The organism is Candidatus Solirubrobacter pratensis (assembly GCF_000425945.1).
Taxonomy (GTDB): Bacteria; Actinomycetota; Thermoleophilia; order Solirubrobacterales; family Solirubrobacteraceae; genus Solirubrobacter; species Solirubrobacter pratensis.
In genome coordinates, this window is the sequence record NZ_AUEK01000003.1 from 446,580 (window position 1) to 502,069 (window position 55,490).

General features: G+C 72.5%; 54 protein-coding genes, 3 tRNA genes and 2 pseudogenes (2 of these 59 cut by a window edge). 39 read left to right on the forward strand and 20 right to left on the reverse strand.

Going from position 1 to position 55,490, the window contains the following annotated elements:
* A protein-coding gene (locus tag H958_RS34395) for a hypothetical protein (RefSeq protein ID WP_037408827.1) crosses the window boundary here: on the reverse strand, positions 1–1,371 show its 5' portion. 219 nt of this gene lie to the left of the window's left edge; only the first 1,371 of its 1,590 coding nucleotides appear in the window; its start codon is at positions 1,369–1,371; its stop codon lies off the left edge, out of view.
* A gap of 246 nt (positions 1,372–1,617) precedes the next feature.
* On the reverse strand, positions 1,618–1,950 hold the full coding sequence (locus tag H958_RS0102300) for an ArsR/SmtB family transcription factor (RefSeq protein ID WP_028057477.1): 333 nt from the start codon (positions 1,948–1,950) through the stop codon (positions 1,618–1,620).
* A 122-nt stretch (positions 1,951–2,072) separates the two neighbouring features.
* On the opposite strand from H958_RS0102300, the gene H958_RS0102305 reads away from it, so the two are divergent.
* Positions 2,073–2,429: a hypothetical protein gene (locus H958_RS0102305; protein ID WP_028057478.1), complete on the forward strand. Its 357-nt coding sequence runs from the start codon at positions 2,073–2,075 to the stop codon at positions 2,427–2,429.
* A gap of 64 nt (positions 2,430–2,493) precedes the next feature.
* On the opposite strand, the gene H958_RS0102310 is transcribed toward H958_RS0102305, so the two are convergent.
* Positions 2,494–2,949 carry a CAP domain-containing protein gene (locus H958_RS0102310; RefSeq protein WP_081685520.1) on the reverse strand — a complete coding sequence of 152 codons (456 nt, stop codon included), beginning with the start codon at positions 2,947–2,949 and terminating at the stop codon, positions 2,494–2,496.
* A gap of 275 nt (positions 2,950–3,224) precedes the next feature.
* Here H958_RS0102310 and H958_RS0102315 point away from each other — a divergent pair, with 275 nt between their 5' ends.
* The 5 genes from H958_RS0102315 to H958_RS34405 are packed head-to-tail and all read left to right on the forward strand — an operon-like array spanning position 3,225 to position 7,995.
* Positions 3,225–3,893 carry an endonuclease III domain-containing protein gene (locus H958_RS0102315; protein ID WP_037408828.1) on the forward strand — a complete coding sequence of 223 codons (669 nt, stop codon included), beginning with the start codon at positions 3,225–3,227 and terminating at the stop codon, positions 3,891–3,893.
* 23 nt (positions 3,894–3,916) lie between these two features.
* Entirely contained in the window at positions 3,917–5,821 is a 1,905-nt protein-coding gene (gene dnaK / locus H958_RS0102320) for a molecular chaperone DnaK (protein WP_028057481.1), read from the forward strand.
* Entirely contained in the window at positions 5,822–6,412 is a 591-nt protein-coding gene (locus H958_RS34400) for a nucleotide exchange factor GrpE (RefSeq protein ID WP_051323709.1), read from the forward strand.
* A gap of 2 nt (positions 6,413–6,414) precedes the next feature.
* Positions 6,415–7,524, forward strand: coding sequence for a molecular chaperone DnaJ (dnaJ, locus tag H958_RS0102330; protein WP_028057482.1), 1,110 nt, complete (start codon positions 6,415–6,417; stop codon positions 7,522–7,524).
* A gap of 3 nt (positions 7,525–7,527) precedes the next feature.
* Positions 7,528–7,995, forward strand: a complete 468-nt coding sequence (locus H958_RS34405; RefSeq protein ID WP_037408831.1) for a heat shock protein transcriptional repressor HspR — start codon at positions 7,528–7,530, stop codon at positions 7,993–7,995.
* Positions 7,996–8,035: 40 nt separating this feature from the next.
* Here H958_RS34405 and H958_RS0102340 read toward each other — a convergent pair whose 3' ends face one another.
* Positions 8,036–9,442: an MFS transporter gene (locus H958_RS0102340; RefSeq protein ID WP_028057483.1), complete on the reverse strand. Its 1,407-nt coding sequence runs from the start codon at positions 9,440–9,442 to the stop codon at positions 8,036–8,038.
* Between the two features lie 90 nt (positions 9,443–9,532).
* Between H958_RS0102340 and H958_RS0102345 the strand changes: the two genes are divergently transcribed.
* The gene (locus H958_RS0102345) at positions 9,533–9,922 is read left to right on the forward strand and encodes a MarR family winged helix-turn-helix transcriptional regulator (RefSeq protein WP_028057484.1); all 390 of its coding nucleotides are present in this window, start codon (positions 9,533–9,535) and stop codon (positions 9,920–9,922) included.
* A 10-nt stretch (positions 9,923–9,932) separates the two neighbouring features.
* On the opposite strand, the gene H958_RS34410 is transcribed toward H958_RS0102345, so the two are convergent.
* Positions 9,933–10,349 carry a hypothetical protein gene (locus H958_RS34410; protein WP_037408833.1) on the reverse strand — a complete coding sequence of 139 codons (417 nt, stop codon included), beginning with the start codon at positions 10,347–10,349 and terminating at the stop codon, positions 9,933–9,935.
* A 117-nt stretch (positions 10,350–10,466) separates the two neighbouring features.
* On the opposite strand from H958_RS34410, the gene H958_RS42630 reads away from it, so the two are divergent.
* Positions 10,467–13,919 (forward strand): serine/threonine-protein kinase, encoded by a 3,453-nt coding sequence (locus H958_RS42630; protein ID WP_196807164.1) that lies wholly within the window; start codon positions 10,467–10,469, stop codon positions 13,917–13,919.
* A gap of 7 nt (positions 13,920–13,926) precedes the next feature.
* Here H958_RS42630 and H958_RS34420 read toward each other — a convergent pair whose 3' ends face one another.
* The gene (locus H958_RS34420; RefSeq protein ID WP_051323711.1) at positions 13,927–14,706 is read right to left on the reverse strand and encodes a C1 family peptidase; all 780 of its coding nucleotides are present in this window, start codon (positions 14,704–14,706) and stop codon (positions 13,927–13,929) included.
* Positions 14,691–14,957: a hypothetical protein gene (locus H958_RS47265; RefSeq protein ID WP_028057486.1), complete on the reverse strand. Its 267-nt coding sequence runs from the start codon at positions 14,955–14,957 to the stop codon at positions 14,691–14,693. Before H958_RS47265 ends, H958_RS34420 begins: the two co-directional genes overlap by 16 nt.
* Before the next feature lie 44 nt (positions 14,958–15,001).
* Here H958_RS47265 and H958_RS0102370 point away from each other — a divergent pair, with 44 nt between their 5' ends.
* The 6 genes from H958_RS0102370 (at position 15,002) to clpB (ending at position 21,299) form a co-directional block, all read left to right on the forward strand.
* A complete protein-coding gene (locus H958_RS0102370) occupies positions 15,002–15,661 on the forward strand; it encodes an FHA domain-containing protein (protein WP_156027618.1) in 660 nt (219 codons plus the stop codon).
* 25 nt (positions 15,662–15,686) lie between these two features.
* On the forward strand, positions 15,687–16,397 hold the full coding sequence (locus tag H958_RS0102375) for a response regulator transcription factor (RefSeq protein ID WP_028057488.1): 711 nt from the start codon (positions 15,687–15,689) through the stop codon (positions 16,395–16,397).
* On the forward strand, positions 16,385–17,788 hold the full coding sequence (locus H958_RS0102380) for a HAMP domain-containing sensor histidine kinase (RefSeq protein WP_028057489.1): 1,404 nt from the start codon (positions 16,385–16,387) through the stop codon (positions 17,786–17,788). Before H958_RS0102375 ends, H958_RS0102380 begins: the two co-directional genes overlap by 13 nt.
* A gap of 55 nt (positions 17,789–17,843) precedes the next feature.
* Entirely contained in the window at positions 17,844–18,191 is a 348-nt protein-coding gene (locus H958_RS34425) for a hypothetical protein (RefSeq protein ID WP_196807165.1), read from the forward strand.
* Between the two features lie 102 nt (positions 18,192–18,293).
* The gene (locus tag H958_RS0102390; RefSeq protein ID WP_028057490.1) at positions 18,294–18,653 is read left to right on the forward strand and encodes a hypothetical protein; all 360 of its coding nucleotides are present in this window, start codon (positions 18,294–18,296) and stop codon (positions 18,651–18,653) included.
* A gap of 84 nt (positions 18,654–18,737) precedes the next feature.
* Complete coding sequence (gene clpB, locus H958_RS34430; protein ID WP_037408839.1) at positions 18,738–21,299, forward strand: ATP-dependent chaperone ClpB; 2,562 nt, start codon at positions 18,738–18,740, stop codon at positions 21,297–21,299.
* Here the strand turns inward: clpB and H958_RS0102400 are convergent.
* Entirely contained in the window at positions 21,296–21,976 is a 681-nt protein-coding gene (locus tag H958_RS0102400) for a hypothetical protein (RefSeq protein WP_028057491.1), read from the reverse strand. The genes clpB and H958_RS0102400 overlap by 4 nt on opposite strands.
* 72 nt (positions 21,977–22,048) lie before the next feature.
* On the opposite strand from H958_RS0102400, the gene H958_RS0102405 reads away from it, so the two are divergent.
* The 3 genes and pseudogenes from H958_RS0102405 to purE form a co-directional block, all read left to right on the forward strand.
* Positions 22,049–22,330 (forward strand): GYD domain-containing protein, encoded by a 282-nt coding sequence (locus H958_RS0102405; RefSeq protein WP_028057492.1) that lies wholly within the window; start codon positions 22,049–22,051, stop codon positions 22,328–22,330.
* Positions 22,327–23,550 (forward strand): phosphoribosylamine--glycine ligase, encoded by a 1,224-nt coding sequence (purD, locus tag H958_RS0102410; RefSeq protein ID WP_028057493.1) that lies wholly within the window; start codon positions 22,327–22,329, stop codon positions 23,548–23,550. The genes H958_RS0102405 and purD overlap by 4 nt, the downstream gene beginning before the upstream one ends.
* A gap of 142 nt (positions 23,551–23,692) precedes the next feature.
* Positions 23,693–24,067: pseudogene (gene purE / locus H958_RS34435) on the forward strand (5-(carboxyamino)imidazole ribonucleotide mutase); the annotation flags it as partial.
* Here the strand turns inward: purE and H958_RS0102420 are convergent.
* Positions 24,063–24,806: a TetR/AcrR family transcriptional regulator gene (locus H958_RS0102420; RefSeq protein WP_156027620.1), complete on the reverse strand. Its 744-nt coding sequence runs from the start codon at positions 24,804–24,806 to the stop codon at positions 24,063–24,065. The pseudogene purE and the gene H958_RS0102420 sit on opposite strands and share 5 nt — an antisense overlap.
* On the opposite strand from H958_RS0102420, the gene H958_RS0102425 reads away from it, so the two are divergent.
* Both H958_RS0102425 and H958_RS0102430 read left to right on the forward strand, forming a co-directional pair.
* Positions 24,800–25,705 carry a daunorubicin resistance protein DrrA family ABC transporter ATP-binding protein gene (locus H958_RS0102425; protein ID WP_028057495.1) on the forward strand — a complete coding sequence of 302 codons (906 nt, stop codon included), beginning with the start codon at positions 24,800–24,802 and terminating at the stop codon, positions 25,703–25,705. The genes H958_RS0102420 and H958_RS0102425 overlap by 7 nt on opposite strands.
* 2 nt (positions 25,706–25,707) lie before the next feature.
* On the forward strand, positions 25,708–26,448 hold the full coding sequence (locus H958_RS0102430) for an ABC transporter permease (RefSeq protein ID WP_028057496.1): 741 nt from the start codon (positions 25,708–25,710) through the stop codon (positions 26,446–26,448).
* Here H958_RS0102430 and H958_RS0102435 read toward each other — a convergent pair.
* Positions 26,414–26,842, reverse strand: a complete 429-nt coding sequence (locus tag H958_RS0102435) for a response regulator (protein ID WP_028057497.1) — start codon at positions 26,840–26,842, stop codon at positions 26,414–26,416. The two genes, H958_RS0102430 and H958_RS0102435, sit on opposite strands and share 35 nt — an antisense overlap.
* A 38-nt stretch (positions 26,843–26,880) precedes the next feature.
* On the opposite strand from H958_RS0102435, the gene purB reads away from it, so the two are divergent.
* The 7 genes from purB (at position 26,881) to H958_RS0102470 (ending at position 33,522) form a co-directional block, all read left to right on the forward strand.
* Entirely contained in the window at positions 26,881–28,158 is a 1,278-nt protein-coding gene (gene purB / locus H958_RS0102440) for an adenylosuccinate lyase (RefSeq protein WP_028057498.1), read from the forward strand.
* Positions 28,151–29,260, forward strand: coding sequence for a M24 family metallopeptidase (locus H958_RS34440; protein WP_051323714.1), 1,110 nt, complete (start codon positions 28,151–28,153; stop codon positions 29,258–29,260). Before purB ends, H958_RS34440 begins: the two co-directional genes overlap by 8 nt.
* A gap of 15 nt (positions 29,261–29,275) precedes the next feature.
* Positions 29,276–30,145: a phosphoribosylaminoimidazolesuccinocarboxamide synthase gene (locus H958_RS0102450; RefSeq protein WP_028057499.1), complete on the forward strand. Its 870-nt coding sequence runs from the start codon at positions 29,276–29,278 to the stop codon at positions 30,143–30,145.
* Positions 30,142–30,363, forward strand: coding sequence for a phosphoribosylformylglycinamidine synthase subunit PurS (gene purS, locus H958_RS0102455; protein WP_028057500.1), 222 nt, complete (start codon positions 30,142–30,144; stop codon positions 30,361–30,363). The genes H958_RS0102450 and purS overlap by 4 nt, the downstream gene beginning before the upstream one ends.
* Entirely contained in the window at positions 30,360–31,022 is a 663-nt protein-coding gene (gene purQ / locus H958_RS0102460) for a phosphoribosylformylglycinamidine synthase subunit PurQ (RefSeq protein ID WP_028057501.1), read from the forward strand. Before purS ends, purQ begins: the two co-directional genes overlap by 4 nt.
* The gene (purL, locus tag H958_RS34445) at positions 31,022–33,226 is read left to right on the forward strand and encodes a phosphoribosylformylglycinamidine synthase subunit PurL (protein ID WP_037408842.1); all 2,205 of its coding nucleotides are present in this window, start codon (positions 31,022–31,024) and stop codon (positions 33,224–33,226) included. Before purQ ends, purL begins: the two co-directional genes overlap by 1 nt.
* Positions 33,227–33,309: 83 nt before the next feature.
* The gene (locus H958_RS0102470; protein ID WP_196807166.1) at positions 33,310–33,522 is read left to right on the forward strand and encodes a hypothetical protein; all 213 of its coding nucleotides are present in this window, start codon (positions 33,310–33,312) and stop codon (positions 33,520–33,522) included.
* A 58-nt stretch (positions 33,523–33,580) separates the two neighbouring features.
* Here H958_RS0102470 and H958_RS0102475 read toward each other — a convergent pair whose 3' ends face one another.
* Complete coding sequence (locus H958_RS0102475; protein ID WP_028057503.1) at positions 33,581–34,966, reverse strand: aspartate aminotransferase family protein; 1,386 nt, start codon at positions 34,964–34,966, stop codon at positions 33,581–33,583.
* A 210-nt stretch (positions 34,967–35,176) separates the two neighbouring features.
* On the opposite strand from H958_RS0102475, the gene purF reads away from it, so the two are divergent.
* From purF to H958_RS42635, 5 genes are all read left to right on the forward strand, one after another.
* Entirely contained in the window at positions 35,177–36,610 is a 1,434-nt protein-coding gene (gene purF / locus H958_RS34450) for an amidophosphoribosyltransferase (protein ID WP_037408844.1), read from the forward strand.
* Between the two features lie 135 nt (positions 36,611–36,745).
* The gene (locus tag H958_RS34455) at positions 36,746–38,584 is read left to right on the forward strand and encodes a RecQ family ATP-dependent DNA helicase (protein ID WP_231379155.1); all 1,839 of its coding nucleotides are present in this window, start codon (positions 36,746–36,748) and stop codon (positions 38,582–38,584) included.
* Entirely contained in the window at positions 38,581–39,357 is a 777-nt protein-coding gene (purN, locus tag H958_RS34460) for a phosphoribosylglycinamide formyltransferase (protein WP_081685522.1), read from the forward strand. Before H958_RS34455 ends, purN begins: the two co-directional genes overlap by 4 nt.
* Positions 39,341–40,909: a bifunctional phosphoribosylaminoimidazolecarboxamide formyltransferase/IMP cyclohydrolase gene (gene purH, locus H958_RS0102495; RefSeq protein WP_028057504.1), complete on the forward strand. Its 1,569-nt coding sequence runs from the start codon at positions 39,341–39,343 to the stop codon at positions 40,907–40,909. Before purN ends, purH begins: the two co-directional genes overlap by 17 nt.
* A 10-nt stretch (positions 40,910–40,919) precedes the next feature.
* Positions 40,920–41,288: a hypothetical protein gene (locus H958_RS42635; RefSeq protein WP_051323715.1), complete on the forward strand. Its 369-nt coding sequence runs from the start codon at positions 40,920–40,922 to the stop codon at positions 41,286–41,288.
* Here the strand turns inward: H958_RS42635 and H958_RS0102505 are convergent.
* Positions 41,285–41,902, reverse strand: a complete 618-nt coding sequence (locus tag H958_RS0102505; RefSeq protein ID WP_028057505.1) for a TetR/AcrR family transcriptional regulator — start codon at positions 41,900–41,902, stop codon at positions 41,285–41,287. The two genes, H958_RS42635 and H958_RS0102505, sit on opposite strands and share 4 nt — an antisense overlap.
* A gap of 67 nt (positions 41,903–41,969) precedes the next feature.
* Between H958_RS0102505 and H958_RS0102510 the strand changes: the two genes are divergently transcribed.
* Positions 41,970–42,043: transfer RNA gene (locus tag H958_RS0102510), tRNA-Lys, on the forward strand.
* 286 nt (positions 42,044–42,329) lie between these two features.
* Here H958_RS0102510 and H958_RS34475 read toward each other — a convergent pair.
* On the reverse strand, positions 42,330–43,523 hold the full coding sequence (locus H958_RS34475; RefSeq protein WP_051323717.1) for an ROK family transcriptional regulator: 1,194 nt from the start codon (positions 43,521–43,523) through the stop codon (positions 42,330–42,332).
* Positions 43,524–43,697: 174 nt separating this feature from the next.
* Here H958_RS34475 and xylA point away from each other — a divergent pair, with 174 nt between their 5' ends.
* On the forward strand, positions 43,698–44,876 hold the full coding sequence (gene xylA / locus H958_RS0102525; RefSeq protein ID WP_028057506.1) for a xylose isomerase: 1,179 nt from the start codon (positions 43,698–43,700) through the stop codon (positions 44,874–44,876).
* Between the two features lie 227 nt (positions 44,877–45,103).
* On the forward strand, positions 45,104–45,271 hold the full coding sequence (locus tag H958_RS45815; protein WP_156027624.1) for a hypothetical protein: 168 nt from the start codon (positions 45,104–45,106) through the stop codon (positions 45,269–45,271).
* Here H958_RS45815 and H958_RS0102535 read toward each other — a convergent pair.
* The 4 genes from H958_RS0102535 to H958_RS0102550 form a co-directional block, all read right to left on the reverse strand.
* Positions 45,268–45,705: a hypothetical protein gene (locus H958_RS0102535; protein WP_028057507.1), complete on the reverse strand. Its 438-nt coding sequence runs from the start codon at positions 45,703–45,705 to the stop codon at positions 45,268–45,270. The two genes, H958_RS45815 and H958_RS0102535, sit on opposite strands and share 4 nt — an antisense overlap.
* Positions 45,706–46,007: 302 nt before the next feature.
* Positions 46,008–46,079 (reverse strand) — tRNA-Glu (locus H958_RS0102540).
* Between the two features lie 17 nt (positions 46,080–46,096).
* Complete coding sequence (locus tag H958_RS0102545; RefSeq protein ID WP_028057508.1) at positions 46,097–46,846, reverse strand: SDR family oxidoreductase; 750 nt, start codon at positions 46,844–46,846, stop codon at positions 46,097–46,099.
* The gene (locus tag H958_RS0102550; protein WP_156027626.1) at positions 46,846–47,184 is read right to left on the reverse strand and encodes a hypothetical protein; all 339 of its coding nucleotides are present in this window, start codon (positions 47,182–47,184) and stop codon (positions 46,846–46,848) included. The genes H958_RS0102545 and H958_RS0102550 overlap by 1 nt, the downstream gene beginning before the upstream one ends.
* 177 nt (positions 47,185–47,361) lie before the next feature.
* Here H958_RS0102550 and H958_RS0102555 point away from each other — a divergent pair.
* Positions 47,362–47,435, forward strand: a tRNA-Val gene (locus H958_RS0102555).
* Positions 47,436–48,015: 580 nt separating this feature from the next.
* Here the strand turns inward: H958_RS0102555 and H958_RS48065 are convergent.
* Positions 48,016–48,770 (reverse strand): annotated as a pseudogene (locus H958_RS48065) (DDE-type integrase/transposase/recombinase); the annotation flags it as partial.
* 1,321 nt (positions 48,771–50,091) lie between these two features.
* Here H958_RS48065 and H958_RS0102585 point away from each other — a divergent pair.
* On the forward strand, positions 50,092–50,796 hold the full coding sequence (locus H958_RS0102585; protein ID WP_028057512.1) for a metallophosphoesterase: 705 nt from the start codon (positions 50,092–50,094) through the stop codon (positions 50,794–50,796).
* Here H958_RS0102585 and H958_RS34485 read toward each other — a convergent pair.
* Complete coding sequence (locus H958_RS34485) at positions 50,771–52,267, reverse strand: MFS transporter (RefSeq protein WP_081685524.1); 1,497 nt, start codon at positions 52,265–52,267, stop codon at positions 50,771–50,773. The two genes, H958_RS0102585 and H958_RS34485, sit on opposite strands and share 26 nt — an antisense overlap.
* Positions 52,268–52,331: 64 nt before the next feature.
* Entirely contained in the window at positions 52,332–53,357 is a 1,026-nt protein-coding gene (gene pstS, locus H958_RS34490) for a phosphate ABC transporter substrate-binding protein PstS (RefSeq protein WP_156027628.1), read from the reverse strand.
* A 157-nt stretch (positions 53,358–53,514) separates the two neighbouring features.
* Here pstS and pstC point away from each other — a divergent pair, with 157 nt between their 5' ends.
* The 3 genes in view from pstC to pstB are tightly spaced (at most 17 nt apart) and all read left to right on the forward strand, a layout consistent with a single transcriptional unit that may run on beyond the window.
* Complete coding sequence (gene pstC, locus H958_RS0102600) at positions 53,515–54,471, forward strand: phosphate ABC transporter permease subunit PstC (protein ID WP_028057513.1); 957 nt, start codon at positions 53,515–53,517, stop codon at positions 54,469–54,471.
* The gene (gene pstA, locus H958_RS34495) at positions 54,468–55,358 is read left to right on the forward strand and encodes a phosphate ABC transporter permease PstA (RefSeq protein ID WP_051323720.1); all 891 of its coding nucleotides are present in this window, start codon (positions 54,468–54,470) and stop codon (positions 55,356–55,358) included. Before pstC ends, pstA begins: the two co-directional genes overlap by 4 nt.
* Before the next feature lie 17 nt (positions 55,359–55,375).
* Positions 55,376–55,490: the 5' portion of a phosphate ABC transporter ATP-binding protein PstB gene (pstB, locus tag H958_RS0102610; protein WP_028057514.1), read on the forward strand. 701 nt of this gene lie beyond the right edge of the window; only the first 115 of its 816 coding nucleotides appear in the window; its start codon is at positions 55,376–55,378; the stop codon falls past the right edge of the window.

A 55,490-nucleotide genomic window follows, 5' to 3' on the forward strand; every position in this document is an offset into this window, starting at 1 on the left:
CCCCGCGCCGATCACCTTCGCGCCGCCCGACGCCGGCGGGTCCGTGTCGCGCACCTCCCAGATGCGCCAGCGCGCCGACGAGTAGACGGGCTTGAGGTACTTCGCGCCGCGGTCGAGCACCTTCGCCTCCTGGACCGCGGAGTAGTCCAGCGGGGCGTTCGGCAGCGCGACCCAGCGGACCGCGTTCTCGCGCAGCCACGCGTGGTAGCTCGCCGGCGTCAGCTTGCGCCCGGAGTAGAAGATCGGGTTGGACTTCTGGTCGAGCTGGCGCTCCCACCCGCGCGCGAGCGGGACGACCTTCGCGAGGTCGGCCGCCTCCCAGTGGTTGCGCGTGAGCGGGACCTCGACGCGCTCGCCGGGCTGCGCGACCTTGTCGAGGAAGTTGCGCGCCTCGGCCTGGAAGGACGCCTTCGTGCTGGGATCGCCGTGCGCCTCGGCCACGGCGCGCACGGCGGGCAGCCACTGGAGATAGAGCAGCCCGACCCCGACGACCGCGAGCGCCGCGAGCGGGACGCGCCGCCGGTGCGCGAGCGCGAGCACGGACGGCCCGGCGAGCACGCCGAGCCGGAGCGCGTTCTGCCCGAACGGGGACGGGACGAAGAACGCGCCGACGAGGACGAGCAGGTAGAGCATCCCGGCGGCCCAGATCACGCGCCGGCGCGGCGCGAGCAGTGCCACGGCGCCGGCGGAGAGCGCGAGCATCGGCCAGAACGCGGTCGCGGTGAAGCGGTCGGTCCCGCCCTCGGGGAACAGCAGCCACAGCGCGAAGCCGCCGGCCAGCGCGGGAAGCGCGAGCCGCGCCGCGGTGCCGAGGGCCGCGCGGCCGCCGGCGAGCAGCGTCGCGGCGGCGCCGAGCAGCAGGAACGCGCCCGCGACCGGGCTCGCCCACATCGCCCCGAGCGCGAGCAGGACGGAGGCCACGCGCCAGCCGATGCCGCCGCGCCGGCTCTCGCACCACCACGCGGCGATCGCGAGCGCGACTCCCAGCAGGAACGGCATCCGCCCGATTGCCAGGTTCGACAGCACGCCGGCGGCGAACAGCCACGAGGCGACGGCGCCGGCGGTCGGGCTCGGCGCCGCGCCGCGGGCCAGCGGCACGAACGCCGCGACGGCGAGCACCGCGGAGCCGACGCCGACCAGCGCGGGCCCCGCCTGGGCGGCGAGCGGCGCGAACAGCAACGAGTAGCCGAGCACGTGATGGCCGCCGTACCACTGCGCGTTCCAGACCGTCAGCCCCTCGTGCTGGAAGAGCCACGCCCGGTACGAATGGGCGGCCATGTCGGCGGTCGCCGGATGCGCGATGAGATAGACGACGCAGAGCACGGCGCATCCCAGCGCCGGCGCAAGAGGATGCTCGAACGCGCGCCGCATTGGCCTTGGGCACCCTAGCGCCCCTAACGTCGACCGGAGGTCATAAGGCCCGCCTCGGAACGGCGAGCGGGCGGCACCCGCGACGGCCGTTGACCGGAGGGCGAAACCCGTTCTCCCCCGTCCCGCGACGGGCACGCTTGCAGAGCCGCGAGGTAGGCGCCCGCGACGGCCGTTGACCGGAGGGCGAAACCCGTTCTCCCGCGTCCCGCGACGGGCCCGCTTGCAGAGCCGCGAGAGCGGCGATCTCTACGCCGAGGCCTTGGCCCGGCCGAACAGAGCAGCGAGCTTCGCCAGCGCCTCCGGCGCGACGCTGAAGTACGCATATGGGCCGCGCTTCTCGCGCTCCAGGATCCCCGCGCGCACGAGCTTGCGCAGGTGATGGCTCACCGTCGGCTGGCGCAGCTGCAGGCGCGACTGGATGTCGCGCCCGTTGAGCTCGCCGCCCGGCGCGTGTAGGAGCTCGCTGAGGATCAGGACGCGGCTCGCGTCGGCGAGCGCGTGGAGGAGCGAGGCGATCGCCGACGCCTGCTCCGGCTGCAGGGGCGCCGCCGTCAGTGGCCCGTGATCGAGCGCTTGCACGTACGCAGATTGACAGATGTCACTGCAGATATCCAATGGAATCGATACCGCGATTGACGCACGTCGATATCTGGGTACAACAGGTAGTACGTAACACCCCATACGAAGGAAGGAGCGCGGCCATGCGCACGCACTTCATCTCACGACTCATCCTGCTCCTCGTCGCCGGCTTCCTGGTCCTCGCATCGCAGGTCTGGGCGAACAACACGCTCGAGTGGATCTTCATCGTCGGCGGCGCCGTCATGATCCTCCTGGCGGCCGTCGGCATGACGCGCGAGGATCGCGCCCAGCGGGTGCTCGACGGCCTCGTCTTCCTGCTCGGCGCGTGGTCGATCGTGCAGGCGATCGTCTTCAACGGCAACACGCTGGAGTGGACCTCGTTCGCGACTGCAGTGGCCGGCGTGGTGATCGGGACGATCGGCGTGGTGAGCACGACCGAGGTCAGCGGCGAGAGCCACCTGCCTCACGCCGCCCGGTAGCGTCGCACCGAGATCGTAAGGCGCGCCCGCCCCAGCGGGCGGGCAGCGCCCGCGACCGCCGCGGCTAGCCGGCGAAGTCCGCCGTGACCATGCAGCGCGAGGGCGAGGCCTTGCGTCCCACGCCCACCGCGTGGAACCGCGGCGCCAGCATGATCTTGCGGTGCGCCGCCGACTGCAGCCACATGGCGACGACCTTGCGGCTGTCGCAGCGCGTCAGCCACGCGAGCGTCTCGCCGACCGAGCGAGCGCGCGTGTAGCGCCGCAGCCGCGCGTTGACCGACCCGTGCGTGAACGCGCCTGAGCGCAGCATCGCCGCCGAGTGGGCGTCGGCGGCTCGCGCCAGCGCGCGGTTGACGCGCAGGGCCGGCAGGCCGTGCTGCGCACGCGCCGTGTTCATCGCCTTCAGGATCGCCATCTCGGCGCGATCCTGGCGCGCGGCGGCGGAGGCGGAGCAGGGAACGGCGATGACTACGAGCAGCACGACGACCAAGCCGCGCAACGACGTGCGCAGAGAACGCATTGAGACTTCTCCCTAGGGGCCGGAGCGACGTCTGACCACGCGCTCCGGGAGATTTCTGACCAGCGCCGTCCCAGCGCCTTCGGAACCGGCATGCGTTCCTTGCGGGGCGCGACCCTATTCCCCAACCCGTCGCGTTTCAGCCCTGTCGGCGGGTGCGAAGTAAGAAATGTGACCGCGATCACCGCCTTTTCACCTGATCGGGGTAGCGGCCGTCACCCGCCGGGCGAGGAATTGCGGGCCGCTCGTGTCGCTGCGGCGAGTACCGTCGTCGCGGCATGCCAGATCCCACGCGCGCCCGCGTGCGGCGCATCCGGGACCGCCTCCGCGAGGTCTACGGGCGCCCGCTCGCGCCCCCGCACGGCCAGGGCCTCGACGAGCTGATCCTGACCGTCCTCTCCCAGTCGACCAACGACCGCAACCGCGACGTCGCGTTCCTGCGGCTGCGCGAGCGCTTCGGCAGCTGGGAGGCCGTGCGCGCCGCGCCCAACGCCGAGGTCGAGGAGGCGATCCGGCCCGGCGGGATCAGCAAGGTCAAGTCCGCCCGGATCCAGCAGATCCTCGAGGCGATCGGGGATCCGCTCAGCATCGACCACCTCGCCGGCGCCACCGTCGAGGAGGGCCGCGACTACCTCGTCGCCCTCCCCGGCGTCGGCCGCAAGACCGCGGCCTGCGTGCTCCTGTTCGCCTACGGCAAGCGCGACGTCCCGGTCGACACCCACGTCTCACGCGTGGGCACGCGCCTGGGGCTGTTCCGCGAGAAGGCGCCGTTCGAGGAGCTGCACGACACGATGCTCGCGATCACGCCGCGCGGACAGGAGCTCGAGCTGCACGTCAACCTGCTCCGCCACGGCCGCAGGACCTGCCACGCACGCCGCCCCGACTGCGGCGGATGCGACCTTCTGCGCATGTGCCCGTTCGGCTACAATCTCAGCCAAGCAGACTGAGATCTTGTAGAGGAGTCCAGCACATGGCAAAGACCATCGGCATCGACCTCGGAACCACGAACTCGTGCATGGCCGTCCTGGAGGGCGGCGAGCCGACGGTGATCGAGAATTCAGAGGGTGGGCGCACCACCCCGTCGGTGGTCGCCTTCACGCAGAGCGGCGAGCGCCTGGTCGGCACCGTCGCCAAGCGCCAGGCGGTCACCAACCCGACGAACACGGTCTTCTCCATCAAGCGCTTCATGGGCCGCAAGGAGGCCGAGGTGCGCGAGGAGGAGTCGATCGTCCCGTACACGGTCGTCTCCGGCAGCGGTGGTGACGCGCGCGTGGAGGCGGGCGGCAAGGAGTACTCGCCGCCGGAGATCTCCGCGATGATCCTGCAGAAGCTGAAGGCCGACGCCGAGGCCTATCTCGGCGAGAGCGTCGACAGCGCGGTCATCACGGTCCCGGCGTACTTCAACGACGACCAGCGCCAGGCGACCAAGGACGCCGGCCGCATCGCGGGCCTGGACGTCAAGCGCATCATCAACGAGCCGACCGCGGCGTCGCTCGCCTACGGCCTCGACAAGGAGAGCGACCAGACGATCCTCGTCTTCGACCTCGGCGGCGGCACGTTCGACGTGTCGGTGCTCGAGATCGGCGACGGTGTGTTCGAGGTCAAGTCGACCGCGGGTGACAACCACCTCGGCGGCGACAACTTCGACAAGGCGATCGTCGACTGGCTCGCGGCCGAGTTCAAGCGCGACCAGGGCATCGACCTGACGCAGGACAAGATGGCCCTGCAGCGGCTCTACGAGGCCGCCGAGAAGGCCAAGATCGAGCTGTCCTCCGCGCAGGAGACGCAGATCAACCTGCCGTTCATCACGGCCGACGCCGCCGGCCCGAAGCACCTCGACGTGCGCCTCACGCGCGCCAAGCTCAACGAGCTGGCCGGCGCGCTGATCGAGCGCGTCGTCGGCCCGGTGCGCCAGGCGATCGACGACGCCAAGGACAAGGGCGTCAAGGAGATCCAGCACGTCGTCCTCGTCGGCGGCATGACGCGCATGCCCGCCGTCCAGGAGAAGGTCAAGGAGCTCACCGGCAAGGAGCCGCACCGCGGCGTCAACCCGGACGAGGTCGTGGCCGTCGGCGCCGCCATCCAGGCCGGCGTCCTGGCCGGCGACGTCAAGGACGTGCTGCTGCTCGACGTCACCCCGCTCACGCTCGGCATCGAGACCAAGGGCGGCGTGATGACCAAGCTGATCGAGCGCAACACGACGATCCCGACGCGCAAGTCCGAGGTCTTCTCGACCGCCGAGGACAACCAGCCATCGGTGGAGATCCACGTGCTCCAGGGCGAGCGCGAGATGGCCTCCTACAACAAGTCGCTCGGCAAGTTCCAGCTGACGGGCATCCCGCCGGCGCCGCGCGGGATCCCGCAGATCGAGGTCGGCTTCGACATCGACGCCAACGGCATCGTGAAGGTGTCGGCGAAGGACCTCGGCACGGGCAAGGAGCAGAAGATCGAGATCAAGTCCGGCTCCGGGCTCTCCGACGACGAGATCAGGAAGATGGTCTCCGACGCCGAGTCGCACGCGGACGAGGACAAGCGCCTGCGCGAGCTCGCCGAGGCGCGCAACGCCGGCGAGTCGGCCGCCTACAACGCCGAGAAGCAGCTCAAGGACCTCGGCGAGCAGGTCGACGAGGCCTCCAAGCGCGAGATCCAGGACGCCGTGAAGGACCTCAACGAGGCCGTCAAGGGCGAGGACGCGGAGGACATCCGCGCCAAGACCGACCGCCTGCAGACCGCGTTCCACCGGGTCTCCGAGACCATGTACGAGCGCGCGCAGGCCGCCCAGCAGGCCGAGGCCTCCGGCAACGGCGCCTCCGGCGACGGCGCCGGCGCCGAGGAAGAGGTCGTCGACGCCGAGGTCGTGGACGAGCAGAAGTAAATGGGCGACGAGACGATCCACACCGACCAGGTGGTCGCGGAGAACGGGGAGTTCTCCGCGGCCGCGCCGCCCCATCCGGCGGCGGCGGGAACGGGCGAGACGTCGTTCGGCGACGCGGAGGCCCCCGCGGCCTCCGAGCTGGCCGCCGTCCAGTCCGACCTCACCGACCTGACCAAGCAGCGCGACGACTACCTCGCGCTCGCGCAGCGCACGCAGGCCGACTTCGAGAACTACCGCAAGCGGATGGCGCGCGAGAACGCCGCCGCGACCGACCGCGGGATGGCGAAGCTGGCCAAGGAGCTGCTGCCGGCGCTCGACCACCTCGAGCTCGCGCTCAAGGCGGCTGAGGGTCACGAGGACGTGGTGAAGGGCTTCGCCATGGTCGCGGGCGAGATCAAGGCCGCGCTGGGGCGCGTCGGGATCCAGCCGTTCTCGCCCCAGGGCGAGGCGTTCGACCCGAACGAGCACGAGGCGATGGCCCAGCAGCCGGTCGACGGCGCCGAGTCCGGCACCGTCGTCGAGGTCTACCAGTCCGGCTATCGCATCAACGGCGCGGTGCTCAGGCCCGCGCGCGTCGTCGTGGCGGCGTAGCGATGGCGCGGGCGGCTGACTACTACAAGACCCTCGGCGTCGACAAGAAGGCGTCGCAGGACGAGATCAAGAAGGCCTACCGCAAGCTCGCCCGCCAGTACCACCCGGACACGAACAAGGACTCCGGCGCGGAGGAGCGCTTCAAGGAGATCTCCGAGGCCTACGACGTCCTGGGCGACCCCGACAAGCGCAAGAAGTACGACCGCGGCGGGGTCTTCGCCGGAGCGAACCCCTTCGGAGGCGGCGGCCCCGGCCAGCCCGGCGGCGCGACCGACTTCGGCTCCTTCTCGGACATCCTCTCGGGCATCTTCAACACGGGCGGCGGGCGCGGCACGCGCACCAAGCCGACGGTGGAGCGCGGCAAGGACCTCGAGACGAGCGTCTCGCTGTCCTTCGAGCAGGCGATCGAAGGCGCGCAGGTGCCCGTGACGGTCGCCACGCACGCGGCGTGCACGACGTGCCGCGGCACGGGCGCGCGGCCCGGCACCTCGCCGCAGGTCTGCCCGGTCTGCAACGGCCGCGGCGTCGAGGCGCAGGGCCAGGGCGTGTTCTCCATCACCCGGCCGTGCTCGCGCTGCGGCGGGTCCGGCACCGTGATCGAGGAGCCGTGCCCGACATGCGGCGGCCAGGGCCGCCTGCGGGAGATGAAGCGCTACCGCGTGAACATCCCGGCGGGCGTCAAGGAGGGCTCGCGCATCCGCCTTCCCGGCAAGGGCGAGGCGGGCCTGCGCGGCGGGCCGCCCGGCGACCTCTACGTCGTCACGCACGTCAGCGAGTCGCCGGTGTTCAAGCCCAAGGGCGACAACTTCGAGGTCGAGGTGCCGATCACGGTCGCCGAGGCGCTCGGCGGGGCCGAGGTCGAGGTGCCGACGCTGCACGGGACCAAGAAGCTGCGTGTCGCGCCGGGCACCAAGCACGGCACGCTGCAGCGGCTGCGCGGCGAGGGCCCGCCGGCGCTCGGCAGCTCCTCGCGCGGCGACCTGCACTACCGCTTCGTGATCGACATGCCGAAGGAGCTCAACAAGGAGCAGCAGGCGGCGGTCGAGCAGCTCTCGAAGGTGATGAACGGCAACCCGCGCGAGCGGATCCTGCGGGCGGCGGGTCAGGCGTAGGCCATGGCGACCCGCCGCACCAGGATCACGGCGCGCGTCGAGCACGACCGCGGCGTCTTCATGATCTCCGTCGCCGCCGAGCTGGCGGAGATGCACCCGCAGACGCTGCGCATGTACGAGGCGCGCGGCCTGATCGAGCCCAAGCGGTCGCCGAAGGGCACGCGCCTGTACTCGCAGGCCGACGTCGAGCGCCTGCGGCGGATCCAGGAGATGACGACCGAGTGGGGGATGAACCTCGCCGGCGTGGAGCGCGTGTTCGACCTGGAGTCCCAGCTCGAGCGGATGCAGCGCAAGGTCGAGGCGCTGGAGCGGCGCTCGGAGCAGTTGCAGGAGGAGATCCAGGCACGCTCCGCCGAGATCGCGCGCCTCGAGGAGGTCCGCCGCAGCGTCAAGGCGGAGATCGTCCGCTACGAGGCCGCTCCGGGCACCGCGCTGATCCCGATCCGCCGCGTGCGCAAGCGCTCCCAGTAGGAGAGCGCGGCCCGCACGAAGGCGGGCCGCTGTGCGTTACTCACGCCTCGGCGTAGGCCTCCTGGCCGCGGCCCGGGACGATCCCGGCGAGCGCCACGACGAGCCCGAGGACGGCGACGCCGAGGACGACCGCGATCGCGGTCCGGTAGGCGTCGACGATGTCGCCCGAGCCGCTCGCGACCGCACTGACGACGGCCAGCGCCAGCGCGCCGCCGACCTGGAACGAGGTGTTCACCAGGCCGGATGCGAGGCCCTGCTCGTGGTCCGCGATCCCGGCCGTGGCCTGCATGTTCAACGACGGGAAGCAGAGCGCGAAGCCGACGCCGATCAGCAGCATCGTCGGCAGGATCGTGAGCGCGTACGGCGCCGCTTCGATGCGCAGGAACAGCGCGTAGCCGGCGGCGAACGCGACGGCGCCGGCCGCGATCAGGCGCGCGGTGCCGAAGCGGTCGACCAGCGGGCCGATCCGCGGCGCGCCGAACGCGACGATCAGGCCGGCCGGCAGGAACGCGAGCGCGGTGTGCAGCGCCGACCAGCCGAGCGTGTCCTGTAGGTACAGGGTCGCGACGAACTGGAACCCGACGTAGCCGCCGAAGACGCTCATCGCGCCGAGGTTCGCGCGCAGCAGCGAGGCGGAGCGCAGCACGCCGAGGCGCACCAGCGGATGCGACGAGCGCCGCTCGATCGCCACGAAGGCCGTCAGCAGCGCGGCCGCGACGGCGAACGCCGCGAGCGTCAGCGGGTCGCCCCAGCCATCCTGCGGCGCCTGTACGACGGTGCGCACGAGCAGCAGCATCCCGGCCGTGAGGGTGACCGCGCCGGGGAGGTCGTACCGGCGCCGCGCGCCGAGATCCGGCCGGTCAGGACGGATCAGCCGCGGAACCGCGAACAGGATTCCCAGCGCGACGGGCACCGGCAGCAGGAACGTCCAGCGCCAGCCGAGCTCGGTCAGCAGGCCGCCGAACACGAGCCCGAGCGAGAAGCCGCTGGCGCCGGTCGCGGTGTAGATGCTGAGCGCGCGGTTGCGCGCCGGACCCTCGGTGAAGGTCGTGGTGATGATCGAGAGCCCGGCGGGCGCGGTGAACGCGGCGCTGGCGCCCTTCAGGAAGCGCGTCAACACGAGCAGCGTGCCGTCGTCGACGAGGCCTCCCGCGAGGGAGGCGAGCGTGAAGACCGAGAGCCCGGCGAGCAGCACGCGCCGGCGCCCGAGCAGATCGGCCATGCGGCCGCCGAGCAACAGGAGGCCGCCGTAGCCCAGCACGTAGCCCGAGATGACCCACTGGAGCTGGGAGGTGGTCAGGCCGAGATCGGACTGGATCGACGGAAGCGCGACGCCGACCATCGAGACGTCGAGCCCGTCGAGGAACAGCACGCCGCAGAGGAGGATCAGCGCGCCCCAGAGGCGGGCGTCCCAGCGCGGCGCGGCAGGGGAGGAGAGATGGGTCATCCCCCAAGACAATACATGCACACGCATCTAATGCCCATGCACAAGTTGTAACCGCATATTGTGCGGACGCCCGATATACTCGGCTCCGAAATGACTCAGCCAGCTCCCGCCGGTTCGCTGGAGAGCGAGTGGCGCGACCTTCTCGCCCGTCACGCGCGCACCGCCTGCGCCCTCGATCGCGAGCTCGAGGCGCACCACGGCCTGGGGATGAGCGAGTTCGAGGTGCTGGACCGGCTGGCGTCCGGGACGGCCAGCCGGGTGCAGGAGCTTGCGGAGGACATCCACCTGAGCCAGAGCGCGCTCTCGCGCACCGTGGCACGCCTGGAGAAGAACGGGCTCGTGCAGCGAGCGATGTGCGCTGACGACCGTCGCGGCGTCTCGGTCTGCCTCACGCCGGCCGGCCACGAGCGCTACGAGGCGGCGCGGCCCACGCACCGCCGGGTGCTCGAAGAGAACCTCGCGAGCTCGCCCTGCGAGTGATCCCGGTCCACTAGGCGAGGATCAACGCCGGCGGCTCCGGGTCCGCCGTCGGACCGGGCGTCGCCCACAGCGCCATCAGCAGCGCGGGCGCGACGCGCTCGTGGATGCCCTCGAGCACGTCCTCCTCGCGCAGTCGCACGATGATCACGCGGTTGGACGCGGCGTCGAGCGGGAAGCCGCGCGCCGCCATCGCGCAGGCGACGTCCCAGGCGTCGCGCCCGGTGTCGCGCAGGTCGATCGCCAGCCGCACGCCGGCGTCGGGACCGCGCGAGACCTCGGGCCCGATGACGCGGACACCGTCGAGCTCGGCGAGCCGGTCGCGCGCCGTCATGGCGGCGAGGCGCACGCGGTGAAGGGTGGCCTCCGCGGCGAAATCCCGCGTGCCGGGGGCCTCGGAGGGCGGGAACAGAAGAGACGGAACGGCCATATGGCGAACCTTCCCGGAAGGTCAGCGTCGCGACCATCCATGGGGGGGGTGAACTGATCCGACACCAGGGGTGAGCACCGTCACCCCGTCGGATGAGTGACCCTTATGCTCGGGTCCTTGATACGCGCGTGCCCAACCTGCGGCCGGCCCCTGCCGGACGACGGCTCCCCGTGCCCGAGTTGCACGCTGCCGTCGCCCGAGGCGTCGGCGCCCGCGGCCGATGCGCCGGAGGGGCTCGTCGCGGGCCGCTACCTGCTCCAGCGCCGGCTCGGTCGCGGCGGCGCGAAGGACGTCTGGCTCGCGCACGACCTCACGCTCGACCGCGCGGTGGCGCTCGCGCGCGTCAGCGGGCCTTCCGCGTGGGAGCGCCTGCGGCGGGAGGCGCGGCTGACCGCTCGCCTGGGCGGCCACCGCCATATCGTCACCGTCCACGACGTCTTCGACGACGCCGGGACGCCGTGCCTGGTCGCTCGTTACATGACGGGCGGCTCGCTCGCCGACCGCCTCGCACGCGCGGCCGGCGGGCGCTTGGAGCCGGGCGAGGCGATCCGCGCCGGGCGCGAGATCGCCGACGCGCTCGCGCACGCGCACGAGCACGGCGTGGTGCACCGCGACGTCAAGCCCGACAACGTCTGGGTCGACGCCGAGGGGGAGGCTGCGCTGGGCGACTTCGGCATCGCGCTGGGCGAGGGGGAGGCCGGCGGCGCGGCGACCGGCACGCCGCTGTACGCGCCGCCGGAGCAGGCGGCCGGCGCGCCCGCGAGCGCGCGCAACGACCTCTACGCGCTCGGCGCGACGCTGCACGAGCTGCTGTGCGGCAGCCCGCCGCCGCGCGACCGCGCTCCCGCCGCGATCGCCGGCGTTCCCGAGCCGCTGGAGCGCCTCGTGCTCGCCCTGCTCGCGCGCGATCCGGCGGACCGGCCCGCGAGCGCCGCCGAGGTGCGCGCCGCGCTCGACGCCCTGCTCGCCCCCGCGCCGCGCGCGCCGGCGCCGCCGTCCGGACTGGTCGGGCGAACCGCGGAGCTGGACCGGCTGCACGCGGCGCTCGACGCCGCCTGGGCCGGCGCCGCCGGCACCGTGCTCGTCGCGGGCGAGCCGGGCATCGGCAAGACGTCGCTGCTTGACGCGCTCGCCGCCGCGGCACAGCGCGAGGGCGGCGCCGTCGTGTGGGGCCGCGGCGACCCGGAGCGCCGGGCGTACGGCGTCTGGCGCCCGGTCGTGCGCGCGCTGGCCGGCAGCGTCGGCGGCGATCCCGCGCCCGCGCTGCGGCGCCTGACCGGCGAGGCCCAAGGAGCGCCGGGCGCTGGAGCTCCGGATGCCGGTGGAGAGGAGGAGCGGCTGCGGCTGTTCGACGCCGTCGCCGACCTGCTCACCGCCGCGGCGGCCGAGCGCCCGCTGCTGCTCGTGCTCGACGACCTGCACTGGGCCGACGCGTCCTCGCTGCGGCTGCTCGCGCACGTCGCCGGCGCCGAGCGCGGCGCGCGGCTGCTCGTGGCGGGCGGCTACCGCGCGGGCGAGTTCCCGCTCGGGGCGGTGCTGGAGGAGCTCGAGGGCGACCCGCGCACGACGCACATCGAGCTCGCCGGCCTCGGCCCGGCCGACCTGCGCGCGCTCGTCCCCGCCGAGGCGGCGATCGGCGACGAGGCGCTCGAGGCGATCCACGCGCGCACCGCCGGCAACCCGTTCTACGCCGCCGAGCTGCTGCGGCTCGCCTCCGAGGGGCGGCTCGCGGGCGTGCCTGCGCGCGTGCTGGAGGTGGTGCGGCGCCGGGTCGAGCGGCTGGGCCCCGAGGCCGGGCGCGTGCTGGAGGCGGGCGCGGTCGCGGGGCGCTTCACGATCGCCGACCTCGTGCGCGCCTCGGGCGCGCCGCGCCCCGAGGTGGTCGCGGCGCTCGAGCGCGGGACCGCGGCGGGGCTGGTGGTCAACGCCGGCGAGGGTCACTTCGCGTTCGCGCACGCGATCGTGCGCGACGCCGTCCAGGAGGCGCTGACCGAGCGCCGCCGCAGCGAGCTGCACGAGGCGGTCGCCGCCGCGCTGCGCACGCGCCGCGACGCCGGCGCCGACGTGTCCGCCGCGCGGCTCTCGCACCACGCGCTCGCGGCTGCGCGCGGCGGCGCCGATCCCCAGCCGGCATGGCAGGCGGCGCTCGACGCCGCCCACGAGGCGGCGCTCTCGCTCGGCCACGCCGAGGCGGCCTCGCACTACGCCGAGGCGCTCGAGGCGCTCGCGCTCGGCGCTGAGGCGCCGGCCGAGGAGCGCCGGGACGCGCAGCTCGCGCTCGCCGACGCGACGTTCGCGGCCGGCGAGATCGCCGAGGCACGCCGCCGCTACGCGCAGGCGGCGGCCGCCGCGCGGCGCGACGGCGATGCGGGCGCATTCGCGCGCGCCGCGCTCGGCTTCACGCAGGTGCTCCCGTACGGCGAGGTCGACGCCGAGGGCGTGGCGCTGCTCGCCGAGGCGCTCGAGCGCCTGCCCGCGCACGACAACCCGCTGCGGGCGCGCGTGCTCGGGCTGCTCGCGGTGCTGGAGTCCGATCAGGATCAGCGCGAGGCGCTGATCGACGAGGCGCTCGCGCTCGCCCGCCGGCTCGACCACGAGCCGACGCTCGGCTGGCTCTATCCCGCCGCCGTGATCGTCAACTGGCGCCGCTCGGAGCTGCGCGCGGCCGCGGCCACCGAGGTCATCGGGATGGCGACGCGGCACGCCGACCACGGCGCGCTGGTGTGGGCCTACGTGCACCGGATCCGCGACGCGCTGCAGTCGGGCGACGTCGCGGGCGCCGACGCCGAGCTCGACCGCGCGCGGCCGGTCGCGCACGCGACGCGGCGCAGCGTGCACCGCTGGTTCCTGATGGTCGCCGAGGCGAGCCGCGCGGCGTTCGCGGGCCGGCTGGAGGAGGCGGACCGCATGACCGAGGAGGCGCTCGCGCTCAACCGCCGCCACAGCGACGACTGCTTCCAGGAGCACACCGTCCAGCGGCTCGTGCTCGCGCGCCTGCGCTGGCGCCCGCACGAGGCCGACCTGCCGCAGCTGCGCGGGTTCGCCGCGCGCTACCCGCACCTGCCGGCGTGGGAGGCGATGGTCGCCGCGCTCGAGTTTCAGCTCGCCAACCCCGAGGGCGCGCGCCGCAGCGTCGCTATGGTCTCGCTCGACGCCGTCGAGCGCTCGCCCGACTTCCTCGCCGCCGCGGTGAACCTGGGCGAGGCGGCGGCGGGCGCGGGGGGACCCGTCGAGCGGCTCTACGAGCTGCTCGCCCCGCACGCCGAGGCGAATCCGGTGATGGAGAACATGTGGGCGGCCTGGGGGCCGGTTGCGCGAGTGCTGGGGCTGCTCGCCGCGGCATCCGACCGGCCCGGCGACGCGGCGGCGCACTTCGAGCACGCGGTCGGGCTCGCGATCGCGTGGGGAGCGCCGGCCTGGGCGCTGCTCGCGATCGGCGACTGGCTCGCGACCGCGGTGCCGGTCGCCGACCGCCCCGCGCTCGTCGCCCAGGGCCTCGCGCTCGCGCGCGAGCTCGGCCTGCCGTGGGTCGCCGCGCGGATCGCCGACGAGGCTCGCATCCTGTCCTGAGACAGGTCTAGATCGTCACGCCGTAGCTCTCGATCACCGCGGCCGCGGTGTACGCGAGGCTCATGCGGGCGTAGCCGCCGTCGGCCCAGCCCGGCCCCCAGCTGGAGCGCAGGAGGAAGTGATCGGGTGCGTAGCCGAACAGCGCGGCGCAGTGACTGCCCGCGACGGTCCCCTCGTCGAAGCCGTCGAGCTCAGGCCCGGCGTGCTCGATGTTCCCGTCGATCTTGATCAGGACCGCGATGGGTCCGTGCTCGAACAGCCAGCGGCGCCAGCGCGGGAAGAAGCTCGAGCGGTCCTCGACCGCGTCGTCGCCGAGGTTGAAGTAGGCGCCGATCTTGTGCGCGGACGCGTAGAACGCGTCCGGCGCGCCGGCCGCAAGCCCGCGGTCCCACGGCAGCGCCTCCTCGGCCACCACGCCGAACTTGCGCGCGACGTCGAGCCCGGCCTTCAGGCTCGTCCCGTCCTCCTCCAGGAACGCCGACGGGTAATCCGTGCGCTTGTCGGTCTCCTTCGCCGACATCCACACCTGGCGGGCGGACAGCCGCGCGCCGGGCGCCAGGCGGCCGGCCTGCACGAGGTGCCAGCGCAGGACCGAGTCGGCGACCGTCCAGCCGACGCAGGAGGCGGTCCGTCCCTGGTCCACGACGGGATGCCACGGCTCGCGCAGGTCGACCGTCTCGGGCAGGGGCGCCTGCCCGAGACCGGCACGGGCCGGGCCGTAGTCGTCCTCGCGCCCGCGCGAGCGCAGGGCGACGGGGAGGCCGGGGAGCGCTAGCTCCCGATCCACGATCCGGCGTCGTCGTGCAGGTCGTGCGCCTTGGCGGCGACCTGCTCGGCGTGGGTGGTGTCCGGCTGGAGCTCGTGGACGAGCTCGTAGTTCGCGACCGCCGAGGCGAGCGCGTAGGCGTGCGAATGGTCGCCGTGCTCCTTGGCGTCGTCGAACCTGCGGGCGAGCTCCTGCTGACGCTCGTCCTCGCTGAGGTCGGCGTACCCCGGCCAGGGCTCGCGCGCGGTCCTGCTTGACGTGACTTCAGCCATCGCGCGACTCTATCTCGCGCGCAGACCTTAGAGTGCTCAGCGCCGTGAGCGAGTGGCCTGACCGACACGCATCGACGCCGACCGAGCTGCAGGCGCGGCTCGCGGCCGAGCGCGCGGCGTCGCCGTTCATCGAGCTGCGCGACGGCGACGGCGTGCAGCAGCTGATGCCGCTGCCCGGCGGCGGCCTGACGATCGGGCGCACGCCGCAGTCCGGGCTCGCGCTGACATGGGACGCGCAGGTGTCGCGCAGCCACGCGACGCTGGAGGCGATCGACGGCGTCTGGACGGTGCTCGACGACGGGCGCTCCACGAACGGGACCTTCGTCAACGAGGAGCGCGTGCAGGGGCGGCGGACGCTCAACCACCTCGACGTGATCCGCGTGGGCGCGACGCGGCTGCGCTTCCACGACGCGACCGGCGAGGCGGCGCTGTCGCTGACCGAGGTGTCGACCGAGGCGCTCGTCCCGCCGCTCACGGCGGCGCAGCGGCGCGTGCTCGTCGCCCTATGCCGCTACGCCGATGGGCCGGCGACCAACGAGGAGATCGCGCGCGAGCTGACGGTGAGCATCGACACCGTCAAGACGCACATGCGCGCGCTGTTCGACGCGTTCCAGCTCGGGGCGGCGCCGCCCTACCGCAAGCGCTTCGAGCTCGTGCGGATGGCGGTCGGGGCCGGGCTCGTGCCGCCGCCCGAGCGGCGATAGCCGATTCGCCTTACATTGGGAGGCGGTGAGCGACCGCCCGCTGGTGCTGTTCGTCGAGGATGAGCCCTCGATCTTCGAGCCGTTCTCGGCTGCGTTGCGCCGCGAGGGGTTCGAGGCGGTCCTCGCGGGGACGCTGGCCGAGGCGCGCGCCGCCCTCGCCTCGCGCGCGCCGGACTTCGTGCTGCTCGACCTCGGGCTGCCCGACGGCGACGGGCGCGACCTGTGCCGCGAGCTGCGCGCCGCGTCGGACGTCCCGATCATCGTGCTGACGGCGCGCGGGACCGAGCTCGAGCGCGTGCTCGGGCTCGAGCTGGGCGCCGACGACTACGTCGTCAAGCCGTTCAGCGGGGCCGAGGTGATCGCGCGGATGCGAGCCGTCATGCGGCGCGCACGTCCCGCGCCGGCGCCGGCCGCGAACGGGCCGGTCGCGATCGGCCCGCTGCGCATCGACGCCGCGTCCCGGCGCGTCTGGCTCGAGCAGCAGGAGCTGCAGCTCTCGCGCAAGGAGTTCGACCTGCTGGCCGAGCTGGTCGCGCACGCCGGCGAGGTCGTCTCGCGCGAGGACCTGATGGCGCGCGTGTGGGACGAGAACTGGTTCGGCTCGACCAAGACGCTCGACGTGCACGTGCGCTGGCTGCGCGGCAAGCTCGGCGACGATCCGTCGGCGCCGCGCTTCCTGCACACCGTGCGCGGCGTCGGGTTCCGCTTCACCGGGGCGGACGAGTGGGCGCACTGAGCCTGCGTGCGCGGCTGCTGCTCGCGCTCGCCTACGTGCTCGTGCTGGCGGTCGGCGCGCTGCTCGTGCCGCTCGTGCGGTCGGTGCGCGACCGCGTCGGCGCCGAGGTGCGCACGCAGGCGCTCGCGCAGGCGGACGCCGTGGCGGCGGTCGCGGGCGCGTCGCCCGATGACCTGTCGGCCGCGATCGCCGGGCGTCCGGCCCCGGATCTCGACGTGCTCGTCTCGACCTCGGCGCGCACATCGCGCGGTCGCGTCGTGGTGGTCGGGCCCGACGGGCGGGTGATCGCCGACAGCTCGCCGGGGAGCATCGGCGCGGACTTCTCGTCGCGCCCGGAGATCGCGGGTGCGCTGCGCCGGCGCGTCGTGCAGGAGGAGCGCCCGAGCGCGACGCTCAACCAGCGGCTGCTGGCCACCGCGGTCCCGATCCGCAGCGCGCCGGGCGGCGCCGTGCGGGTCACCCAGAGCGTGGCGGCCGTGTCGCGCGCCGTGGACGCGGCGACCGTCGGGCTCGTGCTGATCGGCGTCGTCGTGCTCGGGCTGGGCCTCGCGGCGGGCGCGCTGCTGGCGGCGAGCGTGGTCCGGCCGATGCGGCGCCTCGCGGCCGCGGCGCGGCGGGCCGGCGAGGGCGACCTGGGCGTACGCGTGCCCGAGGAGGGCGCGCGCGAGCAGCGCGAGCTGGGGCGCGCGTTCAACGACATGACCGCGCGCGTGCAGCGGATGGTCGACGCCCAGCAGGCGTTCGTCGCCGACGCCTCGCACCAGCTGCGGACGCCGCTGGCGGGACTGCGGCTGCGGCTCGAGGAGGCGGCCGCGGAGGCAGGCGAAGGGCCGGCGCGGGCGCAGGTCGACGGCGCGCTCGGCGAGGTCGATCGCCTCTCGGGCATTCTCACCGAGCTGCTCGTGCTGAGCGAGGCGGGCGCCGCGCGGGCGCCGGACGCCGCCGTCGACCCGCTGCGCGCGTGCCGCCGCGCCGCGACGCGCTGGAGCGGGCACGATGCGCGGGTCGTCGTCGAGGGCGGCGACGGCGCCGCGGTGCGCTGCGCCGCCGCCGACCTCGACCGCATCCTCGACGTCCTGATCGAGAACGCGCTCGCCTACGGGCCGGCGGGCCAGACGATCGCCCTGACGGCCGACGCGGGCCGCATCACCGTGGCCGACGAGGGCCCGGGGCTGGCCGGAGGCGAGGAGGAGTCCGTGTTCAACCGCTTCCACCGCGGCTCCGCGGGCCGCGCCGTCCGCGGCGGCACCGGCCTCGGCCTCGCGATCGCTCGCGAGCTGGCCTCGCGCTGGGAGGGCACGGTCACGCTCGCCAACGGCACGGCCGGCGGCGCGGTCGCCACCGTCACGCTCCCGCTCGTCACGGCACCGGTGCTGGAGGCGGCGCCGTGACGCGCCGTCGCGGCATCGCCGGCCGTTGGCCGGCACGCGGCTCCGGGAGCCGCTCGTGACCGGCTGGCGGCGCACGGCGCTGTGGATCGGCGCCGCCGTTGCGGGGCTCGTCGTCGCGGCCGCGCTCACGACGGCGGCGGCGACGCTCTCGAATCAGCGCGTCGGCATCTCCTCCGAGCCGCTCACGGCCGGGAGCGAGCTGGCGCCCGCGGCGACCGCCACGGCCACCGCCACGCGAACGCCGAGGCCGGCGCGTACGGCGCGGCCGAAGCGGACCCCGCCCCCGCGCGGGACGGCGACGCCGACCCCCACCGCGGCGCCGACGGTCGACGACCACGGAGGCCACGGCGGCGTCGACGGCGGCGGCGGTCGCGGGCGTGGTCGCGGTGGCGGCGACGACTGAGGTCCGACTCGAGCGGCTCGCCGGCCGCGCCGGCGCGAGGCTTTCCCGAATCTTTCCCCGCTGCTCGCCGGCGCTTGGGGGGCCGCGCGCGACCGTGGGGGCATGTCCTTCAAGACTCCCACCGCCATCGCCGCCGGCGTCGTGTGCGCGCTCGCGGGCGTCGCCGGCGCCGCGCTCGCCCTACCGTCCTCTCCGCCGCAGCCGGCCGCCGCGGTCGCCACTGCCACGCCGTCCCCGCAGGTCCGCACGGAGACCGTCCGCCCGACGATCCACGTCGAGCGGCGCGCCCGCGGCCGCGACGACGCGCCGTCCCGGGCGGCCACGCCGGTCCGCCCGCGCCCGGTCCCGGCCGTGGCGACGGTCGACGACTCCGGCCACGACCGCGGGTTCGACGACTCCGGCCGCCACGGAGGCTCGGGCCGCCACGGCGGCGGGCGCGGGCGCGGCGGCGACGACGACTGAAGCGCTGAGGCCGAGGTTGATGCGGCAACCGCGGCGAGCTAAGATCTTAGTCAACCCGACTGAGATTTAGGAATCCGCCTGAACATGCAAGCCGACCGCTTCACGATCAAGTCCCAGGAGGCGCTGCAGGCCGCGATCTCGATCGCGGCGGCGCGTCATCACACCGAGACCCAGCCCGAGCACCTGCTGCTCGCGCTGCTCGAGCAGCCCGAGAGCGTCGTCGGGCCGGTCCTGCGCAAGCTCGGCGCCCAGACCGACGGCATCCGCCGCGAGCTCAACGCCGCGCTGGACGCCAAGCCGACGATCACCGCGGGCGCCAACGAGCCCTCCACCAGCAGAGAGCTGCTCGACGTCCTGCGCGCCGCCGAGCGCGAGGCCGGCAAGCTCAACGACGAGTACATCTCCACCGAGCACATCCTGCTCGCCCTCACCAGCGCCCAGGCCGGCGAGGCCGCCGCCGTGCTCAAGCGCAACGGCGCGACCCACAAGGACACGCTGCAGGCGATCGAGGCCGTCCGCGGCCCGCACCGCGTGACCAGCCAGAGCCCCGAAGACAGCTATCAGGCGCTGCAGCGCTTCGGTCGCGACCTCACGCAGGCCGCCGAGGACGGCAAGCTGGACCCGGTCATCGGCCGCGACGACGAGATCCGCCGCGTCATCCAGGTCCTCTCGCGCCGCACCAAGAACAACCCGGTGCTGATCGGCGAGCCCGGCGTCGGCAAGACCGCGATCGTCGAGGGCCTCGCGCAGCGGATCGTCTCCGGCGACGTCCCCGAGAGCCTGCGCGACCGCAAGGTCATCGCGCTCGACATCGGCGCCCTGCTCGCCGGCTCCAAGTACCGCGGCGAGTTCGAGGAGCGCCTGAAGGCGGTCCTGAAGGAGATCCAGGACGCCGAGGGCCAGGTCATCCTCTTCATGGACGAGCTGCACACGATCGTCGGCGCCGGCGCCGCCGAGGGTGCCGTCGACGCGTCCAACCTGCTCAAGCCGATGCTCGCCCGCGGCGAGCTGCGCGCCGTCGGCGCCACCACGCTCGACGAGTACAAGAAGCACGTCGAGAAGGACGCCGCGCTCGAGCGCCGGTTCCAGCCGATCTACGTCGGCGAGCCGTCGGTCGAGGACACGATCGCGATCCTGCGCGGCCTGAAGGAGCGCTACGAGGCCCACCACGGCGTCACGATCACCGACGCCGCCCTGATCGCGGCCGCCACGCTCAGCCACCGCTACATCGCCGACCGCTTCCTGCCCGACAAGGCGATCGACCTCGTCGACGAGGCCGCCAGCCGCGTCAGCATCGAGCTCTCCAGCGTCCCGACCGAGATCGACGAGGTCGAGCGGCGGATCAAGCAGCTCGAGATCGAGCAGGTCGCCGTCGCCAAGGACGAGACCGCCGGGGCGCGCCGCGAGGAGATCGAGCGCGAGCTGGCCGAGCTGCGCGAGCAGGCCGCCGGCATGCGCGCCCAGTGGGAGCGCGAGAAGGAGCAGGCCGAGGGCCACGGCAAGCTGCGCGAGCGCCTGGACGAGGCGCGCCGCGAGCTCGAGCGCGCCGAGCGCGAGCTCGACTACCAGCGCGCGGCCGAGCTGCGCCACGGCGAGATCCCCGAGCTGGAGCACCGCCTGGCCGAGGCCGAGGCGCACGCCGGCGACGAGGCGATCGAGCCGCCCGTCTACCTGTCCGAGCGCGTCGACGCCGACGAGATCGCCGAGGTCGTGGGCAAGTGGACCGGCATCCCCGTCAGCCGTCTGCTGGAGGGCGAGGTCGAGAAGCTGATCCACATGGAGGAGCGCCTGCACCAGCGGGTGATCGGGCAGGAGGAGGCCGTCCAGGCCGTCTCCGACGCCCTGCGCCGCAGCCGCGCGGGCCTGTCGGACCCGGACCGCCCGATCGGCACGTTCCTGTTCCTCGGCCCGACCGGCGTCGGCAAGACCGAGCTCGCCCGCGCGCTCGCCGAGTTCATGTTCGACAGCCAGGACGCGATGGTGCGGATCGACATGTCGGAGTACATGGAGAAGCACTCCGTCGCGCGCCTGGTCGGCGCGCCCCCCGGCTACGTCGGCTACGAGGAGGGCGGGCAGCTCACGGAGGCGGTCCGCCGCCGACCGTACAGCGTCGTCCTGCTCGACGAGATCGAGAAGGCGCACAACGACGTCTTCAACGTGCTCCTGCAGGTGATGGACGACGGCCGGCTGACCGACGGCCAGGGCCGCACGGTCGACTTCAAGAACACCGTGCTGATCATGACCTCCAACATCCCTGGCGGCCGCGCCGGGGTGGAGGCCGGCTTCAAGCCCGAGTTCGTCAACCGCCTCGACGACATCGTCGAGTTCGAGCCGCTCAGCCGTGAGCAGCTGCGCCAGATCGTCGACCTCCAGGTCGCGCGCCTGATCGGCCGCGTCGCCGAGCGCAACGTCACGGTGGAGCTGACCGACGCCGCCCGCGACCTGCTGGGCGACCTCGGCTACGACCCGACCTACGGCGCCCGCCCGCTGAAGCGGATCATCTCCAAGCGCCTGGTCGACCCGCTCGCGCTCGGCCTGCTCAAGGGCGAGTTCACGACCGGCGACCACGTGACGGTCGACGCCGACGACGGCGAGCTGCGCTTCGAGCGCACCCGCGTGGGAACGGAGGAGCCGGCCGTGGCCTAGTGCTGCGGCCGGGGCTTCTTGGTCACTTCGACTTTGAGCTTCGTGTACAGGCGGGCCTGCGGGTTGTAGGCCTGCTCCTGGTCGAACTGGATCCACCAGCGCCCGGGCTTCGGGTTCTTGAACGGGAACTGGCGCCGGCGGACCGAGAGCAGGCCGCAGTCGCCGTACGGCTTGCCGAGCCGCACGGTCTGCCGGACCTTGCCCTTGAAGACGTAGTGCGCGTAGACCGGCGCGAGCTTGTCGGTCAGCCCGCGCACGCGGAAGCGCACGCGGCTCGAGGTGGTCGCGGGCGTCGACGGCGACTGCGTGACCGACAGCGCGGTGACCTTCGCGACGTGGGTGGCCATCTGGCCGTTATCGCGGGCCTCCGCGAGCCGGAGCGTGAACAGCCGCTGGCCCGAGTCGACATACGGCGCCTGCACGGATCCCGAGAGGTTGCCCAGGCCGTCGGTCTGCGGCAGCGAATCGGCCGGCGCCTGGGAGACCTCGTCGACGAAGACGTTCATGCGCGTGTTCCCGGCGAAGCCGCTCGCGTTGATCGTCACCGGCTCGCGCTCGTCCGGCCTGGCGGAGACGTAGCACGTCTTGTCCAGGGTGAAGTCGGGGATGGCGAAGGCGGCCGCCGGAGTCGCCAGCACGGCGACGACGGCGCCTGCGAGCGACAGGCGTAGGTGCATCGATGAGAGAGAACACCGCATCTGGGCCGGAGGTTCGGTAGAAGGTTGGGGATACCCAGCGAGGAGGATGCCGTGCCGACCTACATCATGCTGTCCACGCTCACGCCGGAGGGCATCCAGACCGTCAAGAACAACCCGTCGCGGATCCGCGAGGTCAATCGCGAGGTCGAGCAGCTCGGGGCGACGGTCAAGGCGCAGTGGGCCACGCTCGGCCACTTCGACTTCGTGAACATCGTCGAGGCGCCGGACGAGAAGACGATGGCCCGCATCTCGCTCGAGCTCGGCTCGCGGGGCACCGGCCACTACGAGACGCTGATCGCGATCCCCATCGACGACTTCATCGCCAGTCTGTGAAGGTCCTCGTCATCGGCGGCGGAGGCCGCGAGCACGCCATCGTGCGGGCGCTGCGGCGCTCGCCCCAGGCGCCGCAGGTCTTCTGCTCCCCCGGCAACGCCGGCATCGCGCGCGACGCCGATCCGCTGGAGGGCGCCGACGACCCCGCGGCGATCAAGGCGGCGGGCATCGAGCTGGTCGTGATCGGGCCGGAGGCGCCGCTCGTCGCGGGCTTCGCCGACGCCTGCACGGACGCCGGTCTGCTCGTCTTCGGCCCGAGCAAGGCCGCCGCGCGGCTGGAGGGCTCCAAGGCGCACGCCAAGGGCGTGATGGCCGCCGCCGGCGTGCCGACGGCCGGCCACGCGGTCGTCTCCGGCGTCGCGGAGGGCCTGGCCGCTATCGACCGCTATCCCGCCGTGATCAAGGCCGACGGGCTCGCCGCGGGCAAGGGCGTCGTGATCGCGCAGGACGACGCCGAGGCGCGCGCGGCGCTGAGCGAGATGCTCGAGGACAAGCGCTTCGGGGACGTTCCGGTGGTGATCGAGGAGTTCCTCGAGGGCGAGGAGCTGAGCCTGCTCGCGCTGTGCGACGGCGAGTCCGCGCTCCCGCTCGCCCCCGCGCGCGACTACAAGCGCATCGGCGAGGGCGACACCGGTCCCAATACCGGCGGGATGGGCGCCTACTCGCCGGTCGAAGGCGCGGGCGCGGCGCTCATCGAGCAGGTCCGCCAGACGATCCTGCAGCCGGTGGTCGAGGAGCTCGGGCGCCAGGGAACGCCGTTCCACGGCGTCCTCTACGCCGGCTTGATGCTCACGGCGCAGGGACCGAAGGTGCTCGAGTTCAACGTCCGCTTCGGCGATCCGGAGACGCAGGCCGTGCTCCCGCGGCTGCGCAGCGACCTGCTCGACCTGATGCTGCGCACGACCCGCCCCGGCGGGCTGGAAGGCGCGACGCTGTCGTGGGACGACCGCGCGGCGGTGACCGTCGTGCTCGCCTCGCGCGGCTACCCGCAGTCGTCCTCCTCGGGTGACGTGATCAAGTTCGGCGGCGTCCCGCGCGGGATCGAGGTCACGCACGCGGGCACGGCGGAGCGCGACGGCGCGATCGTGACCGCCGGCGGCCGCGTGCTGAACGTGACCGCGCTCGGTGACGACGTCCGGACCGCGCGCGCGGCCGCGTATGCTGCCGCGGACGTGATCGACTTCGACGGCAAGACCCTGCGCCGGGACATCGCGGCGTGACCATCTGCGAACCGATGGAAAGACCGACCACCAACGCGACCCTCCGCACCAGCGGCGGTGACCGCCCGTGAGCGAGCCTGTGGCGGAGGCCGAGCCCGGCCTCGAGGCCCTCGAGACCGACGCCCCGAGCGTCGGCATCGTGATGGGCTCCAAGTCCGACATGCCCGCCATGGAGAAGGCGGCCAAGGAGCTGACCGAGCGCGGCATCTCGCACGAGATCCGCGTCATGTCGGCGCACCGCGACCCCGAGCTGGTCGCCGACTACGCGAAGAACGCGCGCCTGCGCGGGCTGAAGGTGATCATCGCCGGCGCCGGGCTCTCCGCCGCGCTTCCCGGCGTCGTCGCCGCGCACAGCGACCTGCCGGTGATCGGCGTGCCGCTGACGTCCTCGACCTCGGTCGCGGGCGGGCTCGACGCGCTGCTCGCGATCGCCCAGATGCCGCCCGGCGTGCCGGTCGCGTGCGTGGGCGTCGACAACGCCCGCAACGCCGCGGTGCTGGCGGCGCGCATCCTCAGCGCCTGAGCATCGCCTCGACGCCGTCGAGGATGCGCTCGAGGCCGAACGCGAAGTCGGCATCGCGCGTGTCCTCGGCGTCGTCGAACACGCCCGCGTCCACGACCCGCTTCACGGCGGGCCAGCGGTCGTCGACGAGCGTGTGCATGACCGTGACGTAGGCGGCGAGCGGGTCGGTCGCCGGGTCGCCGCTGCCGGGCGCGAGCTCCGCCTCGAGGCGCGCCTGCCAGAACACGTAGCCGTTGATCGTCAGGATCAGCTGCGCCTTCTCGTCCTCGGCCAGCGGTGTCCCGGCCAGGGGCGCCAGGCCGCGCTCCATCAGCGTCACGCTCGCCGGCGTCGCCGGGGGCGGGCTGATGCGCACGTAGAGCACCCACGGGTGGGCGCGCACCAGCCGCAGGATGTCCCACGCCCAGCCCTCCAGGCCCGCGCGCCAGCCGTCGTAGGGCTCGGCCGGCGGCAGCGCCATCACGCGATCCATCATCAGCACGAGCAGCTCGTCCTTGCTGCGCACGTGCCGGTACAGCGACATCGTCGTGAAGCCGAGCGCGTTGGCCACGCGCGCCATCGAGACGGCGTCGAGTCCCTCCGCATCGGCAAGCTCGATCGCCGCCGCGACGACCTTGCCGGCGGTGAGGCCGCCGCGCCGCGGCTTGCCCGGCTCGGGCGCCCACAGGCGGTCGAGTCCGGGAGGCAGCGCTTGCATGCTTCGAGTGTACGTGATACACAATGTGTATGGCATACACAATCGAGACCGGCGACCTCGCGAAGTCGTTCGGGAAGCTCCCGGTGCTGACCGGCCTTGACCTGGCGGTGGAGGCGGGCTCGGTGTTCGCCCTGCTCGGCCCGAACGGTGCGGGCAAGACGACGACGGTCCGCATCCTCTCGACGCTGCTGACCGCCGACGCCGGCTTCGCCCGCGTCGCCGGGCACGACGTCGCCCGCGAGCCCGTCAAGGTGCGCGAGGCGCTCAGCCTCACCGGCCAGTACGCGGCCGTCGACGAGGTGCTCACCGCACGCGAGAACCTGGCGCTGATGGCCCGCCTGCGCCACCTGTGCCGCGGCCCCGCGCGCCGGCGGGTCGGCGAGCTGATCGAGCGCTTCGGGCTGCAGGAGGCGGCCGACCGCCGCGTCGCGACCTACTCCGGCGGCATGAAGCGCCGCCTCGACCTGGCGATGAGCCTCGTCTCGCAGCCACAGGTCGTCGTGCTCGACGAGCCGACCACCGGCCTGGACCCGCGCAGCCGCCGCGACGTCTGGGACGCCGTGGCGGAGCTCGCGGCGTCCGGGGCGACGGTGCTGCTCACCACGCAGTACCTCGAGGAGGCCGACCGGCTCGCCGACCGCATCGCCGTGATCGACGGCGGGCGCGTGGTCGCCGAAGGCAGCGCCGACGAGCTCAAGGCGCGGCTCGGCGACGAGACCGTCGAGCTGTTCTTCGCCGACACGCTCGCGCTGGAGGCGGCGGAGCGGGAGGTCGGCGGGAGCGCCGAGCCGCAGCGGCTGTGCCTGCGCGTCGCCTCCGACGGGAGCGCCGAAGCGATCCGCCGCCTGCTCGACCAGGTCGGCGGCGTCCAGCGCCTCCAGCTGCACCGCCCCAGCCTCGACGACGTGTTCCTCTCGCTCACCGAAAGGGTCTGACCATGGCCGATTCGCTCGTCTTCGTCGGGCGCAGCGTGCGCCACAGCGCGCGCAGCCTCGACGCCGTGATGACCGCCGTGCTGCTGCCGGTGATGATCCTGCTGCTGTTCGTCTACGTCTTCGGCGGCGCGATCGACACCGGCGGCCGCTACGTCGACTACGTCGTGCCAGGGATCATCCTGCTGTGCGCGGGCTACGGCTCGGCGACGACCGCGGTGAGCGTCAACCAGGACATGACGACCGGCGTGATCGACCGCTTCCGCTCGCTGCCGATCTCCTCGTCGGGCGTGCTCACCGGCCACGTCGTCGCGAGCGTGCTGCGCAACCTGGTGTCGACCGTGATCGTGCTCTGCGTCGCGCTGCTGATCGGGTTCGACCCGCGGGCGAGCGCGCTGGACTGGCTCGGCGTGCTCGGCGTCCTGCTCGCGTTCATGGTCGCGATCTCGTGGATCGCCGCCTGCTTCGGGCTGCTGGCCAAGAGCGCCGAGGGCGCGGGTGCGTTCTCGTTCGCGATCATGTTCCTGCCGTACGTGAGCAGCGCCTTCGTGCCGACCGACTCGATGCCGGCGGCGCTGGAGGCGATCGGCGACCGGCAGCCGATCACGCCCATCGTCGAGACGCTGCGCGGGCTCATGCTCGGGACGCCGATCGGTGACCATGCCGTCGCCGCGCTCGCCTGGTGCGGCGGCCTGACGGCGCTCGGCGTGATCAGCGCCGGGGTGCTGTTCCGCCGGGCAGCGTGACGGTCCCGAACCAGTAGCGCGCGATCGTCGCGACCAGGTCGAACAGCTCGTCGACGTCGGGCGGCTTGGCGACGTGGGAGCTGGCGCCGAGCTCGTAGGAGCGGGTGACGTCGCCCTCGGCGTGCGAGGAGCTCAGGACCACGACGGGCAGCCGGCGCAGCGCGGCGTCCTCGGAGGTGCGGACGGCCTCGAGCACTTCGTGCCCGGACAGGCGCGGGAGGTTGAGGTCCAGCAGCATCAGGTCCGGCGGGTCGCCGGCTTCGTGCAGGCGGGCGAGCGCCGCCTCCCCGTCGCCGGCGACCGACAGGCGCGCCGAGGGCAGCGCCTCGCTCAGCGCGAGACGCACCAGCTGGGCGTCTCCGGGATTGTCCTCGACCAGGAGGATGCGGGCCACGGCGGATCATTGTGGCGCGCCGTCTAGGATCGAGCGCCGTGATCGCGCGCTACACCCGTCCCGAGATCGGTGCCATCTGGACCGACGAAGCGCGGTTCACCGCGATGCGCGACGTCGAGGTCGCCGCCGCCGAGGCGCTGGAGAACGGTCCTACGCCTGACGACCTCGACGCGATCAGGGCAGCCGTTTTCACAGTTGACGCGATCAACGAGCGCGAGAAGATCACCGACCACGACACGGCGGCGTTCGTCGACGTGCTCGCCGCGTCGGCCGGCCCCGCGGGCCGCTGGATCCACTACGGGCTGACCTCGTCGGACGTGGTCGACACCGGGCTCGCGCTGCAGCTCCAGCGCGCCGGCGCGCTGCTGGTCCCGGCGGCGCGGCAGCTCGCGTGGGAGCTGGCCGAGAAGGCGCGCGAGCACGCCGAGACGCTGTGCGTCGGCCGCACGCACGGCGTGCACGCGGAGCCGACGTCGTTCGGGCTCAAGCTCGCCGGCTACGCGATGGAGGCGCACCGCCACGCCGAGCGGCTGGAGCGCGCGTTCGCGCAGGCCGCGACGGCGGCGATCTCCGGCGCGGTCGGGACCTACGCGACGCTGGGCCCGGCGTACGAGGAGCGCGTGCTGTCGCGATTGGGCCTGAAGGCGGAGCCGATCTCCACCCAGGTCGTGCCGCGCGACCGCCATGCGGAGCTGCTGAGCGCGATCGCGCTGGCGGGCGCCGGCCTGGAGCGCTTCGCGACCGAGATCCGTCACCTCCAGCGCACCGAGGTGCGCGAGGTCGAGGAGCCGTTCCGCGCCGGCCAGAAGGGCTCCAGCGCGATGCCGCACAAGCGCAACCCGGTGATCTGCGAGCGCATCTGCGGGCTGGCGCGCGTCCTGCGCGGCAACGCGCAGGTGGGGCTCGAGAACGTCGCGCTGTGGCATGAGCGCGACATCTCGCACTCCTCCGCCGAGCGGATCATCCTCCCCGACTCGACGATCCTGCTCGACCAGCTGCTCGCCCTCAGCCTGCGCGTCGTGCGCGGGATGACGGTCCACGCCGACCGCATGCGCGCAAACCTGGAGCTCACCTCGGGCGCGCTCTTCTCCCAGCGCGTGCTGCTCGCGCTCGTGGCCTCGGGGATGCAGCGCGACGACGCGTACCGGATCGTGCAGCGGCTCGCGCAGCAGGCGTGGGACACGCAGACGCCGCTGCGCAGCCTGCTCGAGGCCGAGCCGGACGTCTCGCTCGATCTCGACGAGGTCTTCGACTACGGGTATTACGTGCGCTTCGTCCCCGAGGCGCTCGAGCGACTGGAGGTGATCCATGGGTAACGTCGCACGCCTCATCTACGGGGCGCCGGAGGTCAACGCCGACCTCTTCCACGCGGTGCCGCTGGGCATCGGCGACCCGTTCCTCTACCTCGAGGACGGCGACCGCCGCGTCGCGACCGTCAGCGTGCTCGAGGCCGACAAGGTCTCCGCGCTGGGCATCGAGGTGCTCGATCCGGCCCAGCTCGGCCAGGACGAGCTGATCGCCGCCGGCAAGGACCGAGTCGAGATCGAGGGCGAGCTGTGCGTGCGCGCGTGCCGCGAGCTCGGCATCGCCGCCGCCGTCGTGCCGCCCGAGTTCCCGCTGCTCGCGGCCGATCCGTTGCGCGCCGCCGGCATCGAGCTGACGATCGACGCCGGCGTCTTCGTCGAGCGCCGCCGGATCAAGACCGGCGCGCAGCTCGAGGGCATCCGCCGCGCGCAGAAGGCGGCCGACGCCGCGATGGGCGTCGCCGCCTCGCTGATCCGCGACCTGCGGCCCGGGCTTACGTCCGAGGACGTGCGCGCGGCGATGGCCGAAGTCGCCGAGGAGCACGGCTGCGACATGCCCGGCGACGTGATCGTCTCGCACGGCCCGCAGTCGGCGCTCGGGCACGAGTCCGGCTACGGCGAGATCCTCGCCGGCGAGCCGGTCGTGGTCGACATCTGGCCGCGCGACAAGGCTTCGCGCTGCTACGCCGACATGACGCGCACGTTCGTCGCCGGGGGCGGGGAGCCGCCGGCAGAGCTGGCCGAGTTCTGGCGGCTGACGAAGGACTCGCTCGACCGCGTCTACGCCGAGGTGCGCCCCGGCGTCAACGGTCGGCTGCTGTTCGAGCGCTCCTCGCAGCCCTACATCGAGGCCGGAAAGCCGACGCAGCTGACCAAGCAGCCGGGCGAGGTGCTCGAGGACGGCTACTTCCACGGCCTCGGCCACGGGGTCGGCCTGGAGGTCCACGAGCGGCCGAACCTCGGCAGGCTCGGGGACGACCTGCTCCCCGGCGACGTGATCACGCTCGAGCCCGGCTGCTACCGGCGCGGCTTCGGCGGCTGCCGGCTCGAGGATCTCGTGCTCGTCACGGACGACGGCTACGAGACGCTGACCGATTTCCCGTACGACCTGTGACGTATTGTCTTTGAGGTGTCCGTGACGCTCCCGCTGCTGCATTCCGGCAAGGTCCGCGAGCTGTATGACCTGGGCGACGACCTGCTGATGGTCGCCTCCGACCGGATCTCCACCTACGACGTCGTGCACCCGACGCCGATCCCCGACAAGGGGCGCGTCCTCACCGGCCTCTCCGTGCTCTGGTTCGGCTTGACGCGCGACATCGTCCCGAACCACTTCATCTCCGCGACCGAGGGCGTCCCGGCCGAGTACCGCGGGCGCGCGCTGCGCGTCAAGCGGCTGAAGATGCTGCCGGTCGAGTGCATCATCCGCGGCTACATCACGGGCTCAGGCTGGAAGGACTACCAGGCGACGGGCAAGGTCTCCGGCGTCTCGCTGTCCGAAGGCCTGCTGGAGTCCCAGCAGCTGCCGGCGCCGATCTACACGCCCTCCACCAAGGCCGAGGAAGGCCACGACGAGGCGATCGACTTCGAGGAGACGGTGCGCCTGCTCGGCTCCGAGGAGCTCGCCGCGCAGCTCCGCGAGGCGTCGCTGAAGGTCTACGAGGCGGTCGCCGCCCACGCCCGCGAGCGCGGCGTGATCCTCGCCGACACCAAGTTCGAGTTCGGCCTGGACGAGAACGGCGTGCTCACGCTCGGCGACGAGGTCTGCACGCCGGACTCCTCGCGCTTCTGGCCCGCCGACGGCTTCGAGCCCGGGCACGGCCAGCCGTCGTTCGACAAGCAGTACGTGCGCGACTGGGCCTCGGGGACCGGCTGGGACAAGACGCCGCCGGCGCCGCCGATCCCGGACGAGGTCGTGTCACAGACGCGCGAGCGGTATGTGACGGCCTACGAGCGCCTGGCGGGCGAGCCGTTCGGCGCGTGGCTGGACCGCGTGGCGTGACCCGCGTCCGCGTCCTGATCCGGCCCAAGGAGGGGATCCTCGATCCCCAGGGCCAGGCCGTGGAGCGCGCGCTTCCGGCGCTCGGGTTCGACGGCGTCTCGCACGTGCATGTCGGGCGGCTCGTGGAGCTCGACGTCCCCGACGAGTCGCGCGTGGCCGAGATGTGCGAGAAGCTGCTCGCGAACCCGCTCGTCGAGGATTACGAGATCCAGGCATGAAGTTCGGGATCGTCCGCTTTCCCGGGTCGTGCGACGACGTCGACGCGCTGTCGGCGGCGCGGCGCGCCGGTGAAGCCGAGCTGCTGTGGCACGGCGACCGCGATCTGCGCGGCGTCGACGCGGTGATCGTCCCCGGCGGCTTCTCCTACGGCGACTACCTGCGCGCCGGCGCGATCGCGCGCTTCGCGCCCGTGATGGAGGAGGTCGAGCGCTTCGCCCGCCACGGCGGCCTCGTGCTCGGCATCTGCAACGGCTTCCAGGTGCTGTGCGAGCTCGGGCTGCTGCCGGGCGCGCTGCTGCCGAACACGAACCTGCGCTTCACGTTCCGCCAGGTCTCGGTCGAGGTCGTCAACGCCCGCACGGCGTGGACCGGCGCCGCCGAGCAGGGTGACGTGCTGTCCATCCCCGCCAAGCACATGAGCGGCCGCTACTGGGCGCCCGACCCCGTGCTGGACGAGCTGGAGGCCGATGGCCAGGTCGCGCTGCGCTACGCGCCCGGCTCGAACTTCAACGGCTCCTCGCGCGACATCGCGGGCGTGACCAATCATGCCGGCAACGTGCTGGGGCTGATGCCGCACCCCGAGCACGCGGTCGAGCCGCTGACGGGCTCCGCGGATGGGCTGAAGCTGTTCCTCTCGGCCGCGCGCGTACCCGCCTGATGCGCCATAGAGAGCTCGGGCTGACCGACGCCGAGTACGACCTGATCGTGTCCAAGCTGGGCCGCGAGCCGAACGAGGTCGAGCTCGCCGTCTTCTCGCTGATGTGGTCCGAGCACTGCGGCTACAAGCACTCGCGCCGCCTGCTCAAGACGCTTCCGACCGAGGGCCCGCGGTTGATCCTCGGCCCGGGGGAGAACGCGGGCGCGGTGTCGGTGGGAGAGGGGCTCGCGTGCGCCTTCAAGGTCGAGTCGCACAACCATCCGAGCGCGGTCGAGCCCTTCCAGGGCGCCGCGACCGGCGTCGGCGGCATCCTGCGCGACATCTTCGCGATCGGCGCGCGGCCGATCGCGATCCTGGACTCGCTGCGCTTCGGCGAGCCGACCTCGCCCCGCTCGCGCTACCTGCTCGAGCACGCCGTCGGCGGCATCGGGCACTACGGCAACTCGATCGGCGTCGCCACGGTCGGCGGCGAGATCTACTTCGAGGAGCCGTACGAGACCAACTGCCTCGTCAACGCGATGTGCGTCGGACTGATCGAGACCGATCGGCTGATCCGCAGCGCGGCGGCGGGCGTCGGCAACATCGTCGTGCTGTTCGGGGCGCGCACCGGCCGCGACGGCATCGGGGGCGCGTCGGTGCTCGCCAGCGCGGAGCTCGACGACTCCGAGGACAAGCGGCCGACCGTGCAGATCGGCGACCCGTTCGAGGAGAAGAAGCTGCTCGAGTGCTCGCTGGAGCTGCTCGAGCGCGGCCTGCTGGTCGCGCTGCAGGACCTCGGCGCCGCCGGGCTGACGTCCTCGTCGGCGGAGATGGCCGCCAAGGGCGAGGTCGGGCTGGACCTCGATGTCTCCCGCGTGCCGCTGCGCGAGGAGGGCCTGGAGCCCTTCGAGATCATGGTCTCGGAGTCCCAGGAGCGGATGCTCTGCGTCGTGGAGCCGGAGAAGCTCGACGACGTGCTGGCGGTGTGCGCGCGCTGGGACGTCAACGCGACGGCGATCGGCGAGGTCACGGGCACGCGCCGGCTGCGCGTGTTCGACGGCGAGATGCTCGTCGGCGACATGCCGGTCACCGCGCTCGTCGACGAGTGCCCGGTGTACGACCTCGAGCCGGCCGAGCCGGCGGTCTCGGTCTACCCGGTCCCGGACGCGGTGATCGACCCGGGCGCGGACCCGGAGCGGACGCTGCTGGAGCTGCTGTCCTCGGCCAACCTCGCCTCGCGCCGCTGGGCGTTCGAGCAGTACGACGCGGTCGTCGGCTCCCGCACGGTCCGCCGGCCTGAGCAGGCCGACGCGGCGGTGCTGCTGCTGCCCGATACGCCGGTGAACCTCGATCCGGCTGCGCTGTGGCCCTCGTCGCGCGAGGACGGTCCGCGCCCGGCGATCGCCGTCGCGATCGACGGCAACGGCCGCCGCGTCGCCGCCGACCCGTACCGAGGCGCCGTCGAGGCCGTGCTCGAGTGCTCGGCCAACCTCGCCTGCGTGGGAGCCGAGCCGCTGGGGCTCACGAACTGCCTCAACTTCGGCAACCCGGAGAAGCCGCACATCGCGTGGCAGCTCACGCGCGCGGTCGCGGGCCTGGGCGACGCCTGCCGCGCGCTCGGCGTCCCGGTCGTCGGCGGAAACGTGTCGCTCTACAACGAGGGCGCCGAGGGCCCGATCTACCCGACGCCGGTCGTCGGCCTCGTCGGCGAGCTGCCCGACGCCCGCCGCGCGGGCAGGCTGGCGTTCGCGCACGAGGGCGACGCGATCGCGCTCATCACGGCCCAGTCGTGGGCGCCGTCGCCGGCCGCCTCCGAGCTCTCGAAGCTGCGCGGCGAGCCGGTTCAGGGCCCGCTCCCGCCGGCCGACCTGGGCGAGCTCAAGGCGCTGCACGCCGCGATCCGCCAGGCCGTCCGCGCCGGCACGCTCACGTCGGCGCACGACGTCGCGGAGGGCGGCGTCGCGATCGCGCTGGCCGAGGCGTGCATCGCCGGCGACGTCGGCGCGCAGGTCCGCGGGCTGGAGTCCGAGGAGGACCTGTTCGGCGAGGGTCCGGGCGCGTTCCTCGTGTCCGGCCCGGCCGCGTCGCTGCGCGCGTTCGGCTCCGCCGCGCGCGTCATCGGCGAGGTCGGCGGCGCCACCCTGGCGATCGAAGGCGTCCTCGAGATCGCCGTGGACGAGCTCGAGCGGGCGCACTCGAACGGCCTCAGCGCGCTCCTGCATTAAGTCGCTTCAGATCCGAGCGCCGCGGCCGATTCACGGGGACGCCCCTTATGTCGGCCATGCTCGATCCGATCCAGCCTGCCGCCATGGTCGTCCCGGCAGCCTTCGGCGCGGAAGCGCCCGCGGCCGGCGTTTCACCGGCGGAGTTCGCGACCGTGTTCGGTCACTACTCCGCCGGCAACTCGGACCTTCCGCCCGAGGAGGACGCGATCCGTCAGGCCCACCTGAACATGGGCCTGCGCGTCTTCGGCACCGTCTTCGTCGACGAGCAGGGCGGGCGCTCCTGGTGGGCGTATTGAGCCGGGGGCCCCACCCAACGGGCCATTCCGTGTGGAGCGATGTCCCGTTGGGCACCCCCTAGCTGAGCAGGTCCTCGGCCATCGCCTCGAACACCTGGACGTACGCGTCGACCGCCGCGTCGTCGTGCGTGACCGAGAGGGTCCACTCCTCCTCGCGCCCCGGCGTCATGAAGATGCCGCGGTTCATGTTGTAGAGCCACGCCAGCTCTGACAGGTCCTTGTCCTGGTTGGCCTTGAACGTCTCGTAGTCGACGATCTTGGTCGGCGAGAACGTGACGCAGCCCTTGGAGCCGATGCCGACGGCGTAGCCGGGCAGGTTGTGCTTGCGGATCACGCCCTCGCAGCCGCCGAGGATGCGCCCGTTGAGGTGCGCGAGGTGCTCGTACGAGGCCGGCGTCAGCACCTCGAGGAGGTTCGCGCGGATCGCCGCCATGCCGAGCGGGTTGCCGTTGTAGGTGCCCACCTGGTAGACGGAGCCGTCCTCGACGGAGGCCATGACCTCCTCGCTGCCGCCGATCGCGCCGGACGGCATGCCGCCGCCGAGCGCCTTGGCGAGCGTCACGAGGTCCGGCTTGACGCCGAACTTCTCGGTCGCGCCGCCGGCCGCGATCGTCAGGCCGGTCTTGACCTCGTCGAAGATCAGGACGACGCCGTGGCGCGTGCAGATGTCGCGCACCGCCTCGAGGTAGCCGGGCTCCGGGAGCACGACGCCGAGGTTCATCATCGCCGCCTCCATGATCACGCAGGCGGGCTTGCGGCCCTCCTCGGTGAGGCGCTCGATGCGGCGCTCCATCGCGCCGGCGTCGTTGAACGGCACGGGGATCGTGAGGTCCACGACCGCCTGCGGGATGCCGGCGCCGTAGGGCAGGCTCGCGAGGTTCTCGTGGTCGCCGATCTTGTCGTACTCGACGCCGATCGACACCATCACGCCGTCGTGATGGCCGTGGTAGGAGCCGAAGATCTTGACGATCGTGTCGCGGCCGGTGTGGCCGCGGGCGATCCGGATCGCGTCCATCGTGGACTCCGAGCCGGAGTTCGTGTAGCGCCACTTCGGCAGGCCCCAGCGGCGCGCGAGCTCGTCGCCGACGACGATCGCGTCCTCGGTGGGCGCCGCGAAGTGCGTGCCCTTGGAGTACCGATCGGCGATCGCGGCGCCGATGGCCGGGTGGGCGTGGCCCTGGACCATCGAGCCGAAGCCGTTGTGGAAGTCGTACATCTCGTTGCCGTCGACATCCCACACCTTCGGGCCGACGCCGCGCTCGAGGTAGATCGGCCACGGGTCGCGCAACTGGTAGGACGAAGCTACGCCGCCGGAGAGATGCACGCGGGCGCGCTCATACATCTCGGCGGACTTGCGGGTCGCATCGTTGAGGCGCGACTCCTCGCGCGCGATCAGCTCGGCGATGCGCTGACGGGGGATCTGGACGGGTGACTCGATGGCCATGACTATCCGGCTCCTGGTCGGAAGGCTCGCGGGGCGTACGGCCGGGCCCCGGCGGGCGAGGTGTGTCCTGGAGCCTAGCTTTGTCGTCTTTGCTGCGTTGTCGGAGGTCGTGCGAGCGGGTCTGCCGACGCGTCGATCGCGACCGCGGGCGCTGCTAGCCTGACTTAGGCCGGTCGTTCACACGGCAGTTACGCCCAGGGCCGCCCTCTCTTGGATTCCCTCCTCGATCCCCGCGACGGACCGCGCGATGAGTGCGGCGTCTTCGGCATCGTCGCCCCCGGGCGCGAGGTCTCGCGGCTCGCGTACTTCGCGCTCTACGCGCTGCAGCACCGCGGGCAGGAGTCGGCGGGCATCGCGACGGCGCAGGGCGGCCACATCCTCGCGATGCGCGACCAAGGGCTCGTCAACCAGGTGTTCGACGAGCAGAAGCTGCGCGCGCTGCAGGGCGACATGGCCATCGGCCACGTGCGCTACTCGACCACCGGCGCGAGCTCGTGGGAGAACTCGCAGCCGGTCTGGCGCTCGGACCGGCGCGAGGTCGCGCTCGCACACAACGGCAACCTCGTCAACGCCGTCGAGCTGCACTCGGAGCTGCGCCGGCGCGGCGTCACGTTCCGGTCGACGTCTGACTCGGAGATCATCGCGGCGCTCCTCTCGACCCACGAGGCCGGCACGATCGAGGATGCGCTGGTCGACGTCATGGGCCGTGTGGAGGGCGCGTACTCGACAGTCGTGATGACGAAGGACCGCATCCTGGCGTTCCGCGATCCGCTGGGCATCCGGCCGCTGTCGCTCGGCATGCTCGGGGACTCCTACTGCGTCGCGTCGGAGACCTGCGCGTTCGACATCATCGGCGCGAAGTTCCTGCGCGACGTCCAGCCGGGCGAGGTCGTCTCCTTGACGCCGCGCGGCATCCAGACGCGCCAGGCGGTCGCCTCGCCGCGCAGCGCGCTATGCGTCTTCGAGCACATCTACTTCGCGCGTCCGGATTCGCGCCTCGGGGGCCAGCCGCTGCAGGTCGCGCGCGGCCGGATGGGCGAGATCCTGGCGCACGAGGCGCCGGTCGCGGCCGATCTCGTGATCCCGGTGCCGGACTCGGGCAACCCCGCCGCGCGCGGCTTCGCGCGCGTCTCCGGGCTCCCGCAGGACGACGGCCTGATCAAGAACCGCTACGTCGCGCGCACGTTCATCCAGCCCGGCCAGGAGCTGCGCAAGCACGGCCTGCGGCTGAAGTTCAACCCCCTTCCGGAGGTCGTGGCGGGCAAGCGCCTGGTCGTCGTCGACGACTCGATCGTGCGCGGCAACACCACGCGCCAGATCGTGCAGATGCTGCGCGACGCCGGGGCGCGCGAGGTGCACATGCGCATCTCCGCGCCGCCACTGCGCCACCCGTGCCACTACGGCATCGACATGTCGACGCGCGAGGAGATGATCGCCCACCGCCGCACGGCGGCCGAGGTGGCCGCCGAGCTGGGGGCCGACTCGCTCGCCTATCTGTCGCTGCGCGGGGTCTACGAGGCCGTGGGCGGGACGCCCGAAACGCACTGCGACGCCTGCTTCTCGGGCATCTACCCGCTCGAGGGCACGGCGTCCAAGGACGCCTTCGAGCACGCGCTGCCGGTCGTCGCGCCGTCGGCGGGCTGATCCGGGGCCGCGCACCGACGCTTCACCGCTGGACGCCGCCCCCTGTCACGGGCGGCGCCCACTTCGTGCCGACTTCGTGACAACTTCCCGCGATCGCGGGATGCCCTCCGGACCGGGCGATATGGTCGCCAGCCCGTGTCCGTGGCCATCGAGAACATCGCGCTCCCGGGCCTCGGGCCGCCGCCGCCCGAGCCGGTGGCGCGCGCGACCGACGTCGAAGGCGCGCTGCACGAGCTGTTCGGGTTCCCGGGGTTCCGGCCGGGGCAGCGCGAGGCGGTCGAGGCCGCGCGCGGCGGCCGCGACGTGCTGGTCGTGATGCCGACGGGCTCGGGCAAGTCGCTCTGCTACCAGCTGCCGGCGCTGATGCGGACGGACCTCACGCTCGTCGTCTCGCCGCTGGTCTCGCTGATGCAGGACCAGGTGGAGGCGCTGGAGCGGGTCGCTCCTGGCCGCGTCGCGCTCGTCAACGCGCAGCAGGACGCGGGCACGAACCGGCGCGCGGTCGAGCGCGCCGTCTCGGGCCACGTGCGGCTGCTCTACGTCGCGCCCGAGCGGTTCGCCTCGCCGGGCTTCCTGGAGCGCATCCGGCAGGCCCGGATCGGCCTCTTCGTGGTCGACGAGGCGCACTGCGTCTCGCAGTGGGGGCATGACTTCCGGCCCGAGTACTTCCGGCTCGCGGACGCGGCGCGCTGGCTCGGCGCGAAGGCGATCCTCGCTTCGACAGCGACGGCCACGCCGCAGGTGGCGGCCGATATCGTGGCGCGGCTGGGGCTGAAGGACCCGGTCAAGGTCGCGACGGGGTTCGATCGCCCGAACCTCTCGTTCGCCGTCGTCCCGTGCCCCAACAAGGAGGTCGTCCACCGGCGGATCGCGGCCGCCCTGGCCGATCCGGCGGCCCGCCCGGCGATCGTCTATGCGGGAACGCGCGCGGAGTCAGACCGGCTGGCGGCGCGGCTCGGGCGCGAGCTCTCGCTCGAGGTCATCGCCTATCACGCGGGCCTCCCGCGCGAAGCGCGCACCGAGGCGCAGCGGCGCTTCATGGCCGGCGAGGTCGAGGTGGTCGTCGCCACCAACGCGTTCGGGATGGGCGTGGACAAGGCCGACGTGCGGACGGTCTGCCACGAGTCGGTGCCGAGCTCGATCGAGGCGTACTACCAGGAGGCCGGCCGCGCGGGGCGCGACGGCAAGCCGGCCCGCGCGCTGCTGTTCGCGACCGGCCGCGACAAGGGCCTGCACGTCTTCTTCATCGAGCGCGCCGCGGTGGGGGAGGACCTGCTCAAGCGCATCGGCCGCGCGATCAGCTCGTCTGCGCAGGGCGAGCCGCCGCGCTACCACCTCGAGCTCGCGGCCCTGGCCCGCGGCGAGGAGGAGGAGGCGGTGCGCGCCGTCGTCGGCCACCTCGCGCAGGCGGGCGTCATCCAGCCGACGCCGTCCGCGCCCGATCGCGTGGCGGGCCGGCTGATCGGCGAATGGGACGCCCGCTCGCTCTCGATCTGCCGCTCCGCCGCCCAGGAGGGAACGCGCGTGCGGTGGCGCCAGTACCGCTCGGTCTGGGCCTGGGTCGAGGGCGATCGCTGCCGCCGCGACGGCATCCTGCGTCACTTCGGCGATCGCGCGGCGCCTGCCGCCCTCGGCCCGTGCTGCGACGTCTGCGATCCGGAGCTGATCCCGGAGGCGCCGGCCGCCGCGCCCCGCCAGCGCGCACTCGGCACCGCCGAGGCGGGCGACCTCGACGGCGCGATCCTCGACGTCGTGGCCGCCGCCCAGCCGGGGGTCGGCCGCACGCGCGCCGTCGAGGTCCTGCGCGGCGGGCGTTCAAAGGTGATCCAGAAGTACTCCTACGACGGGCTGCCGCACTACGGCACGTTCGCCCACCTCCAGGCCGAGGACGTCCTCGCCCGGGTCGACGCGCTGCTCTCGGCGGGCACGCTGCGCTCCACGGCCGGCCGCTTCCCGAAGCTCGAGGTCGTATGAGCGCCGCGGATGACGCCCCGGACGAGCCGTCAGGTCCCAGCGGCGGGTCTCCGCCCCCTGGCGGGCCCTCGAGCCCCGGCGCATCTCCGGCCCCCGGCGCATCTCCCGCTCCGGGCGGCCCTCCGAGCCCCGTCGCCCGCCTCAAGGTCGGGGTCCTCGCCTCGGGCGCCGGAACGAACCTCCAGGCGATCCTGGACCGCGTCCACGGCCGCGACGCGGACGTCGTCGCCGTCGGCTCCGACAAGCCCCAAGCCGAGGCCCTTGCCCGCGCCGCCTCTCGGGGCGTCGCCACGCGAGCGTTCCCGCGCGGCGACTTCGCAGACCGTGAGTCACGTGACAAAGCCATGGCGGGCTGGCTCACCGAGGCCGGCGCCCGGCTCGTCGTCCTCGCGGGCTACATGCAGCTCGTCACTCCCGCGTTCCTGCGCGCCTTCCCGCTCGGCGTCATCAACGTCCATCCCGCCCTGCTGCCGGCCTTCCCGGGCCTCGCGGCGATCGAGCAGGCGCTCGCGTACGGCGTCAAGGTCTTCGGCGTCACGGTCCACTTCGTCGACGAGGGCGTGGACACCGGCCCGATCATCCTCCAGCGCGCCGTCGAGCTGCCGCACGCGACCGAGCCGGATGCCGTCCGCAGCGCCCTGCGGCCGCTCGAGCATGAGCTGCTGACCGAGGCCATCCGCCTGATCGCGCTCGGGGCCGTGAGCGTCGACCCGGGCGCACGCCGCGTATCGATATCGTCCGCGCCCCATGGAGGCGATGGTTCAGCCGGCTGAGGTACGCGTGCGGCGAGCGCTGCTCTCGGTGTCGGACAAGACGGGGATCGTCGACTTCGCGCGGGGGCTCGCCGACCTCGGCGTCGAGCTCGTGTCGACCGGCGGCACGGCGACGGCGCTGCGCGATGCCGGCCTCGAGGTCCGGCCGATCGACGACTTCACGGGCTTCCCGGAGATCATGGGCGGCCGGGTGAAGACGCTGCACCCGAAGCTCTACGCCGGCCTGCTGGCGCTGCGCGACGACGAGGAGCACATGCTCGCGGCCTCCGAGCACGAGATCGAGTTCGTCGACCTGGTGTGCGTGAACCTCTACCCGTTCGAGCAGACCGCGGCGCGCCGCGGCGCGACCGAGCACGAGGTGATCGAGAACATCGACATCGGCGGCCCGACGATGATCCGCGCGTCGGCCAAGAACTTCCCGTTCACCGCCGTCGTGGTGAACCCGGCCAGCTACGACGCGATCCTGCAGGAGCTGGCCGACCTCGAGGCCCGGCTGTCGATCGGCACGCGCGAGAGCCTCGCCACCGAGGCGTTCTCCTACACCGCCCGCTACGACAGCGCGATCTCCCGCTGGTTCGTCGAGAAGCAGGACGACTTCCCGCCGCTGCTGCTCTCCGCCTACGAGAAGGTCACCGACCTCTCCTACGGCGAGAACCCCCACCAGCGCGCCGCCTACTACGCCCAGGCCGGCTCGCGCATGCACGCGCTCTCGATGGTCCGCCAGCTCGGCGGCAAGGATCTGTCGTTCAACAACGTGCTCGACCTCAACGCCGGGCGCATGCTCATCGGCGAGTTCGAGCTGCCCGCCTGCGCGATCATCAAGCACAACAACCCGTGCGGCGTGGCGGTCGGCGGGTCGGTCCTGGAGGCCTACCACGCCGCCTTCGCGTGCGACCCGCAGTCGGCCTTCGGCGGCGTCGTGTGCGTCAACGGCCAGGTCGACGCCGGGTTCGCCGACGCGCTGACCAAGCAGTTCTGCGAGGTGATCATCGCGCCCTCCTTCACCGAGGACGCGCTCGACCTGCTCGCGAGCAAGCCGAACATGCGCATCCTCGAGGACGGCGAGCGCCGCCGCCTGAACGTCGCGGAGCGCGACATCAAGCGCGTCATGGGCGGCCTCCTGATCCAGGATCGCGACCTCGGGCTCGAGGACCGCACCGAGATGGAGGTCGTCAGCGAGCGCAAGCCCTCGGAGGCCGAATGGGGCGAGATGCTGTTCGCCTGGAAGGTCTGCAAGCACGTGCGCTCGAACGCGATCGTGCTCTCCAACGACCTTGCGTCGGTCGGGATCGGCGCGGGCCAGATGAGCCGCGTGGACTCGGTCCGGCTGGCGATCGAGAAGGCGCAGGCGGCCGGTTCCTCACTGCTGGGCTCCGCCATGGCGTCCGACGCCTTCTTCCCGTTCTCCGACGGCCCGCAGCTCGCGATCGACGCGGGCATCACGGCGATCATCCAGCCGGGCGGGTCAGTCCGCGACCCGGTGGTCGTGGAGGCGGCGGACGAGGCCGGCATCAGCATGGTCTTCACCCACCGCCGCCACTTCCGGCACTAGCGTTCCGGTCATGGACGCCCGTACGCTCGCCAAGTCGATCGCCTACCTCCGCGCCGCCCTGGGCGCAGGCCTCGTCGTCGCCCCCGCGCGCTCCGCGCGCGGCTGGGTGGGTGAGGACGGCACGTCCCGCGCCGCCCAGGTGATGGGGATCGCCGTCGGCGCGCGCGACGTCGCGGTCGCCGCGGGTACGCTGCGCGCCCTGTCGCGCGGCGAGGACGCGCGGTCCTGGCTCGCGGCCTCGGTGCTGTGCGACGCGGCCGACGCCGCGGCCAACATCTCCCGCCGCGACGCGCTCCCGGCGACCGGCGCGCTCGGCGTCACCGCTCTCGCCGGAGGCGCCGCGCTGCTCGGGCTGTGGCTGCTGAAAGAGCTGGACTAGGTCTGGTAGAGGACGCGCGTCCAGATCGTCGTCAGCGTGTTGGCGACGGTCTCGCGCGCCGTCGTCTCCGCCCGGCCGAGCGACAGGTTCAGGTAGCGCTCCATCATCCACACGAGCGCGCGCGACGTCTCGGCGGCGTCGAGCGCCGCGACGCGCCCGGCGGCGATCTCGGCCTCGATGTGCTTGCGTGTCACATCGATGAACGTCTGCACGAGCCCGCTGTAGACGCGCTCGACCTCCGGGTCGTCAGCCGCGGCGTCCGACAGCGCCCGCAGCACCGGCCCGTGCTCGGAGTACACCTCGACGATGCCATCCATCGCCTCGCGCGCCAGTGCCGGCCCGTCGCCGGAGCCCGTGTACCAGCGCTGCGACATCGTCCGCAGCTCGTTGCCCAGGTGCTCGACCACGCGCAGGACCAGGTGATGGCGGTCGCGGAAGTACACGTAGAACGACGGGCGCGAGAGGTCCGTGCGCCGCATCACCTCGTCCACGGTCAGCTCGCGGAACGGCCGCTCGCGCAGCAGCGCTTCGGCGGCCGCGACGATCTCAGCCTCGGCCACCTCCGGCGTCCGCCGTCGCCGGCGGCCACCTGCCTCCGCTTCCCCGACGCTCACCGCAGGCAGCGTAGCCGCTGCACCACCTTTCCGTCGCAGCTCCGAGCGATACAGTCGCGTACCACCCGCCGCCGTAGCTCAGCGGTAGAGCACCGGACTTTTAATCCGTTGTGGTCGCAGGTTCGAATCCTGCCGGCGGCATCTGCGGGGCGCGTGACAACCTGGCGGCCGTGAACCGTTCGAGTCGCGCGTCATCATCGTGACGGGCGCCACCAGCGGCATCGGGCTCGCGGTCGCGCGCCGGATCGCGCGTTCAACAACGCGGGCGGCGCGGGCGCGTTCACGCCGGTGCACGAGCTCGACACCGGCGCGTGGCACGAGGACCTCGCGCAGAACCTGACGAGCGTCTTCCAGCGTTCGTGCTGAGCGACGAGGCCGCGTTCATCACCGGCGCGGCGCTCGCCATCGACAGCGGCTTCACCGCCGGCTAGGCCAACAGGCGGCGCGCGAGCGCGTGCGGCGCCTGCGAGAGGAGCAGCGCGGCGGCGCCGAGCACCTCCGCCTTGTCGCCCAGCGCGCCCTGCGTGACGCGCACGGCTGCGACGGCGGGCGCGATCGCGCGGCGCTCGATCGCGGTACGCAGCGGGTCGAGCAGGACCGCTCCGGCTCCCGCGAGGTCGCCGCCGATCACCACCAGCTCCGGGTTGAGTACGTTCACGACCGCCGCGATCGCGTTGCCGACGGCGGCGCCGGCGTCGGCCACGGCGCGCCGCGCGCCGCGGTCGCCCTCCTGCACGAGCTCCAGCAGGCGCTGGACGGAGACCGGCTCACCGCGGCTGAACTCGAGCAGCCCCGCCACGGCCACCGGGCTGGCGATCGTCTCCAGGCAGCCGCGGTTGCCGCAGCGGCAGATCATCCCGTCCTCGACCGAGGTGACGTGGCCGAGCTCCCCCGCGACGCCGCACTTGCCGCGATACGGGCGGCCGCCGAGGATCAGCCCGAGGCCGATGCCGGCCGACAGCCGCACGTAGACCATGTCGTCGACGCCGCGGCCGGCGCCGAACATGTGCTCCCCGAGCGCGCCGACGTTCGCGTCGTTCTCGATCTGCACGGGCAGCCCGAGCCGCGCCTCCATCTCCTCGGCCGGCGAGATGCCGCCCCAGCTCGGGAGGATGCCCTCGACGTAGGCGGTGCCGGTCGCGGAGTCGATCGGCGCCGCGAGGCCCATGCCGACGCCGATCACGTGGCGCCGGTCGACGTTGGCCGACTCGAGGACGCCCTGGACCAGCTCGTGCGCGAGGTCGAAGCTCGCGGCCGGCGCGTGGTCGACCTCGGCGCGAGACCAGTCGTCGGCGATCGGGCTGCCGGAGAGGTCGCAGACGCCGGCGCGGATGTGCTGGTGGCCGAAGTCCAAGCCGACGGCGAACGCGGCGCGCGGCGCCAGCGACACGTACATCGGCGGGCGGCCGGCGGAGCGCGGGCGCTCCTCGTTGCGGTCCGCGTGCTGCTCGACGATGCCGGCGGCCTCGAGCTCGTCGACGAGCGTCGATACCGTCGGCCGCGAGAGCCCGGTGAGGCGCGCGACGTCGTTCCGGCTGGAGCCGGGGTTGCGGAGCAGCGCCTGCATCACGCGCAGCCGGTTGAGCTCGCGCGTGCCCGCGAGTCCGAGGTCGTCAGTCACCTGGCTCTCCCACTGAGCAGACTTTCGTCAAGTCCTACATTACTCTCAGTCTCAGTTGCCCGACCCGATGAGAGTTCTGCGATTTCGTTGACAGAACTTCGCGGACGGGCATAGCATCGCCGCCGCTCTCGCCATCCGAAAGGAACGTCCACCTTGAGTGTCACTGCTCCCCACCTGACCGGTGACGGCCCGAAGCCGTCGCCGAGCGACAAGTTCTCGTTCGGGCTCTGGACGGTGGGCTGGACGGCGAACGACCCGTTCGGTCCCCCGACGCGCCCGCCGCTCGATCCCGTCGAGTCGGTCCACAAGCTCGCCGAGCTCGGCGCCTGGGGCGTGACGTTCCACGACGACGACCTGATCCCGTTCGGGACGGAGGCGGCCGAGCGCGACCGCCTGATCGCCCGCTTCAAGGCGGCGCTGGAGGAGACCGGGCTCGTCGTCCCGATGGTCACGACGAACCTCTTCTCGCATCCGGTCTTCAAGGACGGCGGCTTCACGTCCAACGACCGCGGCGTGCGGCGCTTCGCGCTGCGCAAGGTCATGCGCAACATCGATCTCGCGGCCGAGTTGGGCGCGCAGACGTACGTGTTCTGGGGTGGTCGCGAGGGCGCCGAGTACCACGCGGCCAAGGACATCGGCGCCGCGCTGGAGCGCTATCGCGAGGGCCTGGACTTCCTCGCCGGCTACGTGATCGAGAAGGGCTACGGGCTGCGCTTCGCGGTCGAGCCCAAGCCGAACGAGCCGCGCGGCGACATCCTGCTGCCGACGGTAGGCCACGCGCTCGCGTTCATCTCCACGCTCGAGCACCACGAGATGGTCGGCGTGAACCCGGAGGTCGGGCACGAGCAGATGTCCAACCTCAACTTCGCCCACGCCGTCGCCCAGGCGCTGTGGCACGGCAAGCTCTTCCACATCGACCTCAACGGCCAGTTCAGCGCGAAGTTCGACCAGGATCTCGTGTTCGGGCACGGCAACCTGATCGAGGCGTTTTCGCTCGTCGACCTGCTCGAGACGCACGAGTACGCCGGCCCGCGCCACTTCGACTACAAGCCCTCGCGCACGGAGGACTTCGACGGCGTCTGGGCCTCGGCAGCGGCGAACATGCGCACGTACCTGCTGCTCAAGGAGCGCGCCGCGGCGTTCAGGGCGGACCCCGAGGTGCAGGAGGCGCTGGCCGCGGCCAAGGTCGGCGACCTGCTCCAGCCGACGCTGAACCCCGGCGAGACGCACGCGGACCTCCTCGCCGACAAGAGCGCGTTCGAGGACTTCGACCCCGACGCCACGGGCGCCCGCGGCTACGGCTTCGTCCGCCTCAACCAGCTCGCGCTCGAGCACCTGCTCGGCGCCCGCTAGCCACCACGGCCCCGGCTTCGGCCGGGGCCTCCACACCTCGTCCGCCGCCGGCGTCACCCGCGCGCTTCGCCGCGGGCGTCATCGGGCCGCCTCGCCGCCGGCGTCATCGGCCCGCTCACCGCGGGCGTCATCGGGCCGCCTCGCCGCGGGCGTCATCGGGCGCCTCTCCGCGGGCGTCTCCGCCGCGACTCGCCGGCCTCTTCATCCGGACGCGTCACCATGTAGTCGTGTTCGACCAGATCTGGGCCGTCTTCGCCTGCGTCGCCAGCTTCGCGATGTGCGCGCTCGTCGTCTACTTCCTCATCACCGGCCGCCACGACCGCGACCGGGAGGAGGAGGCGCGCGAGTTCTTCGACGCGCATGGCTACTGGCCGGACGAGGGGCCCACCCCCTAGCTCCGGAGGTCGGCCCACTCCGGCCGCTCGATCCCGGCGTACTCCTGGATGGCGCCGTAGATCGTCTGCACGATCCGGGTGGAGTTGACCGTGATCCGCGCCGTCCCGTGCACGAGCGGTTTGCGCACTCCCTTAGAGGCCGACGACGCTCGGTTGACCGTCGCCTTCCGCAGGCATGTCGACGGTAGCTCGAGGCGCCCGAGCCACCACGCCTCGATCTCGTGGAGCGTCTTGCCGTTGCCGAGAAAGCAGTTCACGGATAAGCAGACCCGCTCATCGGGCACGTCGTAACACTCGCGCAGGAAGCGCAGGAAGAAACACATCATGTCGGCGTCGGAGTTGGTGAACGCGACGCCGTTGCGCTTCTTCGAGCCCTCGGCCCAGAACAGCACGCAGCCGGCCCAGGGGAGGGGATCGTCGATCCGGGCGATCATGCGCCCGATGGACTGCGACTCGAGCCTCGCTCGCGCGTCCGGGTGCGGTTCGTCATGAGTCCGGCTCGCTGCCGGTCGGAGAGCTCGTCGAGCCGCCGTCTCTGCTCTGGGCTCAACGCCACATCGCGCACCCACAGGCTCACCGTCGATTGGGCGAGATGCAGTCGCCGGGCGATCGACTTGATGGAGACGCCGTCGCTTCGAAGCTGCCGGGCGCGTTCACGTACGGCTACGGGGTGCACGAACATATGTTCGCAGCAGTCCCGGACGGAACGCGAGCCCAGTTTCGAACCCGCGACCGATACCCCCAACGGGATTCGAACCCGTCCTACGAACGTGAAAGGCTCGCGTGCTCACCACTACACCATGGGGGCGCGCAGACAGTCTAGGCCTAGATGCTGCGCGTCACACCGCCATCGACCCGCACGCCCGTGCCGGTGATGTAGGCGGCCTGCCGCGAGCAGAGGAAGACGGCGGCCGCGGCGAGCTCCTCGACCCTGCCGAGACGGCCCGCCGGAACCGTCTCGCGCGCGCTCGCCTCGGCAGCCTCCATCGAACCTGACGTGTCCGCGACGCGGGCGGTCGCGATCCGGCCCGGATGCACGTGATTGAGCGTGACGTCATAGCGCGCGAACTCGCGCGCGAGGGTCTTGAACGCGGCGACGAGGCCGGGGCGATGCGCGTTGGAGAGCTGGAGCACGTCGATCGGCTCGCGCACGGCCATCGAGCCGATCGCCACGACCCGGCCGAAGCCGCGCTCGCGCATCCCCGGCAGCGTGCGCTCGAGGATCTCCATGGGGGAGAGGACGAGCGTGCGGTGCGCGGCCTGCCACTGCTCGCGCGTGAACGAGAGCGGATCGCCGGCGGGCGGGCCGCCCGTGTTGGCGATGTAGACGTCGAGCGGGCCCAGGTCGCCCTCGACCCGCTCCAGGAGCGCCGGGATCGCGTCGAGGTCGGCTGAGTCGAACGCGTAGCCGCGCGCACCCTCGATCGCCGCGGCGGCCTCGTCCGCCGTCTCCTGCGAGCGCGAGGTGAGCGCGACACGCACGCCCTCGGCGGCGAGTCCTTCCGCAATGCCGCGGCCGATGCCCTTCGAGCCGCCGGTCACGAGCGCGACCTTGCCGTCGATGCCGAGATCCATCAGGCGGCGGTGAGCCGGGGTCCGCGGCGGATCGCGAGCCGCCCGCACCAGGCGGCGAAGAGCGCAACGCCGAACGGCGCGCCGAGCCAATGCACGCCGATGAGCACGGTGAGCAGGCTCGGGACGCCCGCAAGCGCGGCGCCGATCAGCACCGCGACCGGCGGGAGCCGCAGCACAACGCCGGTCACCAGCGCGCACGCCGCCCACGCACCCGGCCCGGCGAGCCAACCCCAGTCGCGGAAGAACTGCTTGTCGAGCAGCGTCGCGAGCACGAGCGCCGTCACGGTGAGCAGGAGCGCCTGCAGCAGCGCCGCCCGCCAGGCGACCGACCGATCCATGCCGGGCATCATCGCACGCGCACCCCTCGCCGACGACGATCACGAAGCCCCCGCCGCGACGCAGCAATTACACGCCCGGCGTCCGGAACGATCGCGGCGAACCGCCGCCCCGATCCGCACATCCGCCCTACTCGCTCCCGCTCACGCGCAAGCCCGACTAGCATGGCTTCGCCGCAGGGGCGGTTAGCTCAGTTGGTCAGAGCGCCTGCCTTACAAGCAGGAGGTCGCGCGTTCGAGCCGCGCACCGCCCATCGCTGGAAATCAAGCACTTTGATTTCCCCCGTCTCAGAGCCAGCGCCCACACAGCGCCCATTGGAATTCGAGCGCCGGTCGTAAGCGTCCAACAGATCGCGCTCGTAGTCGTCCGCGCCGGCCGCCACGTGACCGTACGTGCGGTCGATCATCGGGACGCTCGTGCCCATCCGCCGCGCCAGCGTGAAGATGTCGATCCGCGCCACAAGACTCCACGTCGCGTACGTGTGGCGCAGGTCGTAGATCCGCCGGTGCGCGATCCCCGTCGCCTGCAGCGACGGCGCCCCCCGCGGGAACGGAAGTTGTTGATGTCGATCCGCTGGCCCGCCTGGTTCGGGAACACGATCCCGCCGCGGTGCTCGAGCCGATGCAGCGCGTGCACGGTCCTGGCGCGCAGCGGACGCGCCGGCGCGCGCGCTCGGTCTTCGCGTAGCGCTTCAGGCGGCCCGAGGAACTCGACCAGGACGCCATGCGTCGTGTCGAGCTCGGGGACGATCGCCTCGATCTCCTCCCAGCTCTCGAACGGATCGATCATCCGCGGCGCCGGATTCTTCACCAGCTATAAAGCCGCATGGCTGCGTCGAGCAGCTCGCGCCGCAGCGTCAGATGGAAGCGCTCCACCTTCCCGGTCGTCGTCGGCGAGCGGGGCCGGGTGAGCCGGTGCGTGATGCCGTTGCGGCGGCAGATCTTGTCGAAGAGCACCTCGCCGCCGCGTCCGAAGCGATCGGTGAGCTGCTTGCCGTTATCTGTGAGCACCTCCTCCGGCGCGCCATAGCGCTCCAACGCCTGCGAGAAGGCCATGCAGACCGCGCGGCCGGTCGCGCGCTCGACGACGCTGGCAAGCACGCAATAGCGCGAGTGATCATCGACGCCGGTGACGACCCGGCCGTCGCGGACCTCGCCGGTGATCGTGTCGACCAGCCGCGGCCCGTAGATGATGTCCCGCTGCCAGAGCTGCATCGCTGCCGGCCGCTGCCAACGCACATAGTCCGAGCGCTGCTTGCGCCGCGCCCGCGGGATGACGAGCGCGTGGCGGTGCAGGATGCGGTTGATCGTCGCGCGCGACCGCAACGGCTCTGGCGGCCGCCGGAACGCGCATCAACTCGTGCAGGAGCCGCTGCGCGCCCCACTTCGGGTGCCTGCGTCGCGGCTCGCACACGATCGCCTCGACCTCGCCCGAGGCCCGATGCGGACAGCTCCTCGTCGCGTGCGAGCGATCCGCCAACCCAGCCAAGCCCGCCTCTCGGTAGCGGGACCCAGGCGTGCACCGACTGGCGCGAGACGCCCGCGTCGGCCGCAACCTCAGTCACCGCGACTCCATCCAGAACTGCCATCACCGCTCGATGACCGACAACGCCACCAATGCCATTCCCGGCCTCCTCGCTGCGACCCCAGCAACAAGGACAGCCGATCACGGCCGCTGTCAAGCATCTCCTGCAACTCCGCCGTAAAGCATCAACCGAGACAGGACACTGCAGGTGGGTGACACTCTGCGGGTACCTTCTCTACGTAGTCAAGGGCGGCTCGCTTCGCTCGCCGCCGGCGCCGGGTGTGGGCGGCCGCAAGCGGCCGTCCTCTCCGGCGCTAGGCCGCGAAGGGGATGACCTGGAGCGTCGACCAGCTCGACGCGGGGACTCAGCTACCGAGTCGCTGCGGATAGCTCCACGGACCGGACGCCGTCAAGGCGACTACTTCGCAGCTCGCTGCGCTCGGCCCTGTCGGGCTTGTCCTTGACGGCACCGGCCCGCTCCGCTGATGCGCTGGGTAAGCCGGCTGCGCCGGAAGTGCCTCAGGCACCGAGACGACGGCATCAGACCGACGGCGGGAGAACCGGCCCAGCGGGTTCGGGACAGCCCCCATACGGGGTTCGCGGACCCCGACGTCAAGAGACGGGATGAGCACCGCGCAGACGCCTGCCAGCTGCCTAAGAGCGCGCACCGTCGAGTGGCAGAGTTGCAAGTGTCATGAACCCCTCGCTGATGCACCTGACCGACGCCGCCGCCCATCAGGCCGACGGCAAGTCGCGCCGCTGCTTCCGTGAGCCCCGCAGCTAAGACAAAGAGCCTTGCCATGACCGTCCTCGCCACCACCATTCGCCGGCCCCCCGCCTCGCACGCCTTCGTGGTCCCCGTCGTGCGCGAACTGCCCGCGCAGTCGACGCGCTTCGCGGCCGACTCGGCCTGGTAGCCGGGGGCGACCCCTCGTCGCACGCCAGCCGTCGCGCGCGAATGCGGACGGCTCACCGCGGCAGTACGCAACCGCGGCGGCCAACCGCGCCGGCGCACCATGGACCTCGCGATCGCCGCCACCGCCAACGTGCACGGCGTACCGCTGCTCACTCACAACAGCGCGGACTTCCAGATCATCGACGACCTGATCGAGGTCCGCGCCCCGTAGCCGGCGGAATCACGCATCCCACCCCCACGTGGATGTGGTCGCAGTGATCGGCGCGCGCGAAGCCTCGCGGGTCCGACGGACCGTCCGGGTCCCAGCAACAGATGAGCCGTCGACCCGCCGCTCGACGATGCAGTGCTCGACCGCACCCCCGCCCTGAACCGCGTCGGGATCGCGATCCAGAGCCCGCGGACCGTCCCGCGCGCGTACGCCTCGGCGTCCACGGTATGCCGCTGGCCCGCGCCCTATCCTCGCTCACCCATGCTGGCCCAGCTGAGCGATCCCCACATCCGCCTCGACGACGACGCGCCGACGGAGGCCCTGCGCCGTGCCGTGGCCGCGCTGGAGGCACTCGATCCCACGCCGGACGCCGTGCTCGTCAGCGGCGACCTCGCCGACTCCGGCGATCCGCGCGAGTACGCGATCGCGCGCGAGATCCTGCGGGAGCTTCCTATGCCGGTCCACGTCCTCCCCGGCAACCACGACGACGTGGCCGCCCTGGAGGCCGTGTTCGGCCCGGTGGAGTACGAGGTCGACGCAGGCCCGCTGCGCCTCGTGTCCGTCGACACGACGATCCCCGGCCGCGACGATGGCCGCATCCCGGTCGAGCGCCTCGCGGCCCGGCTCACCGGCGAGAAGCCGACGATCCTCGCCATGCACCACGCGCCGCTCGTCACGGGGGTCAAGCCGATGGACGACCTCGGCGTCCCCGGTGAGGACCGCCGCGCGCTCGCCGAGCTGCTCGCGGGCCGGCCGCATGTGAAGCGGATCGTGACCGGCCACCTACACCGCACGATGGTCGGCGCCGTCGGCGGGGTGCCGGTCTTCGTATGCCCCGGCACCCATCTCCAGCTCGCGCTGGAGCTCACCGCGACCGCCGAGCTGCCGTCCAACGACGATCCGCCCGGCTACGCGCTGCACCTCCTGCGCGACGGCGAGGTCACGTCGCACCTCGTCCTGCTGTGACGGCCGGCGCCTCGCCGGCGCGCGCGCGGTCGAAGCGGCCCGAGCGCAGCACCCGCGACGTGGCGCCCTCGCGCACGAACAGGAACAGCACCACCGCGACCGCGATCAGCCCCGCGTCCAGGAACACCGCCGCCGACCAGCCGCCCGTCGCGTCGCGCAGCGCGCCCGACACGGCGGGCGAGAGCACCGCGCCGATCTCGCCGATCAGGTTGTTCATGCCGAACGCGGCGCCGTAATGGGCGGGATCGGCGATGTCGGCGAGCATCGCGTGCGCGATCGGCTGCATCGCGTTGAAGAACGTGCTGGCCGAGAACAGCAGCGCCGCCATCACCCAGACCGACGCCGAGCCGGCGGCGACGACGAAGCCGAACATCACGGTCAGGACGCACTGGATCGCGGTGAACGCGACCACGAGCGGCTTGCGCCCGATCCCGTGGCGCACGGCGACGTCGGACAGCCAGCCGCCGACGGGGAAGCCGAGGATGCCGGCGCCCGCGTTGAACGCCGCGATCAGTGCCGAGCGCCCGAACGAGGAGTGCGCCGCGTCGGCCACGATCGAGACCGACCAGAACGAGAAGAACCACAGGTTCCACAGCACCGCGATGAACGCGACGTTGATCAGCACCAGATCGCGCGAGCGCAGGACGTCGCCGACCTCGCCCGTCCGCCGCGCCAGCACCGAGATGACGAGGATCAGCGCGAGCGCGACCTCGAGGATCGCGATCCACAGGTCCGACAGGCCTGCCGCGTCGCCGATGAAGTAGACCGCCATGACGGCCGCCAGTCCGGCCGCGGCGAACGCCAGCATGTGCAGCGTCGCGCGCGCGTACGGGAGCCCCGGCTGCTGCCGGCGGAAGTAGGCGGCGCACCCGATCGCGACCGCCAGGGTCGCCGCGCCGAGCGCGAGGAACGCCATCCGCCACGCCTGGTCGGCGGCGAAGACCTGGCCGCCGAGGTCGATCAGGTTCGGCGCGAAGACGGTCGCGATCGTGATGCCGAGCGCCAGGCCGGTGATCACGACGCCCATGCCGAGGCTGCGCTTCTCCACCGGCGTCTGCTCGGCGATCAGGCTGCGGTCGTTGGAGTAGAACGTGCCCTCGCCGAGTCCGGTGAAGACGCGGATCGCGATGAACGCCACCAGGCCGGTGACCAGGCCGCTGAGCATCGTCGCGATGCCCGCCCAGACCAGGCTGATGACGATGATCGTGCGGTGCCCGTACCGGTCGCCGAGATAGCCGCCGGGGAACTGCGTGAGCATGTAGCCGGCGAAGAACAGGCCGCCGATCAGGCCCGCGAGCGCGTACGGCTTGTCCGACTCGGCCAGGAACGCGACCTTGTTGTCGATCATCCAGGTGACGACGGGGCCAGTGAGCGCGCGGTCAGCGGCGCTGACGGTCCAGCCCAGCAGCAGGAACACCCACAGGGTGCGATAGGCCGGCCAGCCGCCGGCACGGATTCCTCTCTCTCCCATGCCCTCCGGGGTACCCGGAGGCTGACGTTGAAATGTCAGACGGAGCGGCTGGCCGGCTTCCCCGCTAGCCCTGCTTGACCTGCTTGAGCGTGTTCTTGGCCGCCTTGAGGACGACCGGAGGGATGCGCGCGAAGTCGAGCGCGGGCCCGTACTTCTGGCCGTCGGTCATGGCGTACAGCACCAGCTTGCTCAGGCCCGAGGCCTTCGGCGTCGCCTTGGGGACGATCGCGTAGGTGAACGTCGAGAGCGGGTATGCCGTCTTCGCGCTCTTGGGCGGAGCGACGATGTGCATCTCGTTGCTCGCCGGAACCCGCTTCACGACATCAGCAGCGGCCTGGATGTTCTTCAGGTTCGGGTACTCGAACTTGCCGGCGGCGTTCTGCAGCGCCGCGGCCTTCAGGCCGTGGGCGATGATGTAGGCGGCCGAGATGTAGCTGATCGCGCCGTTGGTCGAGCTGACGACCGCGGTCACGCCGTCGTTGCCCTTGCCGCCGACGCCGGTCGGGAAGCTGACCTGCGTGCCGAAACCGACCTTGCCCTTCCAGGACGGGCTCGTCCGCGAGAGGAAGTCGGTGAACGCGTACGTGTCGCCGGATCCGTCGCTGCGGAACACCGGCGTGATCTTGAGGGCCGGCAGCGAGACGCCCTTGTTGATCGCCTTGATCCGGCGGTCGTTCCACATGCTGATCTGGCCCTGGAAGATCTGGCTCAGCACGGACGAGTTGAGCTGGAGCTTCTTGACGCCGTCGATGTGGAACGCGATGCCGGTCGCGGTCAGCGCCCATGGGATCTGGACGCAGCCGTGGCACGCCGCGGCCTGCGCCGCGCTGAGCGGCGCGTCGGACGCCCCGAAGTCGACCGTACGCGCGGTGATCTGGGCGATGCCCGCACCGGAGCCCACGGCGCCGTACGTGACCTTGATGTTGTTCTTGCCCTGGAAGTCCAGGCTCCACTTGGCCATCAGCGGCGCCACGAGCGTGGAGCCTGCTCCGACGAGCTGGGCGTCCTGCGCCATCGCGTTGGATGCCGAGCCAGCGACGCCGACTGTCAGCGTTCCTAGGGCCAGGGCGACGAACCTGCTGCGCTTCAAAGCGTTTCCTTCCGCTTCGTATGGGTGGGAATTCCCGGGTCGCAGTAGGTGAGCACGTGTACGAGGCCTTACCTGTTGCCTACCTGTTGGCGAGCTGTTGCTTTCTCGTGAATGGCCGGCCGCCGCGGAGGGCGAGGCGAACTAGGGTCAGCGGGCGATGCCAGCTCGCGCCATCTCGACGACCCCGCACGCCCGCGCCCGGCGCAAGCGCATCGACCGGGCCGCCGACCGCACGCTCCGCGGGCTCTGCGTCGCCGCGTCGGCGCTCGTAGGCCTGCTGATCGCCGACATCGCCTACCAGCTGCTGCACGGCGGGAGCCTCGCGATGTCGCGCTTCGGGCTCGGCTTCCTCGCCGCGGGCGCCTGGAAGCCCAACTTCGACGTCTTCGGCGCCGGGCCGCTGCTCTTCGGCACCGCCGTCACGTCGGCCATGGCGCTGGCGATCGCGACGCCCGTCGGCATCGCGATCGGCCTGTTCCTGAGCATGTTCTCGCCCCGCCCGGTGCGCGGCGTGATCGGCCCGCTGGTCGAGATGCTGGCGGCGATCCCGAGCGTGATCCTCGGCCTGTGGGGCATCCTCGTGCTCGGCCCGTTCCTGCGCGACCACGCCGAGCCGTGGCTGCACTCGAGCCTCGGGTTCCTGCCCATCTTCGGCGCTCCCGAGACCAGCGGCAGCAGCGTGTTCACGGCGGGCCTGATTCTCGCGATCATGGTGGTGCCGATCATCGCCTCGATCAGCCGCGACCTCTTCGAGACGGTCCCGCGCGAGTTGCAGGAGGGGGCCGCGGCGCTCGGCGCGACGCCGTGGGAGGTCGTCCGCGGGATCGTGCTGCCGTCGACGGCGTCGGGGCTCGCCGCCGCCGCGTTCCTGGGACTGGGACGCGCGCTCGGCGAGGCGATCGCGGTGACGCAGGTGATCGGCGCGCGCACCGGGGTGCATTCCTCTCTGTTCGAGGCGGGCGACACGCTCGCCAGCCGGGTCGCGAGCCAGTTCGACGGCTCGGTCTCCCGCCTGCACACGTCGGCGCTGTTCTACCTCGCCGTCGTCCTGCTCGTGATCGGGCTGGCGGCGAACCTGCTCGCCCAGTGGATCGGCAACCGGTTCGCCCGTTGACCGCCCTGTACGACCCGACCGCCCCGCTGACGGCGTCCGGCAACCTGCGCCGGCGCCGCGCGGTCAGCCGGCTGGCCCAGTCCGGCGCGGTGGCGTCGGCGGTGCTCGCCGTCGGGGTCCTCGGCGTGGTCGTCGGATCGGTCGCCCAGCGCGGCGCCGGCGTGATCGGCATCGACTTCCTGACCAAGGCGCCGCCGCTGTTCGGCGGGCCGGGCGGCGGCATCGCGCCCGCGATCGTGGGCACCGCGGTGATCGTGGCGGTGGCGACGGCGATCGCGATGCCGATCGGCGTGCTCGTGGCGATCTACCTGGCCGAGTTCGCGAGCCCGCGCGCCGCGCGGCCGGTGCGGCTGGCGCTCGATCTCCTGAACGGGCTGCCGAGCGTCGTGGTCGGGCTGTTCGTCTTCGGGCTCCTGGTGGCCGGCCACAAGCAGAGCGGGTTCGCCGGCGCGCTGGCGCTCGCCATCATCATGCTCCCGCTGATCGCGCGCGCCACGCAGGAGATGCTCCTGCTGGTCCCGCGGCAGCTGCGCGAGGCCGCGGATGCGCTGGGCGTGAGCCGGTGGCGGACGGTCGTCGGGGTCGTCCTGCCGAGCGCGCTCGGCGGCATCGTCACCGGCACGGTCCTCGCCGTCGCGCGCGCGGCAGGCGAGACCGCTCCGCTCGTCTTCACGTGCTCGATCTTCGCCAATCAGACGACCGTGGACGTCTTCGGCACGGCGGTGCCGAACATCCCCGTGATGATCTTCAAGCTGTCGGAGGCGGCGGACCCCTCGGGGTTCGCGCGGGCGTGGGGCGCGGCGCTCGTGCTGCTCGTCTTCATCCTGCTCACGAACATCTCCGCGCGGGCGCTGCTCGCGCGCAGCCGGAGGAAGCTGACCCGATGAGCCTGCCCCCCGCGCGCATGCGCGTCGTCACCGAGACCGCACGGCGCGTCCCGCTGCCCGCGATCCGGCGCGAGACCGTGTTCGACGTGCGCGACGTCGGCGTCCACTACGGCCCCAAGCCGGCGCTCGCGG

What these genes read in the sequence shown, in the direction of transcription:
- H958_RS0102305 (WP_028057478.1), top strand. Translation starts at nt 2,073, where the DNA reads ATGCGCACGCACTTCATCTCACGACTCATCCTGCTCCTCGTCGCCGGC.
- H958_RS0102310 (WP_081685520.1), bottom strand. Translation starts at nt 2,949, where the DNA reads ATGCGTTCTCTGCGCACGTCGTTGCGCGGCTTGGTCGTCGTGCTGCTC.
- H958_RS0102315 (WP_037408828.1), top strand. Translation starts at nt 3,225, where the DNA reads ATGCCAGATCCCACGCGCGCCCGCGTGCGGCGCATCCGGGACCGCCTC.
- dnaK (WP_028057481.1), top strand. Translation starts at nt 3,917, where the DNA reads ATGGCAAAGACCATCGGCATCGACCTCGGAACCACGAACTCGTGCATG.
- H958_RS34400 (WP_051323709.1), top strand. Translation starts at nt 5,822, where the DNA reads ATGGGCGACGAGACGATCCACACCGACCAGGTGGTCGCGGAGAACGGG.
- dnaJ (WP_028057482.1), top strand. Translation starts at nt 6,415, where the DNA reads ATGGCGCGGGCGGCTGACTACTACAAGACCCTCGGCGTCGACAAGAAG.
- H958_RS34405 (WP_037408831.1), top strand. Translation starts at nt 7,528, where the DNA reads ATGGCGACCCGCCGCACCAGGATCACGGCGCGCGTCGAGCACGACCGC.
- H958_RS0102340 (WP_028057483.1), bottom strand. Translation starts at nt 9,442, where the DNA reads ATGACCCATCTCTCCTCCCCTGCCGCGCCGCGCTGGGACGCCCGCCTC.
- H958_RS0102345 (WP_028057484.1), top strand. Translation starts at nt 9,533, where the DNA reads ATGACTCAGCCAGCTCCCGCCGGTTCGCTGGAGAGCGAGTGGCGCGAC.
- H958_RS34410 (WP_037408833.1), bottom strand. Translation starts at nt 10,349, where the DNA reads ATGGCCGTTCCGTCTCTTCTGTTCCCGCCCTCCGAGGCCCCCGGCACG.
- H958_RS47265 (WP_028057486.1), bottom strand. Translation starts at nt 14,957, where the DNA reads ATGGCTGAAGTCACGTCAAGCAGGACCGCGCGCGAGCCCTGGCCGGGG.
- H958_RS0102390 (WP_028057490.1), top strand. Translation starts at nt 18,294, where the DNA reads ATGTCCTTCAAGACTCCCACCGCCATCGCCGCCGGCGTCGTGTGCGCG.
- clpB (WP_037408839.1), top strand. Translation starts at nt 18,738, where the DNA reads ATGCAAGCCGACCGCTTCACGATCAAGTCCCAGGAGGCGCTGCAGGCC.
- H958_RS0102400 (WP_028057491.1), bottom strand. Translation starts at nt 21,976, where the DNA reads ATGCACCTACGCCTGTCGCTCGCAGGCGCCGTCGTCGCCGTGCTGGCG.
- H958_RS0102425 (WP_028057495.1), top strand. Translation starts at nt 24,800, where the DNA reads ATGGCATACACAATCGAGACCGGCGACCTCGCGAAGTCGTTCGGGAAG.
- H958_RS0102420 (WP_156027620.1), bottom strand. Translation starts at nt 24,806, where the DNA reads ATGCCATACACATTGTGTATCACGTACACTCGAAGCATGCAAGCGCTG.
- H958_RS0102430 (WP_028057496.1), top strand. Translation starts at nt 25,708, where the DNA reads ATGGCCGATTCGCTCGTCTTCGTCGGGCGCAGCGTGCGCCACAGCGCG.
- H958_RS34440 (WP_051323714.1), top strand. Translation starts at nt 28,151, where the DNA reads ATGGGTAACGTCGCACGCCTCATCTACGGGGCGCCGGAGGTCAACGCC.
- purQ (WP_028057501.1), top strand. Translation starts at nt 30,360, where the DNA reads ATGAAGTTCGGGATCGTCCGCTTTCCCGGGTCGTGCGACGACGTCGAC.
- purL (WP_037408842.1), top strand. Translation starts at nt 31,022, where the DNA reads ATGCGCCATAGAGAGCTCGGGCTGACCGACGCCGAGTACGACCTGATC.
- H958_RS0102470 (WP_196807166.1), top strand. Translation starts at nt 33,310, where the DNA reads ATGGTCGTCCCGGCAGCCTTCGGCGCGGAAGCGCCCGCGGCCGGCGTT.
- H958_RS0102475 (WP_028057503.1), bottom strand. Translation starts at nt 34,966, where the DNA reads ATGGCCATCGAGTCACCCGTCCAGATCCCCCGTCAGCGCATCGCCGAG.
- purN (WP_081685522.1), top strand. Translation starts at nt 38,581, where the DNA reads ATGAGCGCCGCGGATGACGCCCCGGACGAGCCGTCAGGTCCCAGCGGC.
- purH (WP_028057504.1), top strand. Translation starts at nt 39,341, where the DNA reads ATGGTTCAGCCGGCTGAGGTACGCGTGCGGCGAGCGCTGCTCTCGGTG.
- H958_RS42635 (WP_051323715.1), top strand. Translation starts at nt 40,920, where the DNA reads ATGGACGCCCGTACGCTCGCCAAGTCGATCGCCTACCTCCGCGCCGCC.
- H958_RS0102535 (WP_028057507.1), bottom strand. Translation starts at nt 45,705, where the DNA reads ATGATCGCCCGGATCGACGATCCCCTCCCCTGGGCCGGCTGCGTGCTG.
- H958_RS0102545 (WP_028057508.1), bottom strand. Translation starts at nt 46,846, where the DNA reads ATGGATCTCGGCATCGACGGCAAGGTCGCGCTCGTGACCGGCGGCTCG.
- H958_RS0102550 (WP_156027626.1), bottom strand. Translation starts at nt 47,184, where the DNA reads ATGGATCGGTCGGTCGCCTGGCGGGCGGCGCTGCTGCAGGCGCTCCTG.
- H958_RS0102585 (WP_028057512.1), top strand. Translation starts at nt 50,092, where the DNA reads ATGCTGGCCCAGCTGAGCGATCCCCACATCCGCCTCGACGACGACGCG.
- H958_RS34485 (WP_081685524.1), bottom strand. Translation starts at nt 52,267, where the DNA reads ATGGGAGAGAGAGGAATCCGTGCCGGCGGCTGGCCGGCCTATCGCACC.
- pstC (WP_028057513.1), top strand. Translation starts at nt 53,515, where the DNA reads ATGCCAGCTCGCGCCATCTCGACGACCCCGCACGCCCGCGCCCGGCGC.